A 55,441-nucleotide genomic window follows, 5' to 3' on the forward strand; every position below is an offset into this window, starting at 1 on the left:
GCCTCGGACGACGCGCGCGATCCGCCCCGCCCGCCTCAGCGCGGCGGCGCGGGTCCGCATCATGGCGCGCGCAAGCCGGGGTCCCGCCAAGGCTGGAAACACATCGTGGTGTGCGCAGACGACTTCGGCATGACTCCCGGCATCGACGCCGGCATGCTGCAGCTCGCCGCAATGGGCCGGCTCAGCGCGGTGAGCTGCCTCGCGCTCGGCCCCGCCTTTGCCGCCGACGCCCCAGCCCTGGCCGGCATCGACGCAGACCTGGGCGTACACCTGAACCTCACCGAAGCCTTCGACGCCGCGGGCCGGACCGCCGTCATGCCCCTGCCGGCGCTGATCGCCCGGGCCTATACCGGCCGTCTCGACGGCGCCTGGATCGACACGCAGCTGGCGCGCCAGTTCGACGCCTTCGAGCGCACCCTGGGACGCGCGCCCGACTACGTCGACGGGCACCAGCACGTGCACCAGCTGCCCGGCGTGCTGCCGCGCCTGCTGGACTTCCTGCGGCGGCGCTACGGCCCCCAGCGGCCCTGGCTGCGACACACCGCTCCCGGCATCCTGGACGGCATTCCGCTGCGCGACGCCGCCAAGGCGCACCTCATCGGCGCACTGGGCGCGGCCGCGCTGCGCCGCGCCGCGCACCGCGACGGCTGGCGCACCAACCGCCGCATGCTGGGCGTCTACGGCCTGGACGGCGGCGTGCGCCGCTACGCGGCCCTGTTGCATCACTGGCTGTATCACGCGCTGGACGGCGACCTGATCATGTGCCACCCCGGCCTGCCCAGCTCCGGCGACCGCCTGGCCGGCCAGCGCGCGGCCGAGTACTCCGTGCTGGCCAGCCCCCTGATCGGCGAATGGATGCGCTTCAACGGCGTGCGGATCGCGCGGCTGTCGCGGCGCTAAGTGCGCGCAACCCTTGGCTGCCTGCGCGTCAGTGACCACATGGCTCTTGGCAGGCAACTCGCGCGCCAGGGCAACCGAGCGCTGGCATGCCTGAGGCGCGGCCGATACCCAGCGTATTTTGCGCTCGCGCCGGACCGCCTGTGCGGTTTCAACGCGAAAGCCCCGAATCTTGAGCGGCGACCTCACGCCATTCGGGCTTTGAGCGTTTTGCCAGCAGCGTCGCGCCGCCCACCAAGATGACGGCGGGCAGACCCAATTGAAGCGAGGAGCTGAAAAGCTCGAAGAATTGCAGCGAGACGAAGATAGCCACCGTGATGCTCGCCCCGAGCACGGCTTTCCATCGTGTCAGGGGCGGCAGGCTACCCGCCGTCTCGCGCCGGGAAGCCAGGCGAAAAGAAGCCAGGAAGATCATCAACCAGACGGTTAGTGCGCCGATCGTGGCAACAGCGGTCGCAAGCTTAAAGACAAATTGCCCGTCGAGCGTGAGCGCGATGAAGATGGACGCCGAACACGCGAAAGCGGCCAGCGGCGCCACGCGGGGGCTGGCCGCGAATGCGCCCCTCAGGCGCAATGGCAGATCGCCAGCCAGCGCGGCCTCGCGGAGGGTGCGCGCGGCGCAATACAGCAGGCTGTTTACGACGGAAAGAACCGTCGAGGCTGACAGGCACTGAATCCAGGACCGGCACGTTGCGGATGAGGCTGCGCAGCGAGAACACGCCAGGACAATGGCGCAGGAGTGCCTTCGGGGTCTCCAATGCACGGGTACGACCGGCGTCGAGTCGTGAAGATGAAGAGCGCCTGATGTCACCAATCGGTGTTCCTGCCACCATCAGGCAAAGAAAAAGGCGCTTCGGAATTAACCTAAGCGCCTGATTTCATTGAATTCTATGGGGTGGCTGATGGGACTCGAACCCACGACAACCGGAATCACAATCCGGGACTCTACCAACTGAGCTACAGCCACCGCTGCGGTTTGCCGTTTTCCCTTTTTCGGGCCTGCGTGCCAGATAGGGTATCGGGCACGCGGCTGGCGGCTTCGTGCGAAGCGGAAGCAGCAAAGAAGTCAAATATTAGCATGTTTTTTCCCAGGTGTGGAAGCCCGGCTTGAAAGCCGGCGCTTCCTTGCTATTCTTGCGCTTGCCCTTCACCCCCCGCTTTTCGGAGCCTGTCCGCTTTCGCCGCCATGGATCGCCTGCACGCGCTGCTCATCGAGTATTGGCCTCATCTGATCTTCGCAGTCAGCGTGGTGGCGGGAACGGGCGCGGCGGTGCACGCGGCGATGACGAAGCAGGATGTGCGCGCGGCTATCGGATGGGTAGGGGTGGCGCTGTTTTCGCCGCTGTTCGGCGCGCTTTTCTATTTCGTAGCGGGCATCAACCGCATCCGCAAGACGCGGGTGTCGCAGCAGCGCGACGAAGCCATGGTGATCGACGCCGACCAGGTCGAGACGCCGCCCGTGGACGTGGCGCCGATCTCGGGTCCGCAGTTCGCCTCGCTCAAGGTGCTGGGCGACCGGGTGAGCCGGTTCCGCCTGCTGGGCGGCAACACGGTGCGGCCGCTGGCCGGCGGCGACGAGGCGTATCCGGCGATGCTGCTGGCCATACGCGGCGCGCGGCACGCCATCGCCATGCAGAGCTATATCTTCGACAACGACGTGATCGGGCGCGAAATGGCGCAGGCGCTGATCGAGGCGCATGCGCGCGGCGTGCAGGTGCGGGTGCTGATCGACGCCATCGGCGCCAAGTATTCGCGCCCGCCCATCGTGCGCATGCTGGCCCGGGGCGGCGTGCCGGTGGCGCGCTTCATGACGAATCCGCTGGGCGTGATGCGCATGCCCTACGCGAACCTGCGCAGCCACCGCAAGGTGCTGGTGGTGGATGGCCGGGTGGGCTTTACCGGCGGCATGAACGTGCGGGCGGCATTCGTGAGCGCGGTGGCGGGCCAGCGCGTCAACGCGGACACGCATTTCCGGCTGGAAGGGCCGATCGTAACGCAGCTGATGTCGGTCTTCGCGCACGACTGGAATTTCACCACCCACGAATCGCTGCCCGCGCGGCCCTGGTTCGATCCGCACGCGACGGCGCCGGCGGGCAGCGTGCCGATGCGCTGCGTGCCGTCGGGCCCGGACCGGGCCATCGGCAGCACGCACAATATGCTGCTGGGCGCGCTGGCGGTGGCGCAGCGGCGCGTGCGCATCCAGTCGCCGTATTTCCTGCCGGACCAGACCCTGATCGGGGCGCTGGCCACGGCGGCGCGCCGGGGCGTGCAGGTGGACATCGTGATTCCCGGCAAGAACAATCTGCGCCTGGTCGACTACGCCATGACCGCGCAGCTCGACCAGGTGATCCACACGGGCTGCCGGGTCTGGCGCGCCCGCGGGGCCTTCGATCATTCCAAGCTCATGACGGTGGACGACGCCTGGGCCTACGTGGGGTCTTCCAACCTGGATCCGCGCAGCCTGCGCCTGAATTTCGAGCTGGACACCGAGATCTACGACCCGGAACTGGCGCGCTGGATCGGCGCGCGGATCGACGGCCTGATCGCCAACGCGCGCCGCGAAACGCTGGAGAACCTGCTGTCGGCGCCCTTCCTCAAGCGGCTGCGCAACAAGGTGATCTGGCTGGCCACGCCGTACCTGTAGGCGGCGCGGGCGGCCTCAGGCGTCGGAGGCCGGCACCGGCGCGGCCCGCACGGCAAAAACCGCATTGGCCTTGAGCATGACGCGCCCGCCCACGCGCAGCAGGCAGGTGGCGTAGACCAGGCGCCTGCCTTGCTTGTCGATCTGCACGTGCGCCTCCAGCCAGTCGCCGGGCCGCACGGCGTTCAGGTATTCCACCGACATCTGCACCGTCACGATGGACAGGCCAGTCTGCTCGTTGATGGCCAGCCCCAGCGCGCTGTCGGCCAGCGTGGCGAGCAGGCCGCCGTGGGCGATGCCGTGCGTGTTCATGTGCGGCTGGGCGATGCGCAGCGCCAGCACGCCGTCCGAGGCGCGGCGGTACAGGGCGCCGAGGTCGGCCAGGTGGTTCATGTAGGGACTGCCGGGGCGCCAGGGCGCGTAGCCCTCGGGAATCGGTTCTGTCATGGCTCGGAAAGGGAAATTGCGTCGGTCCTAGTATCGCAAAGCGGGACCCGGCCAGGACCGTGGCCGCGCCCGCACGGTCGCGGGGCGGACGGTCCGCGGCCGGTCCGGCTTGGGAGTAACATCTACGCCACAACACAACCTACAAGGCAGGAGCAGTGGAAGATGGCAAGAATCGGCATGGCGGGCATCGGCCTCATGGGCCACGGCATCGCGAGCAACCTGGTCAGGCACGGGCATGAGCTGACGGTGCTGGAGCACCCGGGCAACCAGCCCCTGGACGCGCTGAAGGCGGCGGGCGCCCGCAGCTGCGCCGACGGCGCGACGCTGGCGGCGCAATCCGACATCATCATCCTGTGCGTGACGGGCAGCCCGCAGGTCGAGGCCGTGCTGCTCTCGCCGGGCGGCGTGCTGCAAGGCCTGCGTCCGGGCGCCGTGGTCATCGACTGCTCCACCGCCATCCCCTCTTCCACCCTCAAGGTGGCCCGGGAAGTGGAGGCCCGGGGCGGCCGGTTCCTGGATGCGCCCATGACGCGCACGCCCAAGGAAGCGGCCGAAGGCCGGCTCAACCTGCTGGTGGGCGGCGACGCCGGCCTGTTCGAGCAGTGCCGGCCCATTCTGGCCTGCTTCGCCGAGAACATCACGCACGCCGGCCCGGTGGGCGCCGGACACCGCATGAAGCTGCTGCACAACTACGTGTCGCTGGGCACCATCGCGCTGCTGGCCGAGGCGGCCGCCTGCGCGCTGCGCGCAGGCATCGACCCCGCCGTCTTCGCCGACGTGCTGGGCAAGGGCGGCGGCGGCGGCGTGGCGCTGGAACGCCTGAAGCCCTATCTGCTGGAGCAGGACGCGTCCTCGCTGAAGTTCTTCATGTCCAACGCGCAGAAAGACCTGTCGTACTACACCACCATGGCGGCGGAGACCGGCGCGGTGGACCATATCGGCGAGGCGGTGCTGCGCACCTACGACGAGGCCGTGGAACAGGGCGGCGGCCAGCGCTACGTGCCCGAACTCGTTTCGCTGCTGAAAGACCGCAACACCGCCTGAGGCGCCGGGCGGCCGCCCGCGAATACTCATGCCGCCGCGGCTTGCCGCGGCAGGCCGCGCACCGGCAGGCGCAGGGATACGAGAGCGGCCAGCACCAGCAGCGCGCCGGCGGCGCCGAAGGCGATCCAGTGCGTGCCGAATGCTTCGTAGGCCCAGCCGCCCAGCCAGGAGCTGATCATGCCGCCGACCTGGTGCCCCAGGTACGCCAGGCCGTACAGCACGCCCACCAGCCGCACGCCATACACGTCGGCCAGGATGGCCGATGACAGGGCGATGCTGCCGGCCCACACCACGCCGCCGATGGTGGCGGCCAGGTACAGCTCCCAATGCGTGCCGACGGCCGCCAGGGCGAAGAATCCCAGACCGCGGACCAGATAGATCGCGGCGAGGATATTGCGCCGCTCGAGCTGGTCCGACATGCGGCCCAGCACCAGCGTGCTGAAAATCGCCACCAGCCCGATCAGGCCGATGCCCAGCGAACTGGTGGTGGCGTCGAAGCCGTGGTCCATCAGCATGGGCATGCCGTGCGTGCCCAGCAGGTTCATGCTGAAGCCACAGGCGAAAAGCCCCAGCGCGATCTTCCAGAAGGGCATGCTGCGCACCGCCTGCGGCAGCGCCATGGCGGGCGCGCGGGACGCGGCCTCCGCCGTGGCCGCCCTGCGCCGGGAAGCGTCGCCGGGTAGCAGATCGGTATGCTCCGGCGCCTGGTCGCGCACGACGAACAACGCCACCGGCACCGTGAAGAGCGCGAATATCGCGGCAAAGCCCAGCAGGGTTCCCTGCCAGCCGGCCGCCGAAATCGCGAAGGCGAGCGTGGGCGTCATGAGCGCGATGCCGGCCATGGAACCGGTGGAAAGAAAGAACAGCGCCATGCCGCGCTGGCGGGTGAACCAGCGGCTGATGACGGGAGTAAGCGCCACCGGGCTGGTGAAGGCCAGCCCCACGGAAAGCGCCACGCCGAAGGAAAGCAGGAACTCGACGGGCCCGCGGGCAAACGCCGTCCAGATGGAGGAAAGCACCACGATGGCGGTGCCGGCCAGCAGCACGAACCGCGTGCCGCGCACGTTCACGAGGTGGCCGGCCAGCGGCATGGCGAGCCCGTAGCACAGCATGCCCACGGCCACGATGGCCGACAGCAGGCTGCGGGAAAAGCCCAGGCTCTCGGCCATGGGCAGGAAGAACGGGCCGATGCCCATGCGCAGGCCGACCGTCAGCAAGGTCAGCACCGTGGCCGCCGCCACGATGTTCCAGCCGAAATACCAGCGCCCGGCCGCTTGTTTGTCCACGTTGTCTCTCCTCGGTGCGTATCGTTTTTGTCGCCGTGCGCGCGTCCAGCACAGGCGTGCTTTCGATAGTACCGCCAGGCGCGACGCCGAAACGCACACACGTGCGAAAACTGTCCGGTGACCGGCCACCGGAACGCGGAGAAAGCGAAACGGGCGGCGGAGCGGGACAGCTCAGCCGGCGTCGGGCGCGCGCGCCTTCGGCGGCGTGGATGCGCATGGCCTCGAAGCCGTGGCGGATCAGGTCGGCGTCGCGCGACAGGCCGAGCTTGCGCATGGCGCTGCGCTTCTGCGAGCTCACGGTCTGCACGCTGCGGTGCGACATGCGGGAGATTTCGGTAATGGTGGCACCGGAACAGAAAAGACGGATCACCTCGGCCTCGCGGCGCGTCAGGCTGACGGCGTTGCCCGGCAGGTCGAGGCTGGCGATCATCTTGCGGATGGAGGGGGAATGGTAGACGCCGCCCTCGTGCAGGGTGCGCACGGCATGGAGGATGTGGCTGGCGGCGTCCAGCTTGCTCAACAGGCAGAGCCCTTCGTAGGCCAGCAGGGAGCGCAGCAGCGTGGCGTTGTCCACCACCGTGAGCACCGCCAGCCCGGTCTGCGGAAAGCGCCGCCTGAGCAGCGCGATGAGGCTCAGGCCGTCTCCGTACCGGCCGCCCGGCATGACGTAGTCGGCGATGACCACGTGGCAATGCTGCGCCTCCAGGCGGGCGACGAGCTCGGTGGAGTTGCTGGCGCAGCCCATCAGGTCGATGGCCGGGTCGCGCTCGAGTTCGTGGCTGACTCCCGAGGCCACGATGGGGTGATCGTCCGCGACGAGCACGCGGATAAATCGGCTGGTCATTGCCCTGCTACCTCCTCATGCGTGTACCGGCCGGGCGCGAGGCGCCGGCGGGAACGCGGGCGCGGGATGCGGGATACTGGGTGCTTGGGTGGGCGCTCCACGGACGGGAGCGTTCGCGTGGACGGTATGGTGCGTCTCCCACAACGACATTCACATAGGAAGATTCCGGAAAACTCCCGCGCGACCGTGGCGTCGCCGCAACCGGCGGCGCGGCCGGACGCAAACGGAAGCACGGCCACACATCCGTTCACCATTCGCCCGGCGCGCGTGCGCCACGGCGCCGTCCGCGCCGATACACTTGCCGTTACGGCCGAGCGGAACGCCCGAACGCGCCGCCGGGACCGCCTTCCCAACAGGAGCACAGCCATGCGAATTCTGATTTCCGGCGCCTTGATGGCCTTTTCCGCCGCCGCCCTGGCGGCCAAGCCGGTCACCGTGGAGATGTCCTTCGTCAGCCTCAAGGGCGTGGAGAAATCCGCGGGCACCGTCAACATCGAACAGACGCCCTACGGCGCCCTGCTTACGCCCAAGCTCGAAGGCCTGCCGCCCGGCATTCACGGCTTTCACCTGCACGCCAAGCCTTCGTGCGACACCGCCGACGTGGACGGCAAGCCCACCCCCGCCGGCGCGGCCGGCGGCCACTGGGATCCGGATAAGACCAACGCCCACAAGGGCCCCTACGACAAGACCGGCCACAAGGGCGACCTGCCCGCCCTGTATGTGGCGGCCGACGGCAGCGCCACCTACCCGGTGCTGGCGCCGCGCCTGAAAGCCTCGGAATTCGCCGGCCACGCCCTCATGATCCATGCGGGCGGCGACAACCACAGCGACCACCCTGAAAAACTGGGCGGCGGCGGCGCGCGCATCGTGTGCGGCGTGGTGAAGTAAGCGCCCTCCCACGGCGGCGCCCCGCCGGTCCCTCATCGTGCCAGCATCCACCAGATCCCGGGCGCCGGCCCGGGCCGCCGTCCCAGCCGCGCTGGCGCGCGGCCCGCAAACTCCCTAAGATGCCAGGCTTTCCGCCATACGCATCGAAACCCATGAAAAAGACCACGCCGTGCGCACTGTCGCTTGCCCTGGTTCCGGCCGTGTGCCGGGCGGACGTGGGCAGCCTGGGCCACCTCGTGGTCACGGCGCTCGCGGCTTTCCTGGCGGTGTGGGGCGCGCTGTCCCTTGCGGTGTTCCTGCTGCTGCGCCGGAAGAAACCCGCGGCGCGGCGCTTCGGCTGGGCTGCGCTCTTCTTTCTTGCGCCCGCCCTGCTCCTGGCCGCCCTGACGCTGCTGGAGCTGCTCAAGGAACGGTCGGGCCTGTTCGGTTGAGGCGGGCGCCCGCGGCCAGCTCCCTGCGTGTTCACTGTGATGTGCAACAGCCCGGGAATGCGGCCCAGCCTCGCCTTGTGGAACTCGCTGTCCTCCGGCGCCTCGGAAACCAGGGACATGATGGCCGCAGGTCATGGCTGCGTCCCGGCAAAAGCGCCTCGGTCGCCAGCACATACAGGTGGGCGGCGCGCAGGTTGTTGTCGCGACCGTGACGCCCTCGTTATTGTTCCGGCGCAGCGCCGGAACGTAGATATCCCCTTGCGCCCATGCAGGCATTCGCGCAAGGCCATGGCGAGAATCAACCGCGCATCAACCCGCCCAGGGCCGCTGGCCAATCGACGCGGAAAACCGAAGCAGGTAGCCGTCGGGATCCTGCGCCAAGAACTGGCGCACGCCGAATTCGATCCCGTCCGCGCGGTACCACCGCTCTTCGGGCGCCAGGAACAACGGCCATCCCTGCGACCGCAGCGCCTCGACCAGCGGTTCGATGGCCGGCACCGCAATCTGGAAATTAATGCCCCGGCCGTATGGACGTTGCAGCGGACCGGTGACCCAGGTCCGGTTGGCGCGCACTTCTTCCAGCATGATCTGGGCGCCGTCCAAGTCCAGGTAGGCAAACCCCTCTTCCTCGCGCCGGTACAGAACCGAAAAGCCGAGCCCCGTCCAGAACGACAGGCTCGCCGACATATCGCCGACCAGCAGTTCAGGGACCAACCGGGCCCAGGAAACGTTGCGCATGCTTTCTTCCGAATGAAATGCCGGGCGCCGCCCATGCCAGTGGAGAGATGATGCGCAGATCATACCCGGGCGAACGCAACGTTCAGTCGGCCTCCATCGGCGCGGGAGTTTCTTCTTCCCGCATTGGCGCGCGCCGGCGGACGCGCATCAGCAGCAGACAAGGCAGCGTCGCCAGCGTCAGCCACATCATCAGCCGGTAATCGTCCAGGTAAGCGATGAACGCCGCCTGGTTCTGCAGCACCTCGTCCAGCCGCGCCAGGCCGGCCAGCGAGTGCAGGTCGAACACCCGGTCGAAGCCGTCCGGCCGGGTCAGCAGCGCGCCCGCCGTCACGTATGCCGCCAGCGAACTGTGCATGGCGGCGGTGTTGCGCGTCAGCAGGGCCTGCATGGCCGAGATGCCGATGCTGCTGCCCATGTTGCGCGACAGGCTGTAGATGGCCGTGCCCTCCGGCCGCAGCGCACGCTCCAGGGTGGAGAACGTCAGGGTGGTGAGCGGCACGGAAGAAAACCCCAATCCCAGCCCCTGGATGAATCCGGGCCACACGATGTGCCATTCGGAGAGCACGGGCGACAGGTTGGCAAGCTGCCACAGCGACAGCGCGGTCAGCCCCATGCCCAGCGCGATGATGAGCCGCTCGTCCACCCGGCCCACGATGCGCCCGGCAATCAGCATCGACACCATGGTGCCCAGGCCGCTGGGCGCGGTCACCAGCCCCGTGGTGATGACGGGGTAGCCCAGCAGCGTCTGCAGCATGGGCGGCAGCAACGCGCGGGTAGCGTACAGCAGCAATCCCAGCAGGAAGTAAAACGCGGTGCCGGTCACGAAGTTGCGGTCGCGCAGCAGTTGCACGTTCAGGAACGAACCCGCGCCCGCGGTGGCGGTATGGATCACGAAAAACGTCAGCGAGATCACGGCGCACACCGCGTAGGCGCGTATCTCCAGCGACTCGAACCAATCCACCTGCTCGCCGCGGTCCAGCACGAGCTGCAGCATGGCGACGAAGACGGCCAGCGTCGCGAAGCCGAACCCGTCGAAGCCCGCCTTGCGCGGCGCCGCCTCGTCGCGCAGGTAGAACCAGACGCCGGCGAAAGACAGCAGCCCGATCGGCAGGTTGATGAGAAACACCCAGCGCCAGCTCATGTTGTCGGTCAGCCAGCCGCCCAGCGTGGGCCCCAGGATGGGGCCGAGCATCACGCCCATGCCCCAGGTCGCCATGGCGCGCGCATGGCGCTCCGGCGGATTGATGTCCAGCATCACCGACTGCGAGAGCGGCACCAGCGCCGCGCCGAACGCGCCTTGCAGCAGGCGCGCCGCCACGATGGCCGCCAGGTTCGCCGCCGCGCCGCACAGCAGCGACGCGATCGTGAAGCCGGCGATGGACACCAGGAACACGCGCGAGCGGCCGTAGCGCCCCGTCAGCCAGCCCGTGACCGGCGTGGCGATCGCGGCGGCCACGATGTACGAGGTCAGCACCCAGGTGATCTGGCTCTGCGACGCCGACAGCCCGCCCGCCATGTGCGGCAGCGCGACGTTGGCGATGGTGCTGTCCAGCGTCTGCATGACGGTCGCCATCATGATCGACACCGTGATCATCCACCGATGCGGTTCGGCGGCGGGCGGAGAGCGTTGGGCATCCATGGCGGCGGCAAGAGGGATATTAATAACCTACGTTACTATCAGAATGGCCGGGACCCGGGAAAGCGTTGCGTGAAACCGGAAACCCGGCGCCCGGGGTGCGCAGCCCCTAATCCACGGCGCGCAACAGCTTGCGCGTCAGGGCCTCGAACTGCGCCAGCTCGGCGGCGTCGAAGACGGCGAACGTGCGCGAGAGCTGCGCGCGGCGGCGCGGCAGGTACTCCTCGACGAACTGCCGGCCCTGGGCGGTGAGCTGCAGCAGCACCTGGCGCCCGTCCTGCGCGCTGGCCACGCGCTGCAGATAGCCCTGCTCCGCCAGTTCCCTGGAGATCCGCGTGACATGGGTGCGCGACGCATTGAGAAAGTCGCTGAGCGCGGACGGCATCATTTCGTGCTCGGGGCTGCTGTAGATGATGACCAGCGCCGTCCACAGCGTGGAATTCAGGCCGTGCTCGCGCAGCGGTTCGTCCAGCCTGTCCGTCAGCCGCAGCGCCGTGTATTGCAGCAGCCGCGAAAACACCGACTGCTGCAAGGGCCCCCTGCCTTTCGATCCCAGCCGGCGCGACAGGTCGCGCATCGCCTGCTCGAAGGGGTCGAACGAAGACGCCTGCTCGGCGGGCGGCGCGGTCGCGCCATCGGGAGCGGTGTCGGTGGACATGGCGGCATCCGGAAAATAATAACGTAGGTTACTACCACGGAATGCGCATGGCAAGCCCGCCGCGGGAAGTTCTCGGCGCAGGGAAAGGCTGGGGTGGAATGCGCGCCGCCGGCAACGCGGCGCAATGGGGGGGCGCGGCAGGAGGGGCTCGAACCCCCGACCTCAGGCTTGGAAGGCCCGTGCTTTCAATTATTAACGTCTTGATTTATATGCGCTTTCGCCGCGCTGCGTTAGAACTGATCCAGGAAAACAACGACGGTTTCATGTGGGTCTTGAGGGATCGGTTCTAACGTCCAGACACCTCATTTTGCGCCGATACTGGCCTGGGCCTGGACCGAGAAAGAGCGCCTGTAGTCCAAGCGGCTGCATGGCGTCGTTCAAAGGGCATTGGACCGCGACGACCCCGATAGCCCCTACCTCTTCGCCCCGACCAGAAGCACCGAAAGCTACACGCGACGGGGCTGGGCCTCTAGCTGGAAGGACGCAATGCTGGCATGGATCAAGCCGCATGGCGATGAAGTTAGCGAAAGGACGCTGACCAGCCAACCGATGTACTTCAATCTGCAAGACGTTCGGCCGGCAGCGATCACAAGCAAACTCGCCAGGCGCGATGCCGACGCCTACGACTTCGCCGCGCACGCCAACCCGGCGACAACCCATCGACACTATGACCGACGGCGCATCAAACGAGCTTCTGCTACAGAGTAAAGTTCTGACGCTGGCGAAAAAATTCTAATAATTGCCACGTTAGCGACCGCCAAATCCGCATAAACGCTTGATTCCATGAGCAATCCTGGCGCGGCAGGAGGGGCTCGAACCCCCGACCTCAGGCTTAGAAGGCCCGTGCTCTATCCAGCTGAGCTACTGCCGCGCGATGGTGACCGGCGCCCGAAAACGGGTCCGGGCCGCGAATTTTACCCTGTTGTGCGCGGCGGGGGAAAAGCCCGGCGGCTCAGTGTTCGCCCAGGTCGGCATGGGTGGAGATCCACAGCACCATGGCGTCCTGCTCGCTCACGCTGATGACCCGATGGCCCATGCGGCTGTCGATGTAGAAGCTCTCGCCGGCGGCGAGGCGGGCGGGCTGGTAGAACTCGGTGTGGAGCTCGACTTCGCCGCTCAGGACGTAGACGAATTCTTCGCCGTTGTGGCGGCTCCAGTCATGGAATTCGTCGAAGGAGCGCGCCTTGATGCGGGTGTGGAACGGCATCATGCGCTTGTGCGAGAGCGCAGTGCACAGGAGCCGGTGGTCGTAATACGGCGTTTCGTACTGGCGGCCTTCTCCCCGGCGGCTGAGGCTGCGCCGGCCGGTGCCCATGTGGGCGTCGGAAGGCGTGAACAGCTCGGCCACGTCCAGGCCCAGGCCGGCGGCGATCTTGATGAGGTTGTCGTAGGTGGGAGAAAGCAGACTGTTTTCGATCTTGGACAGGGTGGACGCGGACACGCCCGTGGCCTCGGCCGCCTGTTTCAGCGTCCAGCGGCGCGCCTGGCGCAGGGCCCGCAGCCGTTGTGCCAGTACGCTCTGTTTGGTGGCTCGCATCTGTACATCCTGTCATATGCGCGAGCGCCGTTCCCGCCACCAGTCGCGCGCCTGGTACGACCAATACGTGAGCTGGACCGCCGCCGTGCCCAGCGCCCCGCCGTTCCAGGCCAGCCCGAACGGCTCGAAAAGCCGGTAGCGTCCGCTGTCGCCGGCAATGCCCTCGGCAACCACCCGCCCGCCGATGGCCGTGGTGTTCATGCCGTGGCCGCCGAAGGCGGTGCAGTACCACACGTCGGGCGCCAGCTTGCCGATCTGCGGCATGAGATGCCGGGCGTAGGCCATGCGGCCGGACCAGGCCGTCTCGACCCGCAGCCCCTGCAATTGCGGATAGACGGAAAGCAGCTCCCGGCGCAGCGACTCGGCGAGATCGGGCGGGTCGTCGACGCGGGTGGTGATTCTACTGCCCCAGCCGATGCGTCCGCCATCGAGGACGCGATAGTAATTGCCGGCGCGGCGGTCGTCGCCGATGGCGGCCGCGGTGCGGATGGCCTGGCGCACCCGGTCGCCCAGGGGCTCGGTCAGCATGATGTAGGTGGCGATGGGCAGCATGGCGCGGCGCAGCCCGGGCACGACCGGCCCGGTGTAGCCGCCCATGGCCAGCACCACACAGCGCGCCTCGATTTCCCCGCCGGCGGTGCGCAGGCGCTTGACCGCGCCGTCGAGGCCGGCCTGCGAGACGGCGCTGTCTTCGTGGATGCGCACGCCCAGGCGCGCGCATTCGCGGGCCAGGGCCCGCGCATAATTGAGGGGGTGGAAATGGAACGAAGCCGGGTCTTCCACGCCCTGGAAATACGCGTCGGACACCAGGCGCTCGCGCACCTGGGCGCGGGTCAGGAACCGCACTTCCCGCCCGAAATCGCGCTGCTGGGCTTCGCAGAAGCGCTGCAGCGCCTCGGTGGCCTCGTAGCGCACCACGCGCAGCCTGCCGTCCACTTTGTGGGCGTCGGCAATGCCCAGGCTGCGGATGTTCTCGCGGATGATTTCCACGCCCTCCATCGACAGGCGGTAAAGCTGGCGGTAGTGCTCGGGGCCGACGCGCGCGATGATGGCGTCGGCGCCCGCCGAAAACGCGGGCGACACCGAGCCGCCATTGCGGCCCGACGCTCCCCAGGCGATGCGCCGGGCCTCCAGCAGGGTCACGTCGCGTCCCCGGCGGGCGAGTTCCAGGGCGGCGGACAGGCCCGCCAGCCCGCCCCCCACCACACAGATGTCGGTGGACGCGGCGCCGGCCAGCGGCGGGTAGTAGGTGTCGCGGTCGGCCAGGGTGCGCTGGTAGTAGGTGTCGACGTATTCGGAGGGCATGGCGGGGTTCGGTGGAAACGGGACCTGGAGCGTGGCGATACGCCCTCTAATGCAGGGAAGCGGCCTGCATGCGGCCCGTCAGCCGCTTCTCCAGCCAGTTGGCCAGGCGCAGCAGCGGGTAGCAGTAGACGAAATAGATGGCGGCGATCAGCGCGTAGATGAAGAGCGAATGGGCCGGAAAAGTGATGATGAACACTTCGCCCTGGCGCGTGAGTTCGGTAATGCCCACCACCGAGAGGATGGCCGTGCTCTTGATGAGCATGACGTATACCCCGCTCATGGGCTGCACGATGAGGCGCATGGCCTGCGGCAGGATGACCAGCCGCAGGATCTGCAGCGGCCGCAAGCCCAGCGTCATGGCGCCCTCGGTCTGCCCGCGCGGCACCGCCTGGATGGCGCCCATGACGATCTCGGCCACGTAGCACGAGGTGTACACCGACAGCGAGACGAAGGCCGCCGTGCCCGAGTCCCAGTGCAGCATTTCGATGCCGGAGCTGGGCAGCACGAAATAGAAAATGTAGAGCTGCACCAGGAACGGCGTGCCGCGCAGCACGTGGATGTACAGCCCCAGCAGCTGGTGCGCCACGCGGATGCGGTAGCTGCGGATCACCCCGATCACAAAGCCCAGCAGCGAGCCCGCGATAATGGCGACGAAGGAGATCTTCAGCGTCTCCCAGAAGCCCTTGAGCAGAAAGGGCATGACCACGCCGGCGGTGGAGAGGTAGGCGTCCAGGGTGCTCACTTGGCGCTCCAGGCCGGGCCGGCGAGCCAGAGGCTCACGCCCCTGGACAGCAGCAGCATGACGCAATAGATCATCAGATAGCCCGCCGCGATGGTGAGGAAGGCCTCGTTGGGCACGATGCGGTCGCTGTTCATCTGCACGCCCGCGGCCACCAGTTCGAACACGGTGATGAGCGACAGCAGCGAGGTGTCCTTGATGAGCACGGCGGTCTGCCCCAGCAGCGGCGGCAGGATGTTGGCGAAAGCCTGCGGCAGCACCACGTAGCGCAGCCGCTGCCGGTAGTCCATGCCGCAGGCCTTGGCGCCTTCGATCTGCCCGCGCGGCACCGACTGGATGCCGACGCGGATGATCTCGCTCATGTAGGCCGCGTGGTGCAGCGTCAGCGCGATAATGCCCAGCGCCATCTCGCTCCAGGCCTTGGCGCCGGGCACGAGCGCGGGCACGGCGTAATAGACCAGGTAGATCTGCACCAGCAGCGGCGTGGCGCGCACGAACTGCACGTAGCCCGCCACCGGACGCCAGACCGGCGCGCGCTCGGACATGCGCGCCAGGGCCAGGGGGATGCCCGCCAGCACCGCGAGCGCCAGGCTGGCGCCCGCGGCGATCAGGGTGTTGGCGAGGCCTTCGGCGAATTGGCCCGTGTACTGGCCGACGATGCGCCAGTTGTAGTAGTCGAGCAGCCAGTCCATGCGCGCGCCGGCCCCGTCAGTGGTCTTTCTTCCAGTCGGTGGAGTACCAGTACTTCACCATTTCGGGCAGGGAGTTGTCGGCGGTCTTGAGCGACTGCCAGTTGTCGAGCCAGAACTTCAGGCGGAAGGCGTTGGGCGCCACAGCGAAGGCCAGCGGCTCGCGCACCATGATGCCCTCGAGCACGCGCAGGTTGCCGAAGTCGGCGATGAACTGGTTGGCGGTGGTGAGCGCCATGATGCCCGCGTCCAGCCGGCCGCTGGACAGCGCCTGGCCCACGGGCGCGCTGCCGCCCGAGAATTCCTTCATAGTGGCCTTGGGCAGCATCTTCTTGCCCACCTCGGCGTAGGTGCTCGCGCCCAGCACGCCCACCGTCACTCCCTCCTTGTCTAGCTCGGCGTAGGTTTTGTACGGCGAGTCCTTGGGCACCACGGCCACGGTTTCGGCGTAGAACATGGGCACCGAGAACAGCACCTGGGCCGCGCGCTGCGGCGTGGGCGTCATGTCGGCGGCCACCATGTCGGCCTTGCCGGACAGCAGCGCGGGAATGAGCCCCTTCCATTCGTAGTCCTGCAGCACCAGCTTCACGCCGAGGTCGTCGGCCATGCGCCGCGCGACTTCGACGGCCAGGCCCGTGCGCTTGCCCGACTTGTCCATGAAACTCATGAGCGGGCCGGACGTCTGCACGGCCACGCGCAGCTCGCCGCGCTTGATGATGTCCGACAGCTCGTCGGCCTGCGCCGGCGCCGCGACGGCGCAAGCCGCCAGCGCCAGCCCTGCCGCGCCCAGCCATAGTCTGATCTTCAGCATTTGAGACCCCTTGCGGTGAATGAAACCACGTTTCCGGACGATATCGGAGGCGCGGACGGCGTCCGGAACCGCCCTGCCTGGTTTGCTGCCGTGCCGCTGCGATGCCAGGTGCCGCGAACTACAGGATCCGAACCACGGGATCCGGACTACAGAATCTTTTCCAGGAATGCCCGGGTGCGTTCGTGCCGCGGATGGACGAAGACGTCTTCCGGCGTGCCCGCTTCCACCACGCGGCCGCCGTCCATGAAGAGCGCCCGGTCGGCCACGTCGCGGGCAAAGCCCATTTCGTGGGTGACCACGGCCATGGTCATGCCGTCGCGCGCCAGGGCGCGCATGAGTTCGAGAATGCCGCCCACGGTTTCGGGATCGAGCGCCGAGGTGGCCTCGTCGAACAGCATGAGCTTGGGATCCATGGCGAGCGCGCGCGCGATCGCAACACGCTGCTGCTGCCCGCCGGACAGCTGGCTGGGGTAGCGGTCGGCGTAGTCCGCCATGCCCACCCGCCCCAGCAGTTCGCGCGCGTAGCGCTCGGCCTGGGCGCGGCTGCGGCCGCGCACCACGCGCTGCGGCAGGGCCACGTTGTCCAGGGCGTTGCGGTGCTGGAAGAGATTGAAATGCTGGAACACCATGCCGACCTCGGTGCGCCAGGTGTTGAGATCGGTGGCGGGATCGGTGATGGACACGCCGTCCACGCGGATGCTGCCGCTGTCTATGCTTTCCAGGCCGTTGATCGTGCGCAGCAAGGTGCTCTTGCCCGAGCCCGAGGGGCCGACCACCACCATCACCTCGCCGCGGTCCAGTGCGCAGTCGATGCCGGCCAGCGCCAGGTGCGGCGGCTGCCCGTCGCGGCGATAGGTCTTGGTGACGGCCTGCACTGACAGCAAGGGTTCTGCCACGGACACTCCCTGGCGCCGCCGGCACGGGGCGGCGGCAAAAAGGTTTCGCGTTTCACAATGGAGTTTCGTATAGTAAATTTTTTTCCAACCTCTCCACTTAGGCATAACCCTAGGGAGCCACTTGCCATGGACAAGCCTCAAGACATCCTGCGCGCGCTCGGCCTGAAGCCGGAGGCGCTGAGCGGCGGCTCGCTTTCCGCCCGCAGTCCCATCGACGGCGCCGAACTGGCGCGGGTGCATGAGCACACCGTGGCTCAGGCGCATGCCGCGATCACGCGCGCGCGCCAGGCCAGCCTGGCGTGGCGCGACGCGCCGGCCCCGCGCCGGGGCGAACTGGTGCGCCTCTTCGGGGAGGTGCTGCGCGAGCACAAGCGCGCGCTGGGCCGCCTCGTGAGCCTGGAGGCGGGCAAGATCCTCGCCGAGGGCGAAGGCGAGGTGCAGGAAATGATCGACATCTGCGATTTCGCGGTGGGCCTGTCGCGGCAGCTGTACGGATTGACCATCGCTTCCGAGCGGCCGGGCCACCGCATGATGGAAACCTGGCATCCCCTGGGCGTGGTGGGCGTCATCAGCGCCTTTAATTTTCCGGTGGCGGTGTGGTCATGGAATGCCGCGCTGGCGCTGGTCTGCGGCAATGCCGTGGTCTGGAAGCCGTCCGAGAAAACGCCTCTCACGGCGCTGGCCTGCCAGGCCCTGTTCGCGCAGGCGGCGCAGCGCTACGGCGACGCGCCGCCTGGCCTGACCGAACTGCTGATCGGCGGGCGCGAAGTGGGCGAGGCGCTGGTCGACTCGCATGCGGTGGCGCTGGTGTCGGCCACGGGCTCCACGCGCATGGGCCGGCAGGTTGGCCCGCGCGTGGCGCAGCGCTTCGGCCGCGTGCTGCTGGAGCTGGGCGGCAACAACGCCGTCATCGTGGGCCCCACCGCCGACCTGGACATGGCCGCGCGCGGCATCGTGTTCGGCGCCATCGGCACGGCGGGCCAGCGCTGCACCACCACGCGCCGCCTCATCGTGCACGAGAGCGTGGCCGACGAGCTGCTGCGCCGCCTGCGCCTGGCCTACGCCAGCGCGCCCATCGGCAACCCGCTGGAAGCCTCCACCCTGGTCGGCCCGCTCATCGACCGCGGCGCATTCGACGCCATGCAGGCCGCGCTCAAGGCGGCCCGCGAGCAGGGCGGCACGGTCACGGGCGGAGAGCGCGTCCTGGCAGACCAGTATCCCGACGCCTGGTACGTGCGGCCCGCCATCGCCGAAATGCCCGGCCAGACCGACGTGGTGTGCCACGAAACGTTCGCGCCCATTCTGTACGTCATGCGCTATACCGACTTCAGCCAGGCGCTGGCCATGCAGAACGGCGTGCCCCAGGGCCTGTCCTCGGCGATCTTCACCAACGACCTGCGCGAGGCCGAAACCTTCCTGTCGGCGGCCGGCTCGGACTGCGGCATCGCCAACGTGAACATCGGCACCTCGGGCGCGGAGATCGGCGGCGCGTTCGGCGGCGAGAAGGAAACGGGCGGCGGCCGCGAATCGGGCTCGGACGCATGGCGCAACTACATGCGGCGCGCCACCAACACCATCAATTATTCACGCACGCTGCCGCTGGCGCAGGGCATCAGGTTCGGGGAATAGCGGCGGTCGCGGGTGTTGCCTGCGCGCCATAGAAATGTGACGTTTTCTACAGGCGCGCCGGGGTTTTTACAAACGGTAGCGGGGGGTCGATGTTACAGTTCTTCGTCCCAATCTAAACCCGCGATCATGGCTGTCATCCGCGTTCTCCGCGCCAATCCGCGCCTGTCTTTCCCGCTCGGCGGCCTGGCCGCCGCCCTGGCCCTCGGCCTGGCGGCCCCGGCCGACGCCGGCGTCTCCTACCGCCTGGACCGCCCGTCGGCCGCGCCCGGCGAGGCCGTGACCATCGAAGCCGTGTACTTCAATGAAGGCTCGGCCCGCGCCAACTGGGAAGCGCCGCCCGAGCTGGTGCTGCAGTGGCGCGGCTCGGACGGCCAGATCGTGCGCAGCCTGGCCAAGCTGCGCGGCGGCAAGGCCAGCTACAGCGTGCCGGTAAACAATTTCGCGCGCGTGGCCTGGACGGCCGTGGTGCCCGCCACGGTCAACGGCCTGCAGGCCGTTTCCATCGAGGGCCAGCCCGCGATGATGGCGCTGGACGCCACCGGCCGCGAAACCGGCACCGTGGCCAGCACGCCCGCGCAGGGTCCGGTGGTGGACGCCCGCACCGGCCAGCCGCTGCCGCCGGCCGTGGTTTCCGAGGTCGGCGCCTCGCCCGACGGCGGCCCGGCGCCCGCGGCCGTGGCGGCGGCGCCCGCCGTTCCGCCCGAATCCGCGTTCGACCGCTTCCGCAGCGCCATCTCCGAATACAAGCCCGTGTATTTCGACATCGGCACCCGCGACAAGACCACCGCGCGCTTCCAGATCAGCGCCAAGTACCGCCTGTTCAGCCCGCCCGGCGACCGTCCGGCCGACTGGAGCGAGAACTTCTACCTCGGCTACACGCAGATCTCGCTGTGGGACCTGGAAAGCGATTCCATGCCCTTCATCGACACCACGTTCAACCCCAGCGCGTTCTGGCTGTCGGACAACATCTGGACCTCGCCCGGCCAGAACTGGCGCTTCGGCCTGAACACCGGCGTGGAGCACAACTCCAACGGCAAAGACGGCGACGATTCGCGCTCCTTGAACGACGGCTACATCGAACCGCGCTTCCACTACCGCTTCGACGGCGGCAGCACGCTGACCTTCGCGCCGCGCGTCAAGGCGTACTTCAGCGTCGGCGACGAGAACAGCGACTATTCCGACTACGCCGGGCACGTGGACTGGCAGCTGCGCTGGGCGCAGGACAACGGCGCGGTGGTTTCGGCCATGTACCGCCAGGGCGACCAGCGGCGCCGCACCACCCAGCTGGATTTCGCCTGGCCGCTCAAGCGCACCTGGCTCAACATGAACGGCTACCTGCACCTGCAGTACTTCAACGGCTACGGCGAAACGCTGCTGGGCTACAACCAGCGCAACGAATCGCAATTCCGCGTCGGCCTGTCGCTGGTGCCTTGAGGTTGCGCGGCCGCGCGGCGCCTGCCCCGGGCATCCCGGGCGCGGCCGGCGCGGCGGAGCCGCTATGCGTCGGCGGCCAGTTCTTCCCAGCCCAGTTCGCGCGTGCGCGCCAGCGCGCGCGTGACGCGGGCGGCCGCGCGGCGGGCCGCCTCGGCCAGTTCCAGCCCGTCCAGCACGCCGGCCGCCATGGCCGCCATGAACACGTCGCCCGTGCCGTGCACCGAAGGCGGAATGGCGATTTCCGGATGCGACACCACGACGGCGTCATCGCGCGTCACCACCACGAGCTGCAGCGCGCCTTGCGCCGAGGCCCGCGGCGCGGCGCTGGTCGCCACCACCCAGCGCGGACCCTGCGCGATGAGTCCGCGCGCCGCGGCGATCACCTCGTCCAGCGTGGCGAGCGGACGGCCGGCCAGCGTTTCCAGTTCGAAATGGTTGGGCGTCATGCCGTCGGCCAGCGGCACGAGCAGCTTGCGGTATTGCTCCACCAGCCCCGCATCCACGTACAGGCCGTCGTTGCTGTCGCCCAGGACCGGGTCGATGAACACGGGCAGGCCGGGCCTGGCCTGCCGCACGCGGGGCAGCCACCGGGCCAGCAGGTCCGCCTGCGCCGGATTGCCCAGGTAGCCGCAAACGATGGCGCGCGCCTGCGCGACGACACCCCGGTCCCACAGCCCCTGGAGCAGGCCCTCGAACCATTCGGCGGGCACCGCGCCGCCGTACAGGCTGGGATAGTGCGGCGTATTGCTCAGCACCACCGTGGGCACGGCCACGGCGCGGTAGCCCGCCTCGCGCAGCACCGGCAGCGCGGCATTGTTGCCCACGCAGCCGTAGACGACCTGCGACTGGATGGAAATGACGTCCACCCGGGCGGGCGTGGCGGGCGGCGCGGCGTTCGCGGTCATGCGGAAAACTCCTGGTGCGGATATGGCCAAAAACGGGATGATAGCCCCGAGGACCGCGGCCCGCCCGGGCGCAGCCCTATCGGCGCGGCGCAATCGCTGGACCCTCTGCTGGAAGAACTGGCGCCGCGGCAGGCGGGAATTCGAGCTGTTACGCCGCGCGTATGCCGGCCGGACCTTCGCCGAGCGCCTCGGAATCGCCCCAGGCGATCAAGCGCCCATCCGGCGGGCCAGCGCCAGGTAGATATCGCGCGCGCCCACGAGCTGCTCGACCGCGACGGACTCGTCTATGGTGTGCGCGTCTTCCTCGTTGCCCGGCCCCAGGCCCACCGTGGGAATGCCGCGCCGCCCCGCCGACTCCGAGCCGTTGGTGCAAAAAGGCCAACAGCCCACCGCGTCGTCCCTGCCGCACTCTCTCGCGGCCCCGCGCAGCGCCGCGAGCACGGGCGCATCGTCGGGACAGCGCCATGCCGGCAGCCAGCGCGGCGGCGCCGCCGACTCCCCTGTAAAGGCGCGCACCGGATCGGCGCTGATTTCCAGCGTGTAATCGCGCACCCCCACCCGCTCCAGGCACAGCCTGATCGGGCCGAGCACGTCGTGCTCGGTTTCTCCCGCGAGGGTGCGGCGGTCGAAACGCAGCGTCACGCCGCCCGGAACCATCGATATCGAGGGATACGGCTGCGACACCGCGTCCACCGGCACCAGCAGGGCCGGCCCCAGCACCGGGTCGGAAGGCAGGGGCAGAGATTCGAGGGCGAGCAGGGCCCGCGCCGCCGCATGCAGGGGGTTGCGCCCCACTTGCGGCGTCGCCGCATGGGCCGGCTTGCCGTGCAGCGTGAGCAGCACCTCCATGCGGCCTTTCTGGCCCGCCTTGATCCGCAGGCCCGACGGCTCGCAGATCACGACGGCCCCAGGCTGCACGGCGTCCAGCACCCGGGCCAGCGCATGGCCTTCGATGACTTCCTCCAGCACGCTCGCCGACACGGCGATCCTGCGCCGCAAGCCCTGGCGCGCCGCCGCGGCCACGCCGCAAATGGCCGCCGCGATACCGCCTTTCATGTCGGCGCTTCCCCTGCCGTACAGGCGGCCCCCGTGGATCACGCCGCCATAAGGGTCGAAACGCCAATGGCCGGTGACCGGCACCACGTCCATATGACCGTCGAACAGCAAGGCCACGTCTGCCTGCGCGGGCCCGGCATAGCCCACCACCGAACCGTTGGCGTCCGTCGTCACCTCGTCGAAACCCGCTTCGCGCATGGCCTGGGCAACCAGCCGCGCCATGCCGCCCTCCTCGCCGGACAGGCTGGGCGTGCGCACCATGGCCTGGGTCAGGGCCACTACATCCATCGTCATGGGAACTCCCGGTAGTTTGAAGCGGCCCCGGAAGGGGCCGCGTTGTCGTCAGCGATTGACCAATTCCCTGGGCACGCGGTAGACCAGCGCCGCCCCCAGCACCGTGAAACTCGCCAGGAAGTACATGCCCCAGTCGGTAGACCCGGTGAGATCCTTGATCCAGCCGATGACATAGGGGCTGATGAAGGCGGCCAGGCCGGCAAACGCATTGATGCCCGCAATCCCCGCCGCCGCGCTGCGTCCTTCGAGAAACGCGGTGGGCAGGCTCCAGAACAGCGGGGAGCACACCATGCAGCCGGCCGCCGCCACCGACAGCATCGCCACGGCCAGCGGCGGGTTGTGGCTGAACAGCGTACTCAGCGCCAGGCCCGCGCCGCCGACCAGGAACGGCGCGATCATGTGCCAGCGCCGCTCGCGCGTGGCGTCCGAATGGCGGCAGACCAGCACCATCGACACCACGGCGCAAATATTGGGCACGGCGGTAAGCAGCCCGATCTCGAGCAGCGACGACACGCCCGTGGAGCGGATTACCGAGGGAATCCAGAAGGCCAGCCCGGACAGGCTGGACACGGTGCAATAGCAGATGAGCGCCATGTGCAGCACGCGGCGGTCCTTGAAGAGCGTGAGCAGCGAGCCGTGCTCGGTCTTGGCCGACGCTTCGCCCGCCAGGTTCTCGGCCAGGCGCCGCTTGTCGCCGGGATCCAGCCAGCGCGCGTCTTCGATGCGATCGTCCAGGTACCAGAACACGGCCAGCCCGAGCAGCACGGAGGGCACCGCCTCGATGATGAACATCCATTGCCAGCCCGCCAGGCCGCGATGGCTGTGGAAAGCCTCCATGACCCAGCCCGACAGCGGCCCGCCCAGGATGCCGGCGAACGGCACGGCGGTCATGAACACGGCCACGATCTGGCCGCGCCGGTGCGAGGGAAACCAGTATGTCAGGTAGAGGATGATGCCGGGATAGAAGCCCGCCTCGGCCGCGCCCAGCAGAAAGCGCAGGATGTAGAACTGCGTGGGCGTGCGCGTGAGCGCCATCGCCGCCGAGATCAGGCCCCAGAGAATCATGATGCGCGCCAGCGTCTTGCGCGCGCCGATGCGGTGCATGAGCACATTGCTCGGCACCTCGAAAAGAAAATAGCCGATAAAGAAAATGCCCGCGCCCAGGCCGTACACCGTTTCGCTGAATTTCAGGTCGTCCAGCATCTGGAGCTTGGCGAACCCGACATTTACGCGGTCCAGGAATGCGGCGATATAGCAGATCATCAGGAAGGGCAGCAGCCGCCACGCCACCTTGCGATACAGGGCGTCGTCGCGCGCCGCCCGCGGATCCGTGTCCGCGGCCATGGGAGAGGCCGCGATGCTTTCGACTGAATGGCTCATTTTTTTCACCTTGGGGGTCTGGATTGGACCGAGCGCTTCCCTGCAGGCGCCGGCGGCGCCCGCATACTGTTGTTATGAAAAGGAAAACGCCGGAATGGAATGCGGCCGGCCGGACAGGCCCGCCGCGATGGCGCGCCGCAGGCTAGGCGGGGACCGCCGCCTGCGGCGCGGGTTCGACGGCGCCTCTGCGTTGCGTGATCAGCCCATAGGCTTCCGGCCTGCGGTGCCGCTCGAAGTTGAACGTGGTGCGCTTATACGAGAGGCAGAGATCCAGGTCGCAACGCGCCACCGCGAGTTCGTCGCCTTTCGTGGAGCACGCGGCGACGATTTCGCCCGACGGCGCGATGATGCAGCTTCCGCCTATCATTTCGCAGCCCTCTTCCTTGCCCGCCTTGGCCACGCCCACCACCCAGGTGCCGTTCTGGTAGGCGCCCGCCTGCATGACGAGGTGGTTGTGGAACATGGACAGATCGTCGTGCTCGGGAGCCGGCGGATTGTGCACCGGCGTGTTGTAGCCCAGCAGGATCATTTCCACGCCTTGCAGGCCCATCACGCGATAGGTCTCGGACCAGCGCCGGTCGTTGCACAACGCCATGCCCATCACGCCGCCGAACGCGCGCCACACGTCGAACGATTCGCCCGGCTCGAAGTAATGCTTTTCGAGGTGCTGGAAGGCCCGCCATGGCTCGTGCCCGGCATGGCCGGGCAGATGCACCTTCCGGTACTTGCCCACGATGCGGCCCTGCTGGTCCACCAGGATGGAGGTGTTGTAGCGGTGCTTCGCGCCCCGTTCGAAAGCCAGTTCCGCATAGCCCAGGTAGAAGCCCACGCCCAGCCTGGCGGCCGTCTCGAAGAGCGGCCGCGTTTCCGCCCCGGGCATTTCGCTTTCGTAGAAGGCGTCCAGCTCGGCCGGATCTTCCATGTACCAGCGCGGAAAGAAGGTGGTGAGCGCCAGCTCGGGAAACACGACAAGCCGGCAGCCCATGGCATGGGCCTGGCGCAGATGCTCGACGAGGCGCTGCACGACCTGGCGGCGCGTGTCGCTGCGCTGCACGGGCCCCAATTGCGCCGCGGCCACATTGATGAAACGTGACATGATTCCAGTCTCCAGTCTATTGTTCCGAAAGTTCGAGCATCAGATCGAGCAGCACGCCGGCGCCCGCCTCGATGTCCCTGTCGTGCGTGTATTCCTTGACGTTGTGCGACAGCCCGCCCACGCTGGGCACGAACACCATGCCCGTGGGGCACATGCGCGCCAGCATCTGGGCGTCGTGTCCCGCGCCGCTGGGCATGCGGCGCACGCGCAGCCCGCGCCGCCGCGCAATGGCCTCCACCCGCGCCACCACCGCCTCGTCGAACTCCACCGGCTCGAAGTCGGCCAGCACGCGATGGCTCACGCGCACGCCCTCTTCCCGCGCCGCCTGCCGCGCATAGGCCAGGCACGCCTCGATCGCGGCCCGCAGCGCCGCGCCGTCGGTATTGCGCAGGTCCAGCGTGAACACCGCGCGGCTGGGAATGACATTGACGAGATTCGGAAACAGATTCACCTGCCCCACGGTGGCGAGCTGCGCGCCGCCCGAGCGGCGGGCGAGATCCCGCGCGAAACACGCAATGCGCGCCGCCACCAGGCCCGCATCGCGGCGCAGCGCCATGGGCGTGGTGCCGGCATGGTTGGACACGCCTTCGACCGTGAACTCGATCCAGTGGATGCCCTGCACGCCCGTGACGGCGCCGATGGTGTCGCCCTCGTGCTCCAGCACGGGGCCCTGCTCCACGTGCAGTTCGACAAAGGCATGCACGCGGTTTCCGCCCACGGGCGCCGGTCCGTCGTAGCCGATGCGGCGCAGGTTCTCGCCGACGGTGGTGCCGTCCACGCCCACCGTGGCCAGCGCGTCCTCCAGCGCCAGGCCGCCCTGGAACACCAGGCTGCCCATCATGTCGGGCGCGAAACGCGCGCCTTCCTCGTTGGTGAAGAAGGCCACGGCCAGCGGCCGGCGGGTGACGATGCCCGCATCGTCCAGGGCGGCCATCACCTCCAGTCCCGCCAGCACGCCCAGGTTGCCGTCATAGCGGCCGCCGGTGCGGACCGTGTCGATGTGAGAGCCCGTCATCACCGGCGGGCCCGCTTCGCGGCCCGCGCGCACGCCCACCACATTGCCGATCCGGTCCACGCTGACCGCCAGGCCGAGTTCCCGCATCCATCCGCACACCAGGTCGCGCCCCAGCCTGTCTTCCTCGGACAGCGCGAGGCGGCTGACGCCCCCGCCTTCGATCGCGCCCACCTGCCCCAGCCGGGCGATGCGGTCCAGCAGACGGGGCAGGTCGATGCGCGGCTGCGCGCCGGCCGTCATGCCGGCGCTCCGATTTCTTCGGGTTGCCTGCCCACGATGCGGCGGTAAAGCCCGGGATCGGTGGCGCCTTCGCTGCCGAAGAACAGGACGCGGCTGGAGCCGTCCAGGCCCAGCGCCTGCCGCGCCGCGTCGTCGGCCAGCGCCGCCAGGCAGCCCGTCAGGCCCGCCACCGCGGATTCGCCCGCCACCAGCGGCGTGTCGCCGTAGCGTCCGGACGCCAGCAGGCGCACCGTGTCCAGCGCGGCCTCGTCGTCCACGGTAAGAAACGCCTGGGCCCCCGGCCGCAGGATTTCCCACGCCAGCAGCGACACCTCGCCGCAGGCCAGCCCGGCCATGACAGTATCCAGGTCGCCTTGCACCGCCACGGGCCTGCCCGCCTTGGCGCTTTCGAAAAGGCATGCCGCGCGGTCGGGCTCGACCACGATGAAGCGCGGCCGCTGCGGCCCCAGCGTTTCCCAGAAATGGGCGCATACGGCCGCCGCCAGGCCGCCCACGCCGCCTTGCAGGAAAACGTGCGTGGGCAGAGGCCCGCCGCCGGCCCGGATCTGGCTCAAAGCCTCGTCGGCCATGACGGCGTAGCCCTGCATCACGTCCTTCGGCACGTCCATGTAGCCCGGGTAGGAAGTGTCGGAGACCACGAAGCGGCCCAGGCGCGCGGCATCGGCCGCGGCTTCGCGCACCGAGTCGTCGTAATTGCCCGCCGTGCGCACCACCTGAGCGCCATAGCTTTCGATGGCCTGCTTGCGTCCTTCGCTCACCGTGGCGTGCACGTAGATGACGCAACGGCATCCGAAGCGTTGCGCGCCCCAGGCCACCGAGCGCCCGTGGTTGCCGTCGGTGGCGCAAGTGACGGTAATGGCCTGCGTGTGTTCGCGATGCTCGCCGGAGAGCAGATCGTCCACGGTCAGGTCGTCGCGGCCAAGCCGGGATCCCAGTTCGCGCAGCAGCAGCCGGCTCACCGCATACGCGCCGCCCAGCGCCTTGAAGCTGCCCAGGCCGAAGCGGCCCGCCTCCTGCTTGTACAGCATGCCGGCCACGCCCGCCGCCCGCGCCAGGCCGTCCAGGGCGTAAAGCGGCGTCGGGGCGTAGCCCGGCCAGCGCGCGATCTCCGCCTGCGCGAGCGCGTAGGCCGCGCCGCCCAGCACCGCCTGCTGGGCGGGGCCGTAGGGCTGGGCGGCGTCGAACGCCGGATTGGAAGTCCAGCCTAGCCGGACGCGGGGAAGGATCTCTGCCACTTCAATCTCCTGGTTGCGATGGTTTCAACGCTGCAGATCGCCGTACAGATCATGCAGCCGCTCGATATTGGCCAGGCGCTGGCGCGCCGCGCCGCCCAGCGCGCGAGCCAGCGCCGAGCAGATATGGTTGAGCAGGCTCAGGGCCGCCACATAGGAATCGAAAACCGCCGAGCCGGTGTTCACGCAGCGCAGCGCCACGTCGGCGCGCGCGGGCAGCTCGGTGGCGGTGGGATCCGTCATGACCACCACCTTGGCGCCCACGCGGTTGGCGTGCTCCACGATGGGTTTGAGCAAGGTGACGCGGCGGCGGAAATCCATGACGAGAAGCACGTCGCCCTTGGCCAGGTCGGCCATGTCTTCGGCCAGGTTCAGCCCGGCTCCCGGCGCGAGCGAGACGCCGTCGCGCAATTGCGTCAGCAGGGCCCAGGCATATTGCGCCAGCACCCGGCCGTTGCGAAAGCCTGCGATCCACACGCGCCGCGCGCCGGCCAGCAACGACACCGCCAGGTCCACGTCGGCGCTGTCCAGCCGCTCGAAGGTCTGGGCCAGATTGCGCAGGTCGTTGGCCAGATGCGCCGCGAGCGCATCGCCGGAAGCATCCGGCGGGCGCACCCCGGCCAGCTCGTACAGCGGCGAGCCGCGGCCGGCCTCGTCCCGGGCCTGCGCGCGCACCTCGTTGAAGTTCTCATAGCCCAACCGCCGGAAAAACCGCCCGGCGGTCGCCTTGGACACGCCCGCCTTCTGCGCCAGCTCGGCGCCCGAGTAGGCGGCGATATTGCCCAGGCACTCCAGCGTGGCGCGCGCCAGCCGCTGCTCGCTTTCCGTGAAGGAGTCCTGCAAGGCCAGGATGCGTTCCTGCAAAGTCGATGTCATGGACGCGGTTTTATGAAACTTTGATTTCATCAATATATTTTCCTGAAACTTTAGTGTCAACACGATTTGCGTAACAGCGTATCCCGCCGGCGGGCATAAAAAAAATGCGCCCGCATCGCGGGCGCTCGAATGCGCCTGGAGCCAGGCGCACAGACCGGCAGTCCGCCGCGCGGCTCGTCACGGGCTGCGGCCCGCCTCCTCCTGCAGTTGACGCCACAGGATCTTGCCCGTATTCGATTTGGGCAGCGACTCGACGAACTCGACGATGCGCGGAACCTTATAGGCGGCCATGCGTTGCCGCGCCCAGGCGATGACGGCCGCTTCGCTGGTCTGCTCGCCGGCCTGCGGCCGCAGCACGAGCAGCGCCTTGACCGTCTCGCCGCGGCAGGAGTCCGGCACGCCGATCACGCAAGCCTCGTGCACGGCGGGATGCTCGTACAGCGCGTTTTCGACTTCGGCGGGCCAGACCTTGTAGCCCGAGGCGTTGATCATGCGCTTGAGGCGGTCGGTCACGAAGAAGTACCCGTCTTCGTCCACCCGCCCCAGGTCGCCGGTGCGGAAATAGCGCCGGCCCTCCAGGCTGACGAACGCCTCCTGGTCGGCTTGCGGCTGCCGCCAGTAGCCCAGCATGACCTGGCTGCCGCGCGTGACCAGTTCGCCGACTTCGCCGTCCGGCAGCTCCTGCAGTGTGCCGGGGTCGATCACGCGGGTGTCCACGCCGAAGGTGGGCACGCCGATGCACTGGCGCTTGCCGCGCGCCAGCGGATTGCAGTGCAGGAATGCCGCGGTTTCGGTCAGGCCGTATGCCTCGTTGAAGACGATGCCGTAGCGGTCGGCCAGCATGGCATGCACGGCTTGCGGCATCGGCGCGCCGCCGCCGCACAGCAGCGCCAGGCTGGACAGATCGAAGCCGCCGATGCCGGGCTGCGCGAAGAAGTCCACCACCATGGCGGGCGCGGCCGACCAGACGCTGACGCGCCGCTCGGCCATCAGCCTGGCTGCCGCCTCACGGTCCCAGCGCGGCAGCACCACCACGGTCGCACCCAACAGAATGGGCAGGTTCATGCAGTTCTGCATGCCCAGCATATGGAACATGGGCGCCACGCCCAGGATGACGGATTCGGCGTGCAGGCCACGCCACAACTGCGACCCGGCCAGCGCCGCGCCCAGCGTGGCGTGCGTGTGGCGGCAGCCCTTGGGCCGGCCGGTGGTGCCGGAGGTGTAGGGCAGCAGGCAGAGATCGTCCGCCTGGGCGCGGGCGGGCTCCGGCTGCGCGCCCACGGCGAGCGCGCCGTACCAGGGCACGGCATCGGGCAGTCCGGTGTCCTGGCGAGGCGCGCGGATCCAGTCCGGCGGCTCGTGATCCGTGCGTGCGCCGTCCAGATAATCCGAATAGGTGTGGACGATCACGCGCTCCAGCCGCCCGTCCGCGGCGAATCCGGCGAGCCGCGGGCACAGCTCCTGGCTGGCGAAGGCCACGCGCGCGCCGCTGTCTTCCAGGTAGTGCGCCAGTTCGTCGGGCGTGCTCATGGCATTGACCGGAACCGCCACCGCGTCGGCGCGCAGGATGGCGTAGAAGGCAATGACGAACTGCGGGCAGTTCTGGCTGAAGAGCAGCACGCGGTCGCCGCGCCCCACGCCGGCGCACCGCTGCAGATACCCCGCGAGCGCGTCCGCCTCGCGCTTGAGCCGGGCGTAGCTCACCTCGGCGTCGTAGAACACGATGGCGGCCTTGTCGGGATAGCGCGCCGCCGAAACCTCCAGGTTGAAATACAGGGTCGTCCGGGGCGCCGGGATTTCCCGGGGCAACCCCTTGGGCCAGAACGCGTAGTGCGATTGCCGCATGTCTCCTCCGTGTCCGGGGCGCAACGCGCGCGGCGGCTCAGGCCGCCATGCCGCGCGCGATGATCTCTTTCATGATCTCGTTCGATCCGCCATAGATCTTGCCCACGCGCGCGTCGGCGTACATGCGCGCGATGGGGTACTCCAGCATGTAGCCGTAGCCGCCGTGCAATTGCAGGCACTCGTCGATGACCTGGCAGTTCATCTGGGTAACCCACCACTTCGCCATGGCCGCGGTAGGCAGGTCCAGCGTGCCCGCCAGCTGGCGGGCGATGCAGTCGTCGACGAAGCGCGCGGCGACAGTGGCCACGGTTTCGCATTCCGCCAGCTTGAACCGCGTGTTCTGCAGCGCCATGAGCGGCTGGCCGAACACTTCCCGGCTGCCCGCGTAGGCCACGGTTTCGTCGATGGCGCGCCGCATGGTCGCCGCGGCGCCCACGGCGATCAGCAGGCGCTCGCGCGGCAATTGCTGCATCAGCTGGCCGAAGCCGCGCCCTTCTTCGCCGCCCAGCAGGTTGCCGGCGGGCACTCTTGCGCCGTCGAAGAACAGCTCGGCGGTGTCCTGGCTCTTCTGGCCCAGCTTCTCCAGCAGGCGGCCGCGGCGAAAGCCCGGCAGATCGCGCGTCTCGACCATCAGCAGCGACACGCCGCGCGCCCCGGCCGAAGGATCGGTCTTGGCGACCACGCAGATCAGGTCCGCGTGCAGGCCGTTGGTGATGAAGGTCTTGGAGCCGTTAAGCACATAGTCGCCGCCGTCGCGCATGGCGGTGGTGCGCACGCTCTTGAGGTCGGACCCCGCGCCCGGCTCGCTCATGGCGATGGCGCCCACCAGCTCGCCCGTCGCCATGCGGGGCAGCCAGCGCCGCTTCTGGTCCTGGGTGCCGTAGTTCAGGATGTAGTGCGCCAGGATCGCGCTGTGCACGTTGTTGCTGAATCCGTGCACCATGGCGCGCGCCTGCTCGGAGGCCACGATGGCCTCGTGCGCGAAGTTGCCTCCGCCGCCGCCATAGGCTTCGGGGATGCTGACGCACAGCAGGCCCAGGCTGCCTGCGCGCCGCCAGACATCGCGGTCGGCGTGCTGCTGCTTGCGCCACTTTTCCTCGTGCGGTGCGAACTCCTTCTCGAAAAGGCGGCGGATGGAATCCTGGAAAAGCCGCAGGTCGGCGTCCATCCAGGCGGGGCTCGGCGTGTCCATGGGTCCTCCCGCGATCAAGGCCGGCCGCCGCCCACGACCAGGACCTGGCCGCTGACGTAGTTCGATTCGGGCAGGCAGAATAGATAGACCGCGCCCGCCGCCTCGGCCGGCGTGCCGGCGCGGCCGATGGGAACGAGGCGTTCGGCGTTCTTCAGCACCTCCGGATTCACCCCCACCTTGATCCGCCGCCCGGCAATGTCGAGCGAGGCATCGTCGTCCGCGGCCGACTCGGTGAGGCGGGTGCGGATCAGGCCGAAGGCCACGCTGTTCACGTTGACCTTGTAGCGCCCCCATTCCTTCGCCAGGGCGCGGGTCAGGCCGTTAACGCCCGCCTTGGCGGCCGCGTAGTTGGCCTGGCCCGCATTGCCCATGACGCCCGAGGTGGACGAGATGTTCACCACCTTGCGGAATACCTCCCTGCCCTGCGCCGCCTCGGTCTTGGCCGCCTCGCGGATGAACCCCGAGGCCGCCCGCAGAATGCGGAAGGGCGCGGTCAGGTGCACGGCGAGCATGGCGTCCCATTGTTCGTCGCTCATTTTCTGGATCACGTTGTCCCAGGTGTAGCCGGCGTTGTTCACGATGATGTCCAGGCCGCCGTATGCCTCGATGGCGGTATCCACGTACCGCTGCGCGAAATCCGCCTCGATCACGCTGCCCGCGCATACGCAGGCCTGTCCTCCCGCGCCGCGGATCAGCGCGGCGGTTTCCTCGGCCGGCCCGTCATCGAGGTCGTTGACCACCACGCGCGCGCCTTCCCCGGCCAGCTTCAGCGCGATCTCCCGCCCGATGCCCCGTCCCGATCCCGACACCAGCGCCACTTTTCCATCCAGCGTACCCATGGCTTCTGTCTCCTTTGTTCCGTTCATGGCCCGCCCCGGCCGCGCCGGCGCGGTCTTGCTTCAGGCGGCCTGGTACAGCGTGACCACGCACGCGCCGCCCAGCCCGAGGTTGTGCTGCAGCGCCAGCCTGGCGCCTTCCACCTGGCGCAGGTCGGCCTGGCCGCGCAATTGCCACACCAGCTCGGCGCACTGGGCCAGGCCGGTCGCGCCCAGCGGATGCCCCTTGGAAAGCAGCCCGCCGGAGGGGTTGGTCACCACCTGGCCGCCATAGGTGTTGCCGCCTTCGAGAATGAATTTCTCCGCCGTGCCTTCCGGCGTGAGGCGCAGTCCCTCATATGTGAGCAGCTCGTTGGCGGTGAAGCAGTCGTGCAGCTCCACCACATCGATGTCGGCCGGGTCCACCCCCGATGCCTCGAATACCTGGTCGGCCGCGGCGCGGGTCATGTCGTACCCCACGAGCTTGCGCATGTCTGCCGACTCGAACGCCGGCGCGGTGTCGGTGGTCATGGATTGCGCGGCGATGCGCACCGCGGGCGCGATGCCGCGCCGGCGCGCGAAATCCTCGGAGCACAGCAACGCGGCCGCCGCGCCGCAGGTCGGCGGGCAGCATTGCAGGCGGGTCAGCGGCTCGAAGATCATGGGCGAAGCCAGCACTTCCTCCAGCGTCACGGTCTGGCGGAACACCGCATACGGATTGCGCGCCGCATGCTGCCGGGCCTTGACCGAAATGCGCGCGAACGTGTCGGGCCGGATGCCGTGCTGCTTCATGTAGTCGCGTCCCGCACCGCCGAAGAACTGCGCCGCGCGCGGCCTGTCGGCATCGTAGCCCTGGATGGCGCGCATCGATTCGATGAAGCCCGCCAGCGGCGACGGCCGGTCTTCGTACATGCTTTTCAGGGCCCCGGGCGACATCTGCTCGAAGCCCAGCGCCAGCGCGCAATCGACGGCCCCGCTCTGAACGGCCTGGCGCGCCAGGAAAAGCGCCGAGGAGCCGCTGGCGCAATTGTTGTTGACGTTGAAGACCGGAATGCCGGTCAGGCCCAGGCCGTACACCGCCGCCTGCCCGCAAGTCGAGTCGCCGTACACGTAGGCCGCATAGGCCTGCTGCACATCGCCGTACGGCACGCCGGCGTCGTCCAGCGCCGCGCGGGCCGCGCGCGCGCCCATGGCCGGATAGGGCTCGCTTGCCCCGGGCTTGCTGAACGGAATCATGCCGACGCCGGCCACGAGTACGTTCCGATTCATGTTTGCCTCTCCTGTGGTGTGAAACCGCCTCGGCGCCGGCGCCCGTTGCGGGCGGGCCGCGGCCGGTGGGCACAGCTTCGCGCCGCGCGGCCCGGCGGGCAATGGCCGCAGGCGTCAAACGCATTGGCGGAAAGTGTCATGCGCATCCGGCTGCGGATTGCGCATGCGGCTGCGGCGGTATTCGCCGGGCGCCACGCCGGTCCATTTCTTGAAGGCCCGGTTGAAGGTGCTGCACTCCGAGAAGCCGAGGCGCTCGGCGATGTCCACCAGCGACAGTTCCGGACGGCCCAGGTACTCGATGGCCGCATCGCGGCGCAGATCGTCTTTCAGCGCCTGGAAGCCCTGCCCTTCCTCGCGCAGGCGGCGGCGCAGCGTCTGCGGCGTCATGGCTAGCTGCGCGCTGATGCGCGCAAGCGAAGGCAGCTCGCCCGAAAGGTCGTTGCGCAGCAAGCGCCGGATGCGCTCGGTGAGCGTGGTGCGGTCCTGGAACTTCACCAACAGGTCGAACGGCGCATTGGCGAGAAACTCGCGCAGGCTCCGCGCGTCCTGCACCACGGGCAGGTCCAGCCAGCGCGCCTGCAGCCTGAGCCCGGTTTCGGGCTGGCCGTAGCGCACCGGCGCGTAGAAGAGGCGATGCGCGTCGGCGCTGCGCTCGCCGTTGCGGTAGTCCACGCCCAGGATGGGAATGCGGCGCGCGGCCAGCCAGTTCGCCACTCCCAGCGTGAAGAAAAGAAAGGTGCGCTCGCCGTACCAGCGCGCCGGGCCGGGCGCGGCGCGCGTGTCCAGAACGATGCGCGCCAGCCCGTCCGAGACGCAGAGCCGGGCCGTGAAATCGGGCAGCAGGCCGTGATAGAGGCGGAAGGCCGCGCGCAGGGCGCGTCCGATGCAAGGCTCGCGTTGCGCGACGCCGCAGGCCAGCGCGAACGCGCCCAGGGGAACGGGGCGCGTGCCCAGGCCCATGAAGTCGTCGCGGGTGGCCAGGCGCAACCGGCGCAGGATGCGCGCGAACTGCGCCTGCGACACCCGCGCCATGGGCGACTGCAGCAGGGCCGGCGACACCTCCGCCCGTTCCAGCACGTGGTTCACGTCCACGCCCCGGCTGCGCGCGCCGTGCAGGATCTGCGCCAGGTGGCCGATTGCAATGGTGTGGTGCGTCATCACGATCTCCCGCGACCCGTTGGCGGCCATGGTAGCCAATGCCCGCGCCGGGCGAAACGGCGGCGGTGAGCATTCCCGCCAAGCCGAATCAACGATTTCGCCATTGGTCGGCCGCGGCCCCGCATCTAGACTGGCTCGAACCCGCCCTGTGCGGCCCCCTTCGTATTTGCGGGAGCCCCTCTTTGGATACGCCGAACACCGCGCCGCTCGCCGGCGTGCGGATCCTGGATCTTTCCAGGCTGCTGCCCGGCCCGCTGGCCGCGCAGTATCTCGCGGACCTGGGCGCCGACGTCGTCAAGATCGAAGACACGCAGGCCGGCGACTACGCGCCCCCGGCCCTGCGCGCCGCCTGCAACCGCAACAAACGCGGCGTGCGGCTGGACCTGAAGCAGCCGGACGGCAGGAAGGCGCTGGCTGCGCTGGCGCGCGGCGCGGACGTGCTGATCGAAAGCTTCCGCCCGGGCGTGGCCGCCCGCCTGGGCGCCGACTACGCCACGCTCGCGGCGGAGAATCCGCGCCTGGTGTATTGCAGCATCAGCGGCTACGGCCAGGACGGCCCGCGCAGCGGAGAAGCCGGGCACGACCTCAATTACGCCTCGTGCACGGGCGTGGCGGAGCAGATGGCCGGCGCATCGGGCGAGCCCGCGCTGTCGAATCTGCCGGTGGCCGACGTGCTGGGCGGATCGCTGACCGCCGTCATGGGCGTGCTCGCCGCCCTGTTCGATGCCCGGCGCACCGGAATCGGTCGCCATGTGGACATCGCCATCGCCGACGGCTTGCTGGCCGGCAACGTGGTGTCGCTGGCCACGCTGAACGCCAGCGGCGGCACCCGCCCCCCGGGCACCGACGCGCTGTCGGGCGGGCTGGCGTGCTATGGCCAGTACCGCACCCGCGATGGCCGCTGGCTGGCCGTGGCCGCGCTGGAGCCCAAATTCTGGGAGGCGCTGTGCCGCCGGCTGGAGCGCCCCGACCTGCTGGCCGGCCATCGCGATCCCGCACGCCAGCCGGCACTGCGGGCCGCACTGGCCGCCATCATCGGTTCCCGTCCGCTGGCCCACTGGGCATCCCTTTTCGAGGGAACGGACTGCTGCGTCTCTCCGGTGCTGACCCTGGCCGAGAGCCTGGCGCAGCCGCAGGTGGTGGCGCGCGGGATGCTGCGCCGCACCGAGCATCCCCGCCACGGCGCGGTCCTTCATATCGCCTGCCCCGTCAAGATGTCGGGATTCGAATTCGCCATCCGCCGCCAGGCCCCCGAGCCGGGTGAGCATACCGAACAGGTTCTGCGCGAGGCGGGCTATCCGCCCGCCGAAATCGCCAGCCTGGCCGCGCGCGGCATCGCCCTGTAGGGACATGCAGGCGCCGCGCGTCAATTCCCACCAAGACAAGGACGGAGACACCCATGACGCAACCCTTCCATCGCCCGCCGTCGCCCAGACGCCGCTCGCTGCTCAAACTCGGCCTGGGCCTGCCCGCCGCCCTCGCCCTGCCGCAGGCGTCGCGCGCCGCCGGCTTTCCCGAGCGACCGGTGACGCTCATCGTGCCTTTTCCCGCCGGCGGCGCAACCGATACGCAGATGCGCGCGCTGTCGGTCGCGGCCGCGCGCGAACTGGGACAGCCCGTCGTCGTCGCCAACCGTCCCGGCGCGGGCGGGACACTGGGCCCGGCCGCCATGGCGCATTCCGCCGCGCCCGACGGCTATACGGTTTCGGTGGTGGTGGGCACGCTGTTCCGCTACCCTTTTCTGCAGCCGGTCAACTACGATCCGCTGCGCGACTTCACCTATATCGCCTGCATGACCGCCTATTCGTATGGCATCGTGGTGCGCCAGGACGCTCCCTGGAACTCGCTGGCCGACCTGATCGCCGACGCCCGCGCGCGTCCCGATGCGATCAGCTACGGCGGAACCGGAGCGGGCGGGTCCGGGCGCATCGCCATCGAGCGCCTGTCGCGCCTGACGGGCGCGCGCTTCAACTTCATCCCGTTCAAGGGCGCGGCCGAGGAAACCACCGCGCTGCTGGGCGGGCACATCCAGATGGTGGCCGACGCGGGCTGGGGGCCGATGATAGACACCGGCAAGGCGCGGCTGCTGGCGGTGATCGCCCGCGAGCGGGCCCGCCGCGTGCCGCGGGCGCCCACGCTGGTCGAGCTGGGCTACGACATCGTCGCCTCCAACCCGGTAGGCATCGCCGGCCCCAGGGGCATGGATCCCGCTGTCGTGAAAACGCTGCAGACGGCGTTTCATCGCGCGTCGCGCGACCCGGAATACAACCGCGCGCTGGACAACGCCGACCAGCCCCACATGCTGATGGACAGCGAAGCCTACACAGCGTTTGCCGTGCGCCAGGTCGCCGAGGAAAAGAAGTTCGTGGCCGAGCTGGGCCTGCGTGCGCAGTAGGATCCGGGTCGCCCTGGGGCTACCGCCGCGCGATGAAGTAGATCTTGCGCACGGAGCGGTCCACTTCCCAGCGGCCGGTGTAGCCGTCCGGCATGACGAAGGCGGAGCCGGGCCTCAGTTCGTGCACGGTGCCGTCCGGGTCCACCAGCCGGGCTTCGCCGGCGACGATGTAGCCGAACTCGATGTAGCCCGCGGTATTGGCCTGGAAGCTGCCGGCCGAGCTTTCCCAGACGCCGGCCTCGGCCTTGCCGCCATGGCCCTCGAAGGCGGTAACGGCAAGGAAAGCGGCGTCGCCCGAAATGGGGCGGCGCGGCTTTCCGGGCTCGGCGTTCTGCATTTGCGTGGGGTCGATGCGCACCAGGCGCGAAGAGTCGTGGTTCAAGGCGGCTCCCTGGAAAATGACGAAAATGCCCGGCCAGCATCATAGCCGCGGCGTTCAGCCCGCGTCTTCCAGGATCATCTCCGCGCCGCGCTCGGCCACCATCATGACGGCGGCCTGGGTATTGCCCGACACCATCCTGGGCATGACCGAGGCGTCGACCACGCGCAGGCCCTCCAGGCCATGGACCCGCAGCCGCGGGTCGGTCACGGCGGCCGGGTCGGCGCCCATGCGGCAGGTGCCGATGGGGTGGTAGATGGTCTGGCCGTTGCGCCGCGCGAAATCCAGCCATTGCTCGTCGGTCTGGACCTCCATGCCCGGACTGGTCTCGGACGCGATGTAGGGCCGCAAGGCGGGCTGCCCGACGATGTGGCGCGCCATCCGCATGCCGCCGATGAGACTGTCGCGGTCGACCTGGGCGGACAGGAAGTTGGGCCGGATGACCGGCGCCGCCATGGGATCGGCCGACCGGATGTGGATGCTGCCTGCGGATTCGGGGCGAAGCTGGGCCACGCCCAGGGTCATGCCGGGGTGGCGGTCCAGGATGCGCTCGGCGGCGTTGGCGTAGCTGGCGTGCACGAAGAAATACTGCACGTCGGCCGCCGGCAGCCCCGGCGAACTCTTCACGAAGCTGTGCACCAGGCCCGTGCCCAGCGTGAGGATGCCCTTGCGGCGCAGGTAGTAGCGCGCCACCTGGCGCGCCAGGCGCCAGCCGCGCGACATCTCGTTGAGGGTGACGGCGCCTTTGACCCGCCAGTTCATGCGGGTGGCGAAGTGGTCGATGTAATTCTCGCCCACGCCGGGCCGCGCATGCACGATCGCGATGCCATGCGCGCGCAAGCGGTCGGGGTCGCCCACGCCGGAAAGCTCCAGCAATTGCGGCGACTGCACCGCGCCCAGGCAGACCAGGGTTTCGCGGCCCGCGCGCACGACGTGCTCCTCGCCGTTCTTGCGGTAGGCCACGCCCACGCAGCGCCTGCCCTCGAACACGAGCCGGGTGACGTGCGCGCCGCATTCGATCTTGAGATTGGCGCGCCCCGAGGCGGGCCTGAGGTAGCCGTCCACCACGCTCCAGCGCCGGCCATGGCGCTGCAGCACCTGGTAATAGCCCACCCCTTCCTGTACGCCGCTGTTGTAATCGGGGTTCCAGGGCAGGCCGGCCTGCTGCGCGGCCTGCACATAGGCATCCGAAACCGGAAAGCGCTCCGAAACCTCTTCCAGGTACATGGGCCCCTGCTTGCCCCGGGTTTCGTCGCCAGCCTCGTAGTTCTCGATCTTGCGGAATACGCGCTCCACGCTGCGAAAGCCCCAGCCCGCGGCGCCCGCCGCCTCCCAGGCGTCGTAGTCGGAGGGCAGGCCGCGCACGTAGATCATGCCGTTGATGAGGGACGATCCTCCCAGGCCCTTGCCGCGCGGCACGGAAATCACGCGGCCCAGCGTGTTGTCTTCGGGCTCGGTGGCGAAGCGCCAGTTGTATTCCGGATTGACCAGCAGCTTGGAGAAGCCCGCCGGAATCGAGATCCACATGCTGCGGGCCTCGTGGCCGGCCTCCAGCATCAGGACCCGGTGCCGGCCGCTCGCGCTCAGGCGGTTGGCCAGGATGCAGCCGGCGGTGCCCCCGCCGGCGATGATGAAATCGAAGTCGCTCATCTCGCGGTTCCGGAAGCGTCGCGCGGCTTCACGCCCATGGTTTCCGCCATCAGCGCGATCTGGCAGGCCAGCATGGGAGCGCCATAGTGGATGCGGCAGCCGCGCGCCTGGGCGGCGCGCAGCAGCGGCGTGTCCTGCGGCTGCATGATGACTTCGCATACGATCTGGTCGGGTGCCAGGCGGCTGGCGTCCAGCGGCAGCGGATCGTTTTCCTTCATGCCCAGCGAGGTGCCATTGACGACCAGGTCGTGCCCGGCAGGATCGGGGCCGCCGATGTCAATGCGCGCCTGCGGATGCAGCGACAGGATGCGGGCCTTCAGGTCTTCGGCCTTGGCCGTGGTGCGGTTGGCGATGGTGAGCCGCGACACGCCCGCCTGCGCCAGCGCGAAGCCGATGGCGTTGGCCGCGCCTCCGGCGCCGGCCAGATAGGCGCTCTTGCCGGCGGGATCGATGCCCGCCTCGCGCAGGCCGCGCACGAAACCCTCGCCGTCCAGCATGTCCGCCACCAGGCGGCCGTCCGGTTTGCGCCGCACCACGTTGGCCGCGCCGATTTTCTGCGCCACCGGCGACACCTCGTCCACCAGCGCCAGGATGGCGGACTTGTGCGGCATGGTGACGACGAAGCCGCCCAGGTTTTCCAGCGCCCGCAGGCCGGCCACCACCGCCGCCAGGTTGTCGGGCCGCGCATGCAACGGCACGCACACGCCGTCGAAACCGATGCGCGCGAAATGCTCGTTCAGGCGCTGGGGCGTTTTCACGTGATAGATGGGATCGGCCAGGATGCCGAACAGCCGGGTGTTGCCGCTGATTTCCTTCATGAGTGGATGCTCCTCTTTATCTTGCGACAGGGCAGGATATCGCGCGCCGCGCGGCCCTGGCTTTTCGTCCGAAACCGGGCCCGCCGTTTCCGGCGCCGCCGTTTTCTCCAATAATATATGATATATAATATATATTCATCGCTTCGCCCAGGCTACGACGGGCTAGAATCCGTTCCCGGACTCCCTACCCGCCAGCCTTTACCGCCATGCCCAGTCTCAAACCGGTCAAGAAAGAGAACCTGTCCGTCAGGGTCTACAACGAAATCCGCAACGCCCTCATCAACGGGCAGTACGAGCCCGGCGAGCGCCTCATCATCGGCGAACTGGCCCAGGAAATGGGCGTGTCCATCACGCCCGTGCGCGAGGCCATCTTCCGCCTCATCAGCGAACAGGGGCTGGAAATGCAGGCCGCCACCGCGGTGTACGTGCCCTACGTCAACTCCGAGAAGCTGCGCGAAATCCAGCAGATCCGCTTCCACCTCGAAGGCATGGGCGCGGCCGAGGCCGCCAAGAACATCACGCGCAAGCAGCTCGACAACCTGATCGCGCTGCAGCAGGAATTCATTTCCTGCACGTCCACCGACCCCAAGCGCGCCAGCTACCTCAACCGCAAGTTTCATTTCGCCATCCTGGAAGCCAGCAACAAGCCCATTTTGCGCAACACCGTGGAATCGTTCTGGGTCATTACCGGGCCCATCCTGAAGGTGTTCCACGTCAAGACCGCGGGGCTGGACTACTCCCAGGGGCAGCACCGCCACGAGGCCGTGCTGGAGGCGTTGGCCGCGCGCGATTCCGAGGCCGCCGCCAAGGCCATCCAGGCCGATCTGGTATGGGGCGGCAAGATCATGATCGACTGGCTGGTGGAGCGCGAAAAAGAACTCGACTACCGCCCGCCAGGCGCACGCAACAAATAGGGAGCAAGCATGCTGAAGATCTTCGGCGGCCCGGGCCGCTATGTGCAGGGCCCCGGCGCGCTGGAATCGCTGGGCGATTACGCGGCGCTGTTCGGCCCCCGCGCCGCGCTGGTCATCGACCGCCACGTGCACGGCATGCTGGGCCCGAAGATCGAAAGCCTCTGCGCGTCGCGGCAGGTGGGCCTGACGCCTCTCTTCGTGGAAGGCGACCTCACGCCGGACCAGGTGCAATCGCTGCGCGCGCAGGCCGCGCGGGCGGCGCCCGACATGGTGATCGCCGTGGGCGGCGGCAAGGCGCTGGACGCGGGCAAGGCGGTGGCCAAGTCGGTGCACCGCCATCTGCTCACCGTGCCCACGGTGGCATCCAACGACGCGCCCACCAGCAAGAACTACGTGCTCTACGACGCGCATCACCAGCTCCTCGCCGTCGAGCACATGCTGTTCAATCCCACCATCGTGCTGGTGGACACGGCGGTCATCGCCACCGCGCCGGCGCATTTCTTCCGCGCCGGCCTGGGCGACGCCGTTTCCAAGAAGTTCGAGGCCGGGCAATGCGCGCGCAACGGCGGGCTCAATATGTACGACGCGGCGCCGCCGCTCACGGCGCAATGCATTGCCGACGGCTGCCTGCGCGTACTGCTGGCCGATGGGGCGGCGGCCCTGGACGCGGCCGGCACCGGCCGGCCCACGCCCGCCTTCGAGCGGGTGGTGGAAGCCATGATCCTCATGAGCGGACTCGGGTTCGAAAGCGGCGGCCTGTCCATCGCCCACGCCCTTACGCGCGGCCTGCCGCGCATTCCCGGCGTGGCCGCCGCGCTGCACGGGCTGCAGGTGGCGCTGGGCCTGCTGGTACAGCTCGATCTGGAACGGCGCGACGACGACATGCTGCAAACCCTCACGCAGTGGTACGGGGCCGTCGGCCTGCCGCGCAGCCTGCGTGAGCTGGGCGCCCAGCCTTTCGACGACGGGGTGCTCGAAACCGCGGCCAGCCTCACGCTCAAGGCCCGCCACGCCGCCAATTTCGACCGGCGGCTGACGGTCGCCGAGCTGGCCAACGCCCTGCGGCGCCGCGCCTGAGCCGGCCGCGCCTGAGCCGGCCGCGCCTAAGCCGGCCGCGCCTGCCCCCTTTTCAGAACGCCACGTTGTCCTTGCCTTTCAGGCCCAGCTTGGCGCGGGCCTCGTCCGGCGTCGCCACCTCCAGGTTGAGCGCCTCGATGATGCTGCGAATGCGTTCGACCTGCACGCGGTTCGACTCCGCGAGCTGGCCGGGGCCGATCCACAGCGAGTCCTCCAGCCCCACGCGCACGTTGGACCCCATGGCCGCGCCGATGGTCGCCAGCGGCATCTGGTTGCGCCCCGCTCCCAGGATGGACCACTCGTATTCCGAGCCGAACAGGCGATCGGCCGTACGCTTCATGTGCATCAGGTCTTCCGGGTGCGGGCCGATGCCGCCCAGGATGCCGAACACCGACTGAATGAAGGGCGGCGACTTCACCAGGCCGCGGTCGACGAAGTGCGCCAGGTTGTACAGGTGGCTGATGTCGTAGCACTCGAACTCGAAGCGGGTGCCGTTGGCGTTGCCCAGCGCGAGAATCGACTCGATGTCCTGGTAGGTGTTGCGGAAGATCAGCGAGCGGCTGTTCTCCAGGTGCTCGCGCTCCCAGTCGTGCTTGAACTCCTTGAAGCGGTTCAGCATGGGGAAGAGGCCAAAGTTCATCGACCCCATGTTGAGCGAGGCCAGCTCCGGCTTGAAGGTGGTGGCCGGGCGCATGCGTTCTTCCACCGTCATGTGCGGACTGCCGCCGGTGGTGATGTTGATGACGGCGTCGGTTTCGCTCTTGATGCGCTCCAGGAACGGCTTGAACAGCGCCGGGTCTTGCGAGGGCTTGCCCGTCTGCGGATCGCGCGCGTGCAGGTGCAGCACGGCCGCGCCGGCCCGGGCCGCGCCGATGGCCGCCTCGGCGATCTCGTCGGCCGTCACCGGCAGGTGCGGCGACATGCTGGGCGTGTGGATCGCGCCCGTCACGGCGCAAGTGATGATGACCTTCTGTCTGGCTTTAGCCATTCTCGTCTCCGTTGCTTTGTTTGTGGCGCATCAGGCGCATGAGTTTTTCGTCGCGCCAGAAGCGGCGCCGGGCCAGGTCTTCCTCGGGCAGCAGCGCGCGGCGTTCGCGCGCCAGGGTCTGGACGAGCTCGCCCTCCCAGGGCACGCACTCGCCCTGCGACGCGCCGATACCGCGGTACAGCCCGCCGTAGCGTTCGCAGTAATCGGCGATGCCGCCCGGTGCGTTGAGGTCTATGGTTTCGAACGGCCCCATGAAAGACCAGCGCAGGCCCAGGCCGTCCTTGACCGTGGTGTCGATGTCTTCGGCGCTCGCGATGCCCGCGCCGGCGAGCCGGAAGGCTTCGTGCAGCAGCGCGCCCTGCAGGCGGTTGAGAATGAAGCCCTCGATTTCGCGGCGCAGGGTCACGGGCTTCTGGCCGATGGCGCGCATGATGTCGGCGGCGCGCGCCACGGCCCGCGGATCGGTCCATGGCGCGGGGCAGATCTCCACCACGGGGATCAGGTAGGGCGGATTCACCGGATGCGCCACCAGGCAGCGGCCGCGCCCGGCCAGGTGCCCGGTGAAGGCGCTGGCCGGAATGCTGGACGTGGAGCTGCCGATCACGGCGTCGGGATCGGCCTCGGCGTCCAGGCGGGAGAAAAGCTCGCGCTTGACTTCCACCTTTTCGGGGGAGTTCTCCTGCACGTAGGCCGCCCCGCGCAATGCGGCCCGCAGGGTGGCGGCCACGCCTACCCGCGCTCCGGCGGCGCGGGCGTCGTCCACCATGCCCTGCGCCTCGAGCTCGCCCAGCTGCCGCAGCACGAGTTCGCGCGCCCGCTCGGCGGCGCCGTCGGCGGGGTCGTACAGCCGCGCCTCCCAGCCCATGCGGGCGAATACGATGGCCCAGCCCTGGCCGATCAGGCCGCAACCGATGATGGCGGCGCACGGCCGCTGCCCGGCGCCCATCAGCAGAGCTTCTGCGTGAAGCCGTCGACCACGATGGCCTGCCCGCTCACGCTGCGCGCGGCCTCGCTGGCGTTGAACAGCGCCATGTTGGCGATGTCGCGCGCCGTCACCATGCGGCCCAGCGCCGCCTGGTTTTCGTACTGGGCGGCGATTTCCTCGACCGGCCGGCCCAGGGTCGCCGCCTTGGCGGCGATGACCGCGCGGATGCGCGGCCCTTCCACCGCACCCGGCAGGATCGCATTGACGCGGATGCCGTGCGGCCCCAGCTCGATGGCCAGCGATTTCGTGAAACCGATGACCGCCCACTTGGAAGCCGAATACACAGAACGGCCGGCGAAACCGAGATGGCCGGCCGCCGACGACATATTGATCATGACGCCCGCGCGGGACTGCTTGAGCATGGGAATGGCGCGGCGCGCGCACAGGAACTGGCCGGTGATGTTCACCGCCAGCGTGCGGTCCCAATCGGCCTTGCTCAGGGTTTCGACGAAACCCGTGGGGCCCGCAATGCCGGCATTATTGATGAGCACGTCCAGGCCGCCCAGGGTGTTCGAGACGGCTTCGAAAAGCGCGTCGACGCCGGCCTCGTCGGATACGTCGGCCTTCATGGCATGCACGCCGGGCAATTCAGCGGGCAGCGCGTCCAGGCGCTCCTGGTTGACGTCGCAGACGAATACCGAGGCGCCCGCATGCCGGAACACCTTGGCCATTTCCAGGCCCAACCCGTCGGCGCCGGCCGTGATGAGCACTTTTCTGCCGGTGAAATCCACTTCCTCGAACATGCGCGTGTCTCCTCGATTGTGGTGTATGGGCGCCGGCCAATCATATACGATATATGATAAAAATCGCGCCGCCATCGTCAAGCGAATGAATTTTCCGTCGTGTCGGCAAGCCGTGAAATACATGCCTCACAGGTCTGCCCGCTGCGCGCTAAGGCTTTATTCATGCGGCTTGAGGGAAATCCCCGATTCGGCCCGCAAGCCCCGCCACTAGAATCCAATTCGAGGTTTCGTACCCCGCCAGGCCATATATCATATATTTCCAAAAACAGACGGACCAGAGTCCGCACACCAATCACAAAGGAGCGTAGACAGTGTTCAAGTTCAACAAACTTGCTTTGGCGCTGGGGATGTGCGGCGCATTGGCGGCCGGTTCGGCCGCCGCCGACGTAAAGGTGGGCGCCCTCTTTCCGTTCAGCGGAGCGCTGGCGCTGCTGGGCCAGGAGAGCTACCGGGGCCTGGAGCTGGCGGTCAACGAAATCAACGCCGCGGGCGGCATCAACGGGGAGAAGATCGAAATCGTCAAAGCCGACGCGGTGGATCCCACCCAGGCCGTGTCGGAAACCAAGCGGCTCATTTCGTCCAATGTGGCGGCGGTGTTCGGCAGCTATGCCTCCGGTATTTCCTATGCGGCCTCCCCCGTCACCGAACTGGCCGGCGTGCCCTATTTCGAGCTGGGCGCCACCGCGCACAAGATCACCACGCGCGGCTATAAGTACCTGTTCCGCAGCAACCCCAACACCGGCCTGTACGGCGTGGCCGTGGTGAACGCGCTGCACGACATGATCGCGCCGGGCATGGGCCTGGATCCCAAGGACATCCGCATCGGCATCATCCACGAAGACGGCCCTTACGGCACCGATGTGGCGGCCACCGAGAAAAAGCGCGCCGAAGAGCTTGGCTACACCGTGGCCGAAGTCCTGCCCTACTCCGCCAAGACGGTGGACCTGTCCTCGCTCATCCTGCGCCTGAAAGGGTCCAAGGTGAACGTGGTGCTGCAGACCGCCTACCAGAACGACGCCATCCTGTATTTCCGCCAGGCGCGCTCGTCCGGCTTCAAGCCCAAGGTCGTGGTGGGCGCGGGCGGCGGCTACTCGCTGGCGGATACGGCCAAGGCCGTGGGCGCCGACATGAACGGGGTGTTCGACCTGGACTTCCCGCAGGCTTCCATCAACCCCGCCGGCGCGCCCGGGCTGGACAAGTTCCTGCAGGCCTACAAGACCGCCTACAAGTCCGATCCGCAATCGGGCCACAGCCTCACCAACTACGTGGGCGCCAAGGCTTTTTTCGAAGCCATGGCCAACGCCAAGTCCACCGACAAGGACAAGATCCGCGCGGCCGTGCTCGCCTACAAGAAGCCCGCCGGCCAGACTGCCAACGGCTGGGGCTTCGACTTCGGGGAAGACGGCCAGAACAACGCCTCCACCTTCTACGTGATGCAGTGGCAGGACGGCAAGCTGGTCACCATCGCCCCTGAGAACCTCGCGCTCGGCAAGCCCGTCTTCAACAAGTAGGCGCATTGCCGCATTGCCCGCGCCGGACGCTCGGGGGCGTCCGGCGCCGACCGGGGCATGCCGGAGCGGCCCGCCGCCCGCATGCCCCGCCCCGGGGCCTGTTCACATTAGAAGACTGCACCATGGATATCTTTATTCAACTGGTCATCAACGGCCTGTTGCTGGGCGGCGCCTACACCATCATCAGCCTGGGCCTGACGCTGATCTTCGGCGTCGTGCGCGTGGTGAATTTCGCGCACGGCGAGTTCCTGATGGTGGGGATGTACCTGGTCTACCTGATCGCCGCCCATTTCGGCGTCCATCCCTATGCCGGGCTGATCCCGGTTGCCGTCATCCTGTTCGCGCTGGGCGTGCTGACGCAGCGGGCGGTCATCCAGCCGCTGCTGCACGCGGACCAGCACATCCAGATCTTCGCCACCGTCGGCATCTCCACCATTCTGCTCAACCTCGCGCTGGTGGTGTTCGGCGCCAACGTCTTCCGGGCCCCGGCGGACCTGGGCACGGGCGCGATCGACGTGGGCCCGTACTCGATGGTGACCGGCCAGGTCATCACCTTCGTGGTCGGCATCGGACTCGCGGCGCTGCTGCACGTGTTCATGCACCGCACCTATCTGGGCCGCGCGCTGCGCGCCGTGGCCCAGCACCGCTACGCCGCCACGCTCATGGGCGTGAACGTCAACAGCGTCTATGCCATCGCCTTCGGCCTGGGCACCGCCTTCGTGGGCGTGGCCGCCGGGCTGCTGGCGCCGCAATACCCGGTGTTCCCCACAGTGGGCACGTATTTCGTGCTGACGGCCTTCGTAATCGTGGTGCTGGGCGGGCTGGGCAGCCTCTACGGCGCGGTGGCCGGCTCCATGATCATCGGCATCGTGGACACGCTGGCCGGCTACTACATCGCCCCCGACCTGAAAGAAGTCGTTTACTTCGGGATCTTCCTCTTGATCCTTGTCCTGCGTCCGACCGGCCTGTTCGGCGTCGGCACCGAGTGACCCGCACAACAAGGAGCCAGACGTGTTTCCCGATTTCCGACATCCCAAGACCTACGTCAGCCTCGTCCTGCTGATCGTGATGTTCCTCGTGCCCCTGGCCATGGGCACGCCTTTCTGGACCAACCTGTTCGTGCTGCTGTTCGTGTTCTCGGCGCTGTCCGTGGCCTGGAACGTCGTGGGCGGCTACGCGGGCCAGCTCTCGCTGGGCCATGCCGTGTTCTACGGCATCGGCGGCTACACGGCCACGCTGCTCACGCAGAACTTCGGCATCTCGCCGTGGTTCGGCATGATCGCGGGCGCGGCGATCTCCGCCGTGGTGGCCATCGTCATCAGCTACCCCACGCTGCGGCTGCGCGGGCCGTTTTTCGCGCTGGCCACCATCGCCATCCTGGAAGTGGTGCGCCTGCTTGTGATCCACGAGGAGAGCTGGACCGGCGGCTCCAGCGGCATCAGCCTGCCGCTGAATATCGGCTGGACGTGGATCGTGTTCCGCGAAAAGATCAACTACGTCATCATCGCCTTCGCGCTCTTCGTGCTGGTGACCTGGGTGTCGTGGTACATACGCAAGTCGCGCATGGGGCACTACCTGATCGCCATCCGCGAACGCGAAGACGCGGCCCTGGCGGTGGGCATACACACCGTACGCATGAAGATCGCCGCGGCGGTGGTGTCCGCCGTGCTCACCAGCATCGTCGGCGCCTTCCACATCACCTACCTGACCTTCGTCGATCCCAGCTCGGCCTTCTCGCTGGAGCTCTCGGTGCAGATCGCGATGTTCGCGCTGATCGGCGGCCTGGGCACGGTGGCCGGCCCCATCGCCGGCACCTTTCTCGTACTGCCCATCGCCGAGCTGGCGCGCGGCTGGCTGAGCAGCGTGGGCAACGGCATGCACGGGCTGATCTACGGGCTGATCCTGGTGATCGTGGTGCTGACCATTCCGCGCGGGCTTGCCGGCGCGTTCGGCCCGGCCATCGAGCGCTGGCTGGCCCGCCTGCCCTATCTCGGTTCGCGCAGGCCGGCGGCCGCGCTGGCCGACGTGCAGCCGCTGCGCCCGGCCGCCGCGGCCGGCAAGCCGGTGCTGAAGGCCGAAGGGCTGTTCAAGAGTTTCGGCGGCCTGCGCGCCACCGACAACGTATCCCTCACGCTGAACCAGAACGAGATCCTCGGGCTGATCGGGCCCAACGGCGCAGGCAAGACCACGGTGTTCAACCTGCTTTCCGGCTTTCTCTCGCCCGACAAGGGCGCGGTCAGCATGCTGGACGCCAGCGGCACCTGGGTGAGCTGCAAGTCGCCCGACCAGTTCGCGCACCGCGGCCTGGGCCGCACGTTCCAGATCGCCAAGCCGTTCACCGGCCTCTCGGTGCTGGAGAACATCATGCTGGGCGCCTTCATCCGCACCACCGACCGCGACGAGGCCGAGCAGATCGCGCTCAAGGTGGCCGAGCAGACCGACCTGACGAAGTACCTCAACGCCGAGGCCCGCAGCCTCACCGTGGGCGGCATGAAGCGCCTGGAGGTGGCGCGCGCCCTGGCGATCCGGCCGCGCATCCTGCTGCTGGACGAGGTGATGGCGGGCCTGAACCCCACCGACATCGAGAAATCCATCCAGATGATCCGGCGCATCCGCGATTCCGGCGTGTCGGTGCTGCTGATCGAGCACATGATGCAAGCCACCATGGCGCTGTCCGACCGCATCATCGTGCTCAACGAAGGCGCGGTGCTGGTCAGCGGCACGCCGCGGGAAGTGGTGGAGAACCCCGCCGTGATCGAAGCCTATTTGGGCAAGGAGTACCAGGATGCTTAAGGTATCGAACCTCTGCGCGGGCTACGGCAAGAGCCAGGTGCTGAACGGCCTGGACTTCGAGGTGCGCGCCGGCGAGATCGTGACGCTGATCGGCGCCAACGGCGCGGGCAAGACCACCACGCTCAAGACGCTGTGCGGCGTGATTCCGGCCACGGGCGGCACGGTGGAGTTCGAGGGGCGCGACCTCACCAACCGCAAGCCGTACGACATCGTGGACGCGGGCATCACCATGATTCCCGAGGGACGGCAGCTTTTTCCGCATTTCACGGTCAGGGACAACCTGCTGATGGGCGCGTACAAGCGCGCCGCCCGCCCGCAAGTCGAACGCAAGCTCGAAGAAGTGCTGGGTCTGTTTCCCCGCGTGAAGGAGCGCCTCAAACAATACGCCGGATCGCTGTCCGGCGGCGAACAGCAGATGGTGGCCATTGCTCGCGGCATGATGGCCGACCCCCGGCTGCTGGTCTTTGACGAACCCTCGCTGGGCCTGTCGCCGCTGCTGGTGCAGCAGATGTTCGAAACCATCCGCAACATCACCGGGCGCGGCATGACCGTGCTGCTGGTGGAGCAGAACGTGTTCCGCACGCTGCGGCTGGCCGACCGCGGCTACGTGCTGGAGAACGGCGCCATCGTGCGCAGCGGCACGGGCGCGGAGCTGCTGTCCGACCCTCACGTCAAGAAGGCCTATCTCGGCCACTGAATCCAAGGACGACCATGCCTGCCCGACGCTGCATATACATCGACCACGGCCAGGGCGGCGCGCCCGGCTGCATGCGCCTGGCCGAGCGCGACATGCCCGCGCCCACCGGGCGCCAGGTGCTGATCGAAGTCGCCTGCGCGGGCGTGAACCGCCCCGAGGTGCTGCAACGCGCCGGCGCCTACCCGCCCCCGCCCGGCGCCTCTCCCTACCTGGGCCTGGAGGTGTCGGGCACGGTGGCGGCCGCCGGCCCCGAAGCCCGTCAATGGAAGGTCGGCGACGCGGTCTGCGCGCTCACGCCGGGCGGCGGCTACGCGCAGTATTGCCTGGCCGACGAACGCCATTGCCTGCCGGTGCCGCGCGGACTGGACCTGCTGACGGCGGCCGCCATCCCCGAAAACTATTTCACGGTCTGGACCAATGTGTTCGACCGCGCCGGCCTGCGGGCGGGCGAGAAATTCCTGGTGCACGGCGGCTCCAGCGGCATCGGCCTGACCGCCATCCAGCTCGCGCGCGAGTTCGGCGCCGAAGTCTGGACCACGGTGGGAAATGCCGAAAAGGCGCAGGCCTGCCTGGAGGCGGGCGCGCAGCATGCGCTGATCTACCGCGACACCGATTACGAAAGCGCGATCCGCGACGCCACCGGCGGCAAGGGCGTGGACGTCATCCTGGACATGGTGGGCGGCGCCTACATCAACAAGAACCTGCGCCTGCTGGCCGTCAACGGGCGGCTGGTGCAGGTCGCGTTCCTGGAGGGCAGCAAGGCCGAGATCGACGCCATGCCCATCATGACCAAACGGCTGACGTTTACCGGCTCCACGCTGCGCCCGCGCCCGGACGAAGACAAGGCCGCCATCGCCGACGCGCTGCGCGCCAGGGTGCTGCCGCTGATGGAACAGGGCAAATGCCTGCCGCGGATCCATGCGGTGTTCCCGCTGGCCGAGGCCGCGCGGGCCCACGAGCTCATGGAGAGCAGCCGCCACATCGGAAAAATCATGTTGAAGGTGAAAGAATGAACGCTCGTTTCACAGGCCAGACCGCGCTGGTGACCGGCGCGGCCGGCGGCATCGGCTCGGCCATCGCCCGGGCCCTGGCGGCCGAAGGCGCGCGCGTGGGCCTCATCGACTTCGACGCCCAGGCCGGCGGCCGGCTGGAGGCATCGCTGCGGGCCCAGGGCCGCGACGCCTGCTTCGCCCAGGCCGACGTATCGCGCTTCGACGCCTGCCAGGCCGCCTACGACCTCATCGCGCGCACGCTGGGCGAGCCCGGCATCCTGGTCAACAACGTCGGCATTTCCCCCAAGACCGCGGGCCGGGCGCTGAAGGTGTGGGAAATGCCGCCGCAGGAATGGGACCGCGTGGTGTCCGTCAACCTGAACAGCGCCTTCTATCTTACCCGGCTGGCCTCGCCCGGCATGGTGCGCGAGCGGCGCGGCCGGATCATCAATATGTCTTCGGTGGCGGGCAAGGCGTATTGCGACATCGTCGCCGCCCACTACGCCGCCACCAAGGCCGGACTGATCGGCCTGACGCGCCATTGGGCGGCCGAGCTGGGCGAGTACGAGGTCACGGTCAACGCCATCGCGCCCGGCCGGATCAGCACGCCCCTGCTGAAGACCGTGCCCCAGGAGATCAACGACGCGGTTACGCGCGTGACCGCGATGCGCCGGCTGGGCACGCCCGAAGAGGTGGCCGACGCCTGCCTGTTCTTCGCCTCGGACGAGGCCCGCTTCGTGACCGGCCAGGTTCTGGACGTGGCCGGTGGCTGGCTCATGACCTGACGCGTCAGGCCGCGTCCGGCTCGCCCAGGCGGTACACCAGCGTATCCAGGCGCGTGACGCCGCGCTCGGCGAACTTCGGCTCCTTCTCCAGGATGCCGCGCCGGTCGATGAGGCGCGCCGGGGCCACGCCTTCGTACAGGCGCCGCACCTCGTCGTCGGGCACCGAGAACGGCGGGCCTTCCATTTCCGCCTGCGGGTAGTCCAGGGTGATGAGCAGCCCGCGCCAGCCGGCGCCGAGCTGGCCGTAGACGTGGCGCGCATAGCGCGCCCGCATCTCGGCCGGCAGCGCCACCAGGCGCCGCGCGATCGTAGGCGCCCGCGCATTGCGACAGCGCCGCCCTGTCGAGCCCGAAGATGTCGCCGCAGATGATTTCGATATTGCCGGCCTCGTAATGCCTGCCGTAGGCCGATTCGCGCACCGAGGGCGACAGGCCGTGCTCGTCGAAGAACTGGGTCACGGCAAGCTCGGCCAGCTCCACGCCCAGCACCGGATGGCCCTGCGAGGCGATCCAGGCCATGTCCAGCGACTTGCCGCACAGAGGCACCAGCACCTTGCCGCCCGCAGGCACTTGCAGCGCAGGCCAGTATTTCTGCAACAGCGGGGTCACCCGCGCCTGATGAAAATGCGTGCGCCCCTCGCGCCAGCGCTCCAGCCAGAATTCCGCGTCCATACCGGGTCTGCTCCTCCTCGTTCGCGGCCGGGCGCGCGGCGCGCCCGGCGAGTGGGCATTGTAGACCCGGCATGGACCGGCCCCGGCTCAGTCTATGGAAGCGCCCGCCGTCTTCACCACCTTGCCCAGCCGGCCGTATTCCTCGGCGCCGAACTCGGCCAGGTTCTGGCGCGACGTGGGCGCGGGCTCCGCGCCGCGCGACTCCAGCGCCTGGCGCACTTCGGGGCGCTGCAGCGCGCGCTGCACGGCCGCGTTCAGCTTGTCCAGGATGGCCGGCGGCGTGCCCTTGGGCGCGTAGAGTCCGTCCCAGGCGAAGAACTCGTAACCCTTGACCCCGGCCTCGCCGATGGTGGGAATGGCGGGTTGCGAGGCAACCCGCCGCGGCGTGGTCACGCCCAGCGCGCGCAGTTTGCCCGCGTCGATCTGGCCCGCCACGTTGGGCATCACGTCGATGAGCAGCGAAATGCGCCCGCCCAGCAGGTCGGTCATGGCGGCCCCGCCTCCCTTGTAGGGAACGTGCATGATCTTCACGCCGGCCATCTGGTTGAGCAGCTCACAGGCCAGGTGCGACGAGGTGCCGTTGCCGGCCGAGCCGCAGGTCAGTTCGCCCGGGTGCTTGCGCGCATAGCCCAGAAGCTGGTCCAGGGTCTTGAAACGCTCGTCGGCGGCGTTGACCACCAGCACGGCGGCAATGGTGGTGAAGCGCGAAATGGGCTCGAAGTCGCCCGGCTTGTAGCCCGGCGTCTTGTACAGCCAGTGGTTGATCGCCTGGGTGCCGTTGGTGCCGTAGGCCAGCGTGTAGCCGTCCGGCGCGGCGCGCGCGACCATGGCGGTGCCGATGTTGCCGCCCGCGCCGGGGCGGTTCTCCACGATCACGGACTGGCCCAGCTCGCGGGCCAGCGGCTCGGCCACGAGGCGGGCCAGCGTATCGCCGCCGCCTCCCGGGGCGAACGGCACGACCAGGGTAATGGCGTGGGTGGGCCAGGACGCCGGCTCCGCCTGCGCCGGCCCGGCCAGGGCGGCGCAGAGCGCGGCGGCCGCGCATGACATGAGATTGCGGGATTTCATGATGTTGTCTCCTGAGGTGGTAGGTGCCGGGTCGGCGCGTCCGGCCCGCTTGTTGTTGTATGGGGCGCACCCGGATGAAAAAGGGGATCTCTCCTGCTGGAATGCTCCTGGGCGCTCAAACGAAATGACAGGCTACGGTGCCCAGCGGTCCGTAGTCCACGCTGAAGGTGTCGCCGCGTTGGGCATAGACGGGGCGCGTGAACGAGCCGCCCAGGATGATCTGGCCCGGCTCCAGCGCCACGCCGTGCTCGCCCAGCTTGTTGGCGAGCCAGGCCACGCCGTTGGCGGGGTGGTTCAGCACGCCCGCGGCCAGGCCCGTTTCCTCGATGACCGCATTGCGCGACATGATGGCTCCGGCCCAGCGCAGGTCCGTTTCGCGCGGCCCCACCGGCCGGCCGCCCAGCACCAGCCCGGCATTGGCGGCGTTGTCGGCAATGGTGTCCACCACTTTGCGGGGCCGCTGTGTGTCGGGGTCGATCTGTTGCGAACGCGCATCGATGATCTCCAGCGCCGGCGTAACGTAGCGCACCGCGTCCAGCACGTCGAACAGCGTCACGCCCGGCCCGCGCAGCGGGCGGTCGAGGATGAAGGCCAGCTCCACCTCCACGCGCGGCACGATATAGCGGCCGCGCTCGATGGCGGCCCCGTCGGCGTACAGCATGTCGTCGAGCAGCGTGCCGTAATCGGGCTCGTCGATCTGCGAAGAAAGCTGCATGGCGCGCGATGTAAGGCCGATCTTGTGGCCGATCACGCGCCGGCCGGCGCGCAGTTTCTGCGCCACCCATTCGCGCTGCACGGCGTAGGCGTCTGCGATCGTCATGTCGGGATGTTCCAGCGAAAGCTGGCGGATCTGCTTGCGCTCGCGCTCGGCCTGGTCCAGGCGCGAAGCCAGGGCGGCAATGGTGCGGGTGTCCATGGGAATCTCCACGTCGGGCGCCGCTACTGCGGCGGAAGATGGCGGCGGCTGCGCTTGTCGGCGATGCGCCAGCCTTCGTCCGTCAGCGCCAGCCGGTCCACGCAATCGCGGATGGCGGCCAGGCGCGGCGCGCCGCCGTCCTGGTCCGCCAGGCTCTCGTAGGCCAGCAGGAAATAGGCCAGCTCCGCCCGGCCGCCGTCCAGCGCCGCCAGCCGGGCGTTGGCGACCACGTGGCAGGTGCCGCGCCCGGCGGGACGCGCCTGCAATGCTTCGAGGATTTCCGCGCGGCCTTTCAGGGTCTTGCCCTGTCTCAGCCATACGCCGTCCGGCGTCATCAGCGCGGCCACGTCCTCGTGGCGCCGCGTATCCAGCGCATGGAAAAACGCCAGCACCGCGGCTTCGCAGCCGGCCCGCGCGCGCAGGGCCGCATCCGATATGACATTCATGCCCGCTCCTTTTCGTTGCGGGCCGCCGCCAGGGGCAGCTCCGCGTTGCGCAGACGGACCTCGTCCAGCGGGGCCTCGTCCTGATACCAGACGCGCAGTTGGCGGAAGTCCCGCCCCGCATCCACGGCCACGCCGCCCGCCATGCGGCCTTCGGCGTCCAGGGCGATCGACAGCAGGCCGCGCCCGCCCGCGCCGGGCCGCAGCACCTCGCGCACGCCCGCGGCGGGAAAGCCCACGATCTGGATCATGCTGTCGAATTGCTCGGACCACACCGCGCCGGACGGACGATAGGGTTCCCCCGCGCCCAGCGCCGCCCGGGCCGCCGCCGTGCCCTGGTCCTGCGCGTTCTGCCAGGATTCCAGGCGCACCGCGCCCCCGGCGCGCGGCAGCCGCATCACGGCCACGTCGCCCGCCGCGTAGACGCCGGGCGCCGAGGTGCGGCAATACGCGTCGACCAGGATGCCCGCCTCGCAGGCGATGCCCGCCGCCCGGGCCAGCTCGTCGTTGGGCCGCAGCCCCACGCCCAGCAGGATGGCGTCGGCGGCCAGGCGCTCGCCGTCTTCCAGCACGGCAGCCGGGCCATGCTCGATGCGCGCCAGCCGCACGCCGGTGCGCACGGCCACGCCCTGGGCGGCATGCAGGGCCGCCAGGCTCGCGGCAATGCCGGCAGGCACGCTGCGGGCGCAGAGC

General features: G+C 68.7%; 52 protein-coding genes, 2 tRNA genes and 2 pseudogenes (1 of these 56 cut by a window edge). 18 read left to right on the forward strand and 38 right to left on the reverse strand.

Annotated features, from left to right (window positions below):
• Window positions 1-108 precede the first annotated feature (108 nt).
• The gene (locus NGJ44_RS07430) at window positions 109-900 is read left to right on the forward strand and encodes a ChbG/HpnK family deacetylase (RefSeq protein WP_502802118.1); all 792 of its coding nucleotides are present in this window, start codon (window positions 109-111) and stop codon (window positions 898-900) included.
• Between the two features lie 148 nt (window positions 901-1,048).
• On the opposite strand, the gene NGJ44_RS07435 is transcribed toward NGJ44_RS07430, so the two are convergent.
• Entirely contained in the window at window positions 1,049-1,708 is a 660-nt protein-coding gene (locus NGJ44_RS07435) for an APC family permease (RefSeq protein WP_353506951.1), read from the reverse strand.
• Between the two features lie 80 nt (window positions 1,709-1,788).
• Window positions 1,789-1,864 (reverse strand) — tRNA-His (locus NGJ44_RS07440).
• Between the two features lie 219 nt (window positions 1,865-2,083).
• On the opposite strand from NGJ44_RS07440, the gene NGJ44_RS07445 reads away from it, so the two are divergent.
• On the forward strand, window positions 2,084-3,541 hold the full coding sequence (locus NGJ44_RS07445) for a phospholipase D-like domain-containing protein (RefSeq protein WP_053244744.1): 1,458 nt from the start codon (window positions 2,084-2,086) through the stop codon (window positions 3,539-3,541).
• Between the two features lie 15 nt (window positions 3,542-3,556).
• Here NGJ44_RS07445 and NGJ44_RS07450 read toward each other — a convergent pair whose 3' ends face one another.
• The gene (locus NGJ44_RS07450) at window positions 3,557-3,985 is read right to left on the reverse strand and encodes a PaaI family thioesterase (protein ID WP_053244745.1); all 429 of its coding nucleotides are present in this window, start codon (window positions 3,983-3,985) and stop codon (window positions 3,557-3,559) included.
• A 162-nt stretch (window positions 3,986-4,147) separates the two neighbouring features.
• Between NGJ44_RS07450 and NGJ44_RS07455 the strand changes: the two genes are divergently transcribed.
• Window positions 4,148-5,029 carry an NAD(P)-dependent oxidoreductase gene (locus NGJ44_RS07455; protein ID WP_053244746.1) on the forward strand — a complete coding sequence of 294 codons (882 nt, stop codon included), beginning with the start codon at window positions 4,148-4,150 and terminating at the stop codon, window positions 5,027-5,029.
• Between the two features lie 26 nt (window positions 5,030-5,055).
• Here NGJ44_RS07455 and NGJ44_RS07460 read toward each other — a convergent pair whose 3' ends face one another.
• Together NGJ44_RS07460 and NGJ44_RS07465 are read right to left on the reverse strand one after the other, a co-directional pair.
• The gene (locus tag NGJ44_RS07460) at window positions 5,056-6,315 is read right to left on the reverse strand and encodes an MFS transporter (protein WP_053244747.1); all 1,260 of its coding nucleotides are present in this window, start codon (window positions 6,313-6,315) and stop codon (window positions 5,056-5,058) included.
• Between the two features lie 244 nt (window positions 6,316-6,559).
• Window positions 6,560-7,159: pseudogene (locus tag NGJ44_RS07465) on the reverse strand (response regulator); the annotation flags it as partial.
• 366 nt (window positions 7,160-7,525) lie between these two features.
• Here NGJ44_RS07465 and sodC point away from each other — a divergent pair.
• The gene (gene sodC / locus NGJ44_RS07470) at window positions 7,526-8,047 is read left to right on the forward strand and encodes a superoxide dismutase family protein (protein ID WP_053244749.1); all 522 of its coding nucleotides are present in this window, start codon (window positions 7,526-7,528) and stop codon (window positions 8,045-8,047) included.
• 152 nt (window positions 8,048-8,199) lie between these two features.
• Window positions 8,200-8,478 carry a hypothetical protein gene (locus tag NGJ44_RS07475; RefSeq protein ID WP_053244750.1) on the forward strand — a complete coding sequence of 93 codons (279 nt, stop codon included), beginning with the start codon at window positions 8,200-8,202 and terminating at the stop codon, window positions 8,476-8,478.
• A 309-nt stretch (window positions 8,479-8,787) separates the two neighbouring features.
• Here NGJ44_RS07475 and NGJ44_RS07480 read toward each other — a convergent pair whose 3' ends face one another.
• From NGJ44_RS07480 to NGJ44_RS07490, 3 genes are all read right to left on the reverse strand, one after another.
• Entirely contained in the window at window positions 8,788-9,216 is a 429-nt protein-coding gene (locus NGJ44_RS07480; RefSeq protein ID WP_053244751.1) for a bleomycin resistance protein, read from the reverse strand.
• Window positions 9,217-9,298: 82 nt separating this feature from the next.
• Window positions 9,299-10,855 carry a DHA2 family efflux MFS transporter permease subunit gene (locus tag NGJ44_RS07485; RefSeq protein ID WP_053244752.1) on the reverse strand — a complete coding sequence of 519 codons (1,557 nt, stop codon included), beginning with the start codon at window positions 10,853-10,855 and terminating at the stop codon, window positions 9,299-9,301.
• 106 nt (window positions 10,856-10,961) lie between these two features.
• Window positions 10,962-11,510, reverse strand: coding sequence for a MarR family transcriptional regulator (locus tag NGJ44_RS07490; RefSeq protein ID WP_053244753.1), 549 nt, complete (start codon window positions 11,508-11,510; stop codon window positions 10,962-10,964).
• A 486-nt stretch (window positions 11,511-11,996) separates the two neighbouring features.
• Here NGJ44_RS07490 and NGJ44_RS07495 point away from each other — a divergent pair, with 486 nt between their 5' ends.
• Window positions 11,997-12,218 carry a hypothetical protein gene (locus tag NGJ44_RS07495; protein ID WP_152968018.1) on the forward strand — a complete coding sequence of 74 codons (222 nt, stop codon included), beginning with the start codon at window positions 11,997-11,999 and terminating at the stop codon, window positions 12,216-12,218.
• An 86-nt stretch (window positions 12,219-12,304) separates the two neighbouring features.
• On the opposite strand, the gene NGJ44_RS07500 is transcribed toward NGJ44_RS07495, so the two are convergent.
• The 7 genes from NGJ44_RS07500 to NGJ44_RS07530 form a co-directional block, all read right to left on the reverse strand.
• Window positions 12,305-12,381: transfer RNA gene (locus NGJ44_RS07500), tRNA-Arg, on the reverse strand.
• An 81-nt stretch (window positions 12,382-12,462) separates the two neighbouring features.
• Window positions 12,463-13,047: a helix-turn-helix domain-containing protein gene (locus NGJ44_RS07505; RefSeq protein WP_053244754.1), complete on the reverse strand. Its 585-nt coding sequence runs from the start codon at window positions 13,045-13,047 to the stop codon at window positions 12,463-12,465.
• A 12-nt stretch (window positions 13,048-13,059) separates the two neighbouring features.
• Window positions 13,060-14,352, reverse strand: coding sequence for an NAD(P)/FAD-dependent oxidoreductase (locus NGJ44_RS07510; protein ID WP_053244755.1), 1,293 nt, complete (start codon window positions 14,350-14,352; stop codon window positions 13,060-13,062).
• Between the two features lie 46 nt (window positions 14,353-14,398).
• Window positions 14,399-15,052, reverse strand: coding sequence for an amino acid ABC transporter permease (locus tag NGJ44_RS07515; protein ID WP_053244758.1), 654 nt, complete (start codon window positions 15,050-15,052; stop codon window positions 14,399-14,401).
• A 38-nt stretch (window positions 15,053-15,090) separates the two neighbouring features.
• Entirely contained in the window at window positions 15,091-15,783 is a 693-nt protein-coding gene (locus NGJ44_RS07520; protein WP_251863567.1) for an amino acid ABC transporter permease, read from the reverse strand.
• Window positions 15,784-15,799: 16 nt separating this feature from the next.
• On the reverse strand, window positions 15,800-16,591 hold the full coding sequence (locus NGJ44_RS07525) for an ABC transporter substrate-binding protein (protein WP_053244756.1): 792 nt from the start codon (window positions 16,589-16,591) through the stop codon (window positions 15,800-15,802).
• Window positions 16,592-16,737: 146 nt separating this feature from the next.
• A complete protein-coding gene (locus NGJ44_RS07530) occupies window positions 16,738-17,487 on the reverse strand; it encodes an amino acid ABC transporter ATP-binding protein (RefSeq protein WP_053244759.1) in 750 nt (249 codons plus the stop codon).
• A gap of 126 nt (window positions 17,488-17,613) precedes the next feature.
• On the opposite strand from NGJ44_RS07530, the gene amaB reads away from it, so the two are divergent.
• A complete protein-coding gene (gene amaB / locus NGJ44_RS07535) occupies window positions 17,614-19,116 on the forward strand; it encodes an L-piperidine-6-carboxylate dehydrogenase (protein WP_251863568.1) in 1,503 nt (500 codons plus the stop codon).
• A 126-nt stretch (window positions 19,117-19,242) separates the two neighbouring features.
• Entirely contained in the window at window positions 19,243-20,550 is a 1,308-nt protein-coding gene (locus NGJ44_RS07540) for a phospholipase A (RefSeq protein ID WP_251863569.1), read from the forward strand.
• A 62-nt stretch (window positions 20,551-20,612) separates the two neighbouring features.
• Here NGJ44_RS07540 and pdxK read toward each other — a convergent pair whose 3' ends face one another.
• From pdxK to NGJ44_RS07600, 12 genes are all read right to left on the reverse strand, one after another.
• Window positions 20,613-21,455 (reverse strand): pyridoxine/pyridoxal/pyridoxamine kinase, encoded by an 843-nt coding sequence (pdxK, locus tag NGJ44_RS07545; protein ID WP_251863570.1) that lies wholly within the window; start codon window positions 21,453-21,455, stop codon window positions 20,613-20,615.
• 207 nt (window positions 21,456-21,662) lie between these two features.
• Window positions 21,663-22,805, reverse strand: a complete 1,143-nt coding sequence (locus NGJ44_RS07550; protein ID WP_053244214.1) for a YgeY family selenium metabolism-linked hydrolase — start codon at window positions 22,803-22,805, stop codon at window positions 21,663-21,665.
• Window positions 22,806-22,853: 48 nt separating this feature from the next.
• A complete protein-coding gene (locus NGJ44_RS07555) occupies window positions 22,854-24,185 on the reverse strand; it encodes an MFS transporter (protein WP_053244213.1) in 1,332 nt (443 codons plus the stop codon).
• A 142-nt stretch (window positions 24,186-24,327) separates the two neighbouring features.
• On the reverse strand, window positions 24,328-25,281 hold the full coding sequence (locus tag NGJ44_RS07560) for an N-carbamoyl-D-amino-acid hydrolase (RefSeq protein WP_053244212.1): 954 nt from the start codon (window positions 25,279-25,281) through the stop codon (window positions 24,328-24,330).
• Between the two features lie 16 nt (window positions 25,282-25,297).
• Window positions 25,298-26,536: a M20 family metallo-hydrolase gene (locus NGJ44_RS07565; RefSeq protein WP_053244211.1), complete on the reverse strand. Its 1,239-nt coding sequence runs from the start codon at window positions 26,534-26,536 to the stop codon at window positions 25,298-25,300.
• Window positions 26,533-27,762, reverse strand: a complete 1,230-nt coding sequence (locus NGJ44_RS07570) for a diaminopropionate ammonia-lyase (RefSeq protein WP_251863666.1) — start codon at window positions 27,760-27,762, stop codon at window positions 26,533-26,535. The genes NGJ44_RS07565 and NGJ44_RS07570 overlap by 4 nt, the downstream gene beginning before the upstream one ends.
• Window positions 27,763-27,795: 33 nt before the next feature.
• Window positions 27,796-28,644: a MurR/RpiR family transcriptional regulator gene (locus tag NGJ44_RS07575; protein ID WP_053244210.1), complete on the reverse strand. Its 849-nt coding sequence runs from the start codon at window positions 28,642-28,644 to the stop codon at window positions 27,796-27,798.
• Between the two features lie 177 nt (window positions 28,645-28,821).
• Entirely contained in the window at window positions 28,822-30,489 is a 1,668-nt protein-coding gene (locus tag NGJ44_RS07580; RefSeq protein ID WP_053244209.1) for a long-chain-fatty-acid--CoA ligase, read from the reverse strand.
• A 37-nt stretch (window positions 30,490-30,526) separates the two neighbouring features.
• Window positions 30,527-31,681 carry an acyl-CoA dehydrogenase family protein gene (locus NGJ44_RS07585; protein WP_251863571.1) on the reverse strand — a complete coding sequence of 385 codons (1,155 nt, stop codon included), beginning with the start codon at window positions 31,679-31,681 and terminating at the stop codon, window positions 30,527-30,529.
• A gap of 14 nt (window positions 31,682-31,695) precedes the next feature.
• Window positions 31,696-32,520 (reverse strand): SDR family NAD(P)-dependent oxidoreductase, encoded by an 825-nt coding sequence (locus NGJ44_RS07590; RefSeq protein ID WP_152967975.1) that lies wholly within the window; start codon window positions 32,518-32,520, stop codon window positions 31,696-31,698.
• Between the two features lie 60 nt (window positions 32,521-32,580).
• Window positions 32,581-33,765 carry a lipid-transfer protein gene (locus tag NGJ44_RS07595; protein ID WP_053244207.1) on the reverse strand — a complete coding sequence of 395 codons (1,185 nt, stop codon included), beginning with the start codon at window positions 33,763-33,765 and terminating at the stop codon, window positions 32,581-32,583.
• Window positions 33,766-33,879: 114 nt separating this feature from the next.
• The gene (locus tag NGJ44_RS07600) at window positions 33,880-34,923 is read right to left on the reverse strand and encodes an AraC family transcriptional regulator (RefSeq protein WP_082308241.1); all 1,044 of its coding nucleotides are present in this window, start codon (window positions 34,921-34,923) and stop codon (window positions 33,880-33,882) included.
• 182 nt (window positions 34,924-35,105) lie between these two features.
• Between NGJ44_RS07600 and NGJ44_RS07605 the strand changes: the two genes are divergently transcribed.
• Together NGJ44_RS07605 and NGJ44_RS07610 are read left to right on the forward strand one after the other, a co-directional pair.
• On the forward strand, window positions 35,106-36,269 hold the full coding sequence (locus tag NGJ44_RS07605) for a CaiB/BaiF CoA transferase family protein (RefSeq protein ID WP_053244205.1): 1,164 nt from the start codon (window positions 35,106-35,108) through the stop codon (window positions 36,267-36,269).
• Between the two features lie 53 nt (window positions 36,270-36,322).
• Window positions 36,323-37,318 (forward strand): tripartite tricarboxylate transporter substrate binding protein, encoded by a 996-nt coding sequence (locus tag NGJ44_RS07610; RefSeq protein ID WP_251863572.1) that lies wholly within the window; start codon window positions 36,323-36,325, stop codon window positions 37,316-37,318.
• A gap of 19 nt (window positions 37,319-37,337) precedes the next feature.
• Here the strand turns inward: NGJ44_RS07610 and NGJ44_RS07615 are convergent, their stop codons facing one another.
• From NGJ44_RS07615 to NGJ44_RS07625, 3 genes are all read right to left on the reverse strand, one after another.
• Window positions 37,338-37,655, reverse strand: coding sequence for a cupin domain-containing protein (locus NGJ44_RS07615; RefSeq protein WP_200907984.1), 318 nt, complete (start codon window positions 37,653-37,655; stop codon window positions 37,338-37,340).
• 99 nt (window positions 37,656-37,754) lie between these two features.
• Complete coding sequence (locus tag NGJ44_RS07620) at window positions 37,755-39,347, reverse strand: GMC family oxidoreductase (RefSeq protein ID WP_053244203.1); 1,593 nt, start codon at window positions 39,345-39,347, stop codon at window positions 37,755-37,757.
• A complete protein-coding gene (locus tag NGJ44_RS07625) occupies window positions 39,344-40,165 on the reverse strand; it encodes a shikimate dehydrogenase family protein (RefSeq protein WP_053244202.1) in 822 nt (273 codons plus the stop codon). The genes NGJ44_RS07620 and NGJ44_RS07625 overlap by 4 nt, the downstream gene beginning before the upstream one ends.
• A gap of 206 nt (window positions 40,166-40,371) precedes the next feature.
• Here NGJ44_RS07625 and NGJ44_RS07630 point away from each other — a divergent pair, with 206 nt between their 5' ends.
• Complete coding sequence (locus tag NGJ44_RS07630) at window positions 40,372-41,079, forward strand: GntR family transcriptional regulator (protein ID WP_053244201.1); 708 nt, start codon at window positions 40,372-40,374, stop codon at window positions 41,077-41,079.
• A 9-nt stretch (window positions 41,080-41,088) separates the two neighbouring features.
• Window positions 41,089-42,156: a glycerol dehydrogenase gene (locus NGJ44_RS07635; protein ID WP_251863573.1), complete on the forward strand. Its 1,068-nt coding sequence runs from the start codon at window positions 41,089-41,091 to the stop codon at window positions 42,154-42,156.
• Window positions 42,157-42,208: 52 nt separating this feature from the next.
• On the opposite strand, the gene kce is transcribed toward NGJ44_RS07635, so the two are convergent.
• Genes kce through NGJ44_RS07650 form a run of 3 tightly spaced genes read right to left on the reverse strand, consistent with a single transcriptional unit; the run spans window position 42,209 to window position 44,872 of the window.
• Window positions 42,209-43,144, reverse strand: a complete 936-nt coding sequence (gene kce / locus NGJ44_RS07640) for a 3,5-dioxohexanoate:acetyl-CoA acetone transferase (RefSeq protein WP_053244200.1) — start codon at window positions 43,142-43,144, stop codon at window positions 42,209-42,211.
• Entirely contained in the window at window positions 43,137-44,090 is a 954-nt protein-coding gene (locus NGJ44_RS07645; RefSeq protein ID WP_053244199.1) for a 3-hydroxyacyl-CoA dehydrogenase, read from the reverse strand. Before NGJ44_RS07645 ends, kce begins: the two co-directional genes overlap by 8 nt.
• Entirely contained in the window at window positions 44,090-44,872 is a 783-nt protein-coding gene (locus tag NGJ44_RS07650) for an SDR family oxidoreductase (RefSeq protein ID WP_251863574.1), read from the reverse strand. The genes NGJ44_RS07645 and NGJ44_RS07650 overlap by 1 nt, the downstream gene beginning before the upstream one ends.
• A 311-nt stretch (window positions 44,873-45,183) precedes the next feature.
• Between NGJ44_RS07650 and NGJ44_RS07655 the strand changes: the two genes are divergently transcribed.
• From NGJ44_RS07655 to NGJ44_RS07680, 6 genes are all read left to right on the forward strand, one after another.
• Window positions 45,184-46,383: an ABC transporter substrate-binding protein gene (locus NGJ44_RS07655; protein ID WP_251863575.1), complete on the forward strand. Its 1,200-nt coding sequence runs from the start codon at window positions 45,184-45,186 to the stop codon at window positions 46,381-46,383.
• Window positions 46,384-46,505: 122 nt separating this feature from the next.
• Window positions 46,506-47,372: a branched-chain amino acid ABC transporter permease gene (locus NGJ44_RS07660; protein WP_053244198.1), complete on the forward strand. Its 867-nt coding sequence runs from the start codon at window positions 46,506-46,508 to the stop codon at window positions 47,370-47,372.
• A gap of 22 nt (window positions 47,373-47,394) precedes the next feature.
• A complete protein-coding gene (locus tag NGJ44_RS07665; protein WP_251863576.1) occupies window positions 47,395-49,176 on the forward strand; it encodes a branched-chain amino acid ABC transporter ATP-binding protein/permease in 1,782 nt (593 codons plus the stop codon).
• Window positions 49,169-49,873, forward strand: coding sequence for an ABC transporter ATP-binding protein (locus tag NGJ44_RS07670; protein WP_053244196.1), 705 nt, complete (start codon window positions 49,169-49,171; stop codon window positions 49,871-49,873). The genes NGJ44_RS07665 and NGJ44_RS07670 overlap by 8 nt, the downstream gene beginning before the upstream one ends.
• A 14-nt stretch (window positions 49,874-49,887) precedes the next feature.
• Window positions 49,888-50,886 carry an NAD(P)H-quinone oxidoreductase gene (locus NGJ44_RS07675; protein ID WP_286012348.1) on the forward strand — a complete coding sequence of 333 codons (999 nt, stop codon included), beginning with the start codon at window positions 49,888-49,890 and terminating at the stop codon, window positions 50,884-50,886.
• Entirely contained in the window at window positions 50,883-51,650 is a 768-nt protein-coding gene (locus tag NGJ44_RS07680; RefSeq protein WP_251863577.1) for an SDR family oxidoreductase, read from the forward strand. Before NGJ44_RS07675 ends, NGJ44_RS07680 begins: the two co-directional genes overlap by 4 nt.
• A 4-nt stretch (window positions 51,651-51,654) precedes the next feature.
• Here the strand turns inward: NGJ44_RS07680 and NGJ44_RS07685 are convergent.
• From NGJ44_RS07685 to NGJ44_RS07705, 5 genes and pseudogenes are all read right to left on the reverse strand, one after another.
• Window positions 51,655-52,321, reverse strand: a pseudogene (locus tag NGJ44_RS07685) (thiopurine S-methyltransferase).
• A gap of 87 nt (window positions 52,322-52,408) precedes the next feature.
• Window positions 52,409-53,389, reverse strand: a complete 981-nt coding sequence (locus tag NGJ44_RS07690) for a Bug family tripartite tricarboxylate transporter substrate binding protein (RefSeq protein ID WP_251863578.1) — start codon at window positions 53,387-53,389, stop codon at window positions 52,409-52,411.
• Between the two features lie 115 nt (window positions 53,390-53,504).
• Window positions 53,505-54,305: a 2-oxo-hept-4-ene-1,7-dioate hydratase gene (gene hpaH / locus NGJ44_RS07695; RefSeq protein ID WP_251863579.1), complete on the reverse strand. Its 801-nt coding sequence runs from the start codon at window positions 54,303-54,305 to the stop codon at window positions 53,505-53,507.
• 23 nt (window positions 54,306-54,328) lie between these two features.
• On the reverse strand, window positions 54,329-54,751 hold the full coding sequence (locus tag NGJ44_RS07700) for a nuclear transport factor 2 family protein (protein WP_251863580.1): 423 nt from the start codon (window positions 54,749-54,751) through the stop codon (window positions 54,329-54,331).
• Window positions 54,748-55,441: the 3' portion of an NAD(P)/FAD-dependent oxidoreductase gene (locus NGJ44_RS07705; RefSeq protein ID WP_251863581.1), read on the reverse strand. The gene runs 605 nt beyond the window's last position; only the last 694 of its 1,299 coding nucleotides appear in the window; its start codon lies beyond the right edge, outside the window — the gene reads right to left on this strand; its stop codon occupies window positions 54,748-54,750. Before NGJ44_RS07705 ends, NGJ44_RS07700 begins: the two co-directional genes overlap by 4 nt.

This window comes from Achromobacter sp. Marseille-Q4962 (genome assembly GCF_943737005.1).
GTDB lineage: Bacteria > Pseudomonadota > Gammaproteobacteria > Burkholderiales > Burkholderiaceae_B > Achromobacter.

Bases quoted from the DNA above. Each gene is read 5' to 3' on its own strand.
- NGJ44_RS07610 (WP_251863572.1), top strand. From the start codon at position 36,323: ATGACGCAACCCTTCCATCGCCCGCCGTCGCCCAGACGCCGCTCGCTG.
- NGJ44_RS07510 (WP_053244755.1), bottom strand. From the start codon at position 14,352: ATGCCCTCCGAATACGTCGACACCTACTACCAGCGCACCCTGGCCGAC.
- NGJ44_RS07575 (WP_053244210.1), bottom strand. From the start codon at position 28,644: ATGACATCGACTTTGCAGGAACGCATCCTGGCCTTGCAGGACTCCTTC.
- pdxK (WP_251863570.1), bottom strand. From the start codon at position 21,455: ATGACCGCGAACGCCGCGCCGCCCGCCACGCCCGCCCGGGTGGACGTC.
- NGJ44_RS07670 (WP_053244196.1), top strand. From the start codon at position 49,169: ATGCTTAAGGTATCGAACCTCTGCGCGGGCTACGGCAAGAGCCAGGTG.
- NGJ44_RS07590 (WP_152967975.1), bottom strand. From the start codon at position 32,520: ATGGGTACGCTGGATGGAAAAGTGGCGCTGGTGTCGGGATCGGGACGG.
- NGJ44_RS07555 (WP_053244213.1), bottom strand. From the start codon at position 24,185: ATGAGCCATTCAGTCGAAAGCATCGCGGCCTCTCCCATGGCCGCGGAC.
- NGJ44_RS07660 (WP_053244198.1), top strand. From the start codon at position 46,506: ATGGATATCTTTATTCAACTGGTCATCAACGGCCTGTTGCTGGGCGGC.
- NGJ44_RS07560 (WP_053244212.1), bottom strand. From the start codon at position 25,281: ATGTCACGTTTCATCAATGTGGCCGCGGCGCAATTGGGGCCCGTGCAG.
- NGJ44_RS07525 (WP_053244756.1), bottom strand. From the start codon at position 16,591: ATGCTGAAGATCAGACTATGGCTGGGCGCGGCAGGGCTGGCGCTGGCG.
- NGJ44_RS07680 (WP_251863577.1), top strand. From the start codon at position 50,883: ATGAACGCTCGTTTCACAGGCCAGACCGCGCTGGTGACCGGCGCGGCC.
- NGJ44_RS07595 (WP_053244207.1), bottom strand. From the start codon at position 33,765: ATGAATCGGAACGTACTCGTGGCCGGCGTCGGCATGATTCCGTTCAGC.
- NGJ44_RS07515 (WP_053244758.1), bottom strand. From the start codon at position 15,052: ATGCCCTTTCTGCTCAAGGGCTTCTGGGAGACGCTGAAGATCTCCTTC.
- NGJ44_RS07475 (WP_053244750.1), top strand. From the start codon at position 8,200: ATGAAAAAGACCACGCCGTGCGCACTGTCGCTTGCCCTGGTTCCGGCC.
- NGJ44_RS07600 (WP_082308241.1), bottom strand. From the start codon at position 34,923: ATGACGCACCACACCATTGCAATCGGCCACCTGGCGCAGATCCTGCAC.
- NGJ44_RS07540 (WP_251863569.1), top strand. From the start codon at position 19,243: ATGGCTGTCATCCGCGTTCTCCGCGCCAATCCGCGCCTGTCTTTCCCG.
- NGJ44_RS07450 (WP_053244745.1), bottom strand. From the start codon at position 3,985: ATGACAGAACCGATTCCCGAGGGCTACGCGCCCTGGCGCCCCGGCAGT.
- NGJ44_RS07565 (WP_053244211.1), bottom strand. From the start codon at position 26,536: ATGACGGCCGGCGCGCAGCCGCGCATCGACCTGCCCCGTCTGCTGGAC.
- NGJ44_RS07445 (WP_053244744.1), top strand. From the start codon at position 2,084: ATGGATCGCCTGCACGCGCTGCTCATCGAGTATTGGCCTCATCTGATC.
- NGJ44_RS07645 (WP_053244199.1), bottom strand. From the start codon at position 44,090: ATGGGCGCCGGGCAGCGGCCGTGCGCCGCCATCATCGGTTGCGGCCTG.
- NGJ44_RS07690 (WP_251863578.1), bottom strand. From the start codon at position 53,389: ATGAAATCCCGCAATCTCATGTCATGCGCGGCCGCCGCGCTCTGCGCC.
- sodC (WP_053244749.1), top strand. From the start codon at position 7,526: ATGCGAATTCTGATTTCCGGCGCCTTGATGGCCTTTTCCGCCGCCGCC.
- NGJ44_RS07505 (WP_053244754.1), bottom strand. From the start codon at position 13,047: ATGCGAGCCACCAAACAGAGCGTACTGGCACAACGGCTGCGGGCCCTG.
- kce (WP_053244200.1), bottom strand. From the start codon at position 43,144: ATGGCTAAAGCCAGACAGAAGGTCATCATCACTTGCGCCGTGACGGGC.
- NGJ44_RS07455 (WP_053244746.1), top strand. From the start codon at position 4,148: ATGGCAAGAATCGGCATGGCGGGCATCGGCCTCATGGGCCACGGCATC.
- NGJ44_RS07700 (WP_251863580.1), bottom strand. From the start codon at position 54,751: ATGAATGTCATATCGGATGCGGCCCTGCGCGCGCGGGCCGGCTGCGAA.
- NGJ44_RS07620 (WP_053244203.1), bottom strand. From the start codon at position 39,347: ATGAGCGACTTCGATTTCATCATCGCCGGCGGGGGCACCGCCGGCTGC.
- NGJ44_RS07520 (WP_251863567.1), bottom strand. From the start codon at position 15,783: ATGGACTGGCTGCTCGACTACTACAACTGGCGCATCGTCGGCCAGTAC.
- NGJ44_RS07625 (WP_053244202.1), bottom strand. From the start codon at position 40,165: ATGAAGGAAATCAGCGGCAACACCCGGCTGTTCGGCATCCTGGCCGAT.
- NGJ44_RS07550 (WP_053244214.1), bottom strand. From the start codon at position 22,805: ATGACGATGGATGTAGTGGCCCTGACCCAGGCCATGGTGCGCACGCCC.
- NGJ44_RS07630 (WP_053244201.1), top strand. From the start codon at position 40,372: ATGCCCAGTCTCAAACCGGTCAAGAAAGAGAACCTGTCCGTCAGGGTC.
- amaB (WP_251863568.1), top strand. From the start codon at position 17,614: ATGGACAAGCCTCAAGACATCCTGCGCGCGCTCGGCCTGAAGCCGGAG.
- NGJ44_RS07480 (WP_053244751.1), bottom strand. From the start codon at position 9,216: ATGCGCAACGTTTCCTGGGCCCGGTTGGTCCCTGAACTGCTGGTCGGC.
- NGJ44_RS07495 (WP_152968018.1), top strand. From the start codon at position 11,997: ATGCTGGCATGGATCAAGCCGCATGGCGATGAAGTTAGCGAAAGGACG.
- hpaH (WP_251863579.1), bottom strand. From the start codon at position 54,305: ATGGACACCCGCACCATTGCCGCCCTGGCTTCGCGCCTGGACCAGGCC.
- NGJ44_RS07580 (WP_053244209.1), bottom strand. From the start codon at position 30,489: ATGCGGCAATCGCACTACGCGTTCTGGCCCAAGGGGTTGCCCCGGGAA.
- NGJ44_RS07585 (WP_251863571.1), bottom strand. From the start codon at position 31,681: ATGGACACGCCGAGCCCCGCCTGGATGGACGCCGACCTGCGGCTTTTC.
- NGJ44_RS07485 (WP_053244752.1), bottom strand. From the start codon at position 10,855: ATGGATGCCCAACGCTCTCCGCCCGCCGCCGAACCGCATCGGTGGATG.
- NGJ44_RS07490 (WP_053244753.1), bottom strand. From the start codon at position 11,510: ATGTCCACCGACACCGCTCCCGATGGCGCGACCGCGCCGCCCGCCGAG.
- NGJ44_RS07635 (WP_251863573.1), top strand. From the start codon at position 41,089: ATGCTGAAGATCTTCGGCGGCCCGGGCCGCTATGTGCAGGGCCCCGGC.
- NGJ44_RS07615 (WP_200907984.1), bottom strand. From the start codon at position 37,655: ATGCAGAACGCCGAGCCCGGAAAGCCGCGCCGCCCCATTTCGGGCGAC.
- NGJ44_RS07650 (WP_251863574.1), bottom strand. From the start codon at position 44,872: ATGTTCGAGGAAGTGGATTTCACCGGCAGAAAAGTGCTCATCACGGCC.
- NGJ44_RS07675 (WP_286012348.1), top strand. From the start codon at position 49,888: ATGCCTGCCCGACGCTGCATATACATCGACCACGGCCAGGGCGGCGCG.